Below are 57,671 nucleotides of genomic sequence, written 5' to 3' on the forward strand. Positions count from 1 at the left end.
ATACCTTACGTAAGGCGTGATTTTCAGGAGATGAATTTGTCGATGACGGTAGCGACCTCCAGCGGGCCAGGTCCTCTGGTGAAGTCGCTTGATCCACCAACTTCAGGAATTCAGTTCGAGCCTGTGGATGCTGTTGGAAGAGTTTCTTCTTTGAGCGCCGCCTTCAGATCCGTCAGCTTTCCACCGTTTTCGATGAGCTTTCGAAGCCGAAGATATGAACGACGTGTTAGAACGATGTCAAATTTGACATCCCCCCCTTTAGTCCGGGCATCGAAGCCGCTTATTAATTAATTCATAAAAAGCAATGATTTCCGAGCTGATAAGCTCAGAGCCAAGCTCCAAACAGTTCGAGCGGTTATTCGAAACAAGCAAAAATCCTCCGCGATTTAGCCTTTAGACCGCGAACGATTACGCCAAGGACTCATCGGCCCTTGGCTATTTGCCGTCTCCAGATTGCTGGCGGGAACACCGCTGAAAACGCCGCCTTATTTGCACCGCACACGTGGATAGTCTTCGTTTCGTTGGCCTGTGCGAGCTTGAAGGGCGGCGCAATAGGCGACAGCGGTCGCGGCTTTTGCGCCAACAGCTCGACCGCAGCTTCTACGGCGGTATCAGGAACACTAATGTTTGCGACACTGCTCTTCATGTGGATTCCCTGCCAATTCGGTAGACTGTCGCATTATCCTGTCTTTCACGCGGGCCTTTATATGAAGGATGCCGAAGCTTTCCGTCATGAGTCCAAGCTCGATACTCGATTTCAGCGATGAAGGTCGGCTGAACCCGGATCGCACCTTGGCGCTTAAGCTCCACGGGCGGCTTCGCCGTCTTGATCCTATCGAGATCCTGCCGGAGACGAATCGCCTGGCGTTCTTTGAAACCGGTGCCTACGCCGCCGACATAGACGAGATCGTTACCGCGATAAGCGGCGAGCAGCACTCGGCCTATACCGCCCAACGCCGCCGCGGACGGCTCGTAGCCGATGATGAAAAAGCTGTCGCTTTGGACGCATTTGATCTTGAGCCAGTCACCGAGGTGGCCCGACCGATAGGGTGCATCTAGCATCTTGGCAATGAGCCCCTCGAGCCCGTGCTCACAGACTGACTCGAACAACTCGTCACCATCGGCTTCGATCGCTTCGGAAAGCCGGATGGCGCCGAAACTGTCGGCCGGAACGATGCTCTCGAGCATCTGTCGACGCTCGGAGAACCCCATTCGCCGGAGATCATGCTCGTCGAGGTACAGGACGTCGAAGGCGAAGAAGATCGATTCATCGGCACTTCGTTTGCTGCCGAGCGCCTGCTGCAAGGCGCCGAAATCGCAGCGGCCCTGTTCATCGAGCACGACGGCCTCACCACCAAGGATGATCGTTCCGCCAAGCGATGAAGCCGCCTGCGCGATGGAGGGGATCCGCGCCGCCCTCCTCAAACGACGCTTGAGCGCGACGAATTGATCGGTTGGTTCCTGTGCCGGATCAACCAGCCCTGACTTCTCTTTCAGGCAAAACTGAAGAAGAAAGGGAGGCGCTGACCGAACGGCGGACATGCTGGACCGCGAGGCACGTGATGCGATTGCTGAGCGTTCACAGTACTAAATAACACTCAGCGGAAGTCCGAGTGGTTGTAGATTAAAATGAATATATCGCGCTACTTGTCATAGACTGCAAGATAATGCAGAAGTCTTTCTGCCTACCGATAGCAGCGATTGCAGGCATTCTTTTAGAAAAATTGAGATATATCGGCCGGAGCGGGGGTTCCTGCCAGAGCGTTGCTTTCCGATGCCTTGCGGCTACCGGGACGCGCGGCTGTCATACTTTGGCCGGAAGGCCCTTGCCGGCGGTATGCGTCAAAAGTCACGGAGGATGACGATGAAGCGAACGATGGCCGCATTGATCTGTATCGCCACGGGCCTGAGCAATCCAGCTCTCGCCCAGACCTTCGACATCTGCACGGCGGAAGCAGACGGAAGCTTTACACCCCATTTCGGCGTATCGCCGAGCATGGTCGTCCACAGCGACGGGGTGCTCGATACGACACGTGCCGCCCTTGGTCTGGACGGGGCGGCGAACGAACGCGCCTTCTCCTTCAGTCGGACGATCGCGGCCATCCTTGCGAGCGCCGGCGGCGACACGAGTGTCGCGTCGCGGCAGGCCTTCGTGCGTTCCATGCTGGCGACGTTCGTCCCTTCTCAGACGTTGCCTCTGAACGCCAAAGCCGGTGCGGTCATGCCGCTCGACGGCCGCGGGGAGGCGAGCGCGCTGACGCCCGAAGCGATGCTCGACGAAAGTAACGTGCAAGGCATGAAGCCGCTTGCCCTGTTCAATCGCTTCGACCTCGCGCCGGACAACTGGGTCCATTGCGGCGAACATCGCATCATCTACGGGAAAGAACCGGAACGTCCCGGACGCTTTCTCCTGATCTTCGAGGCGATGGTCCCGAATCCCGACCCGGCGGCGGGCAGGGACGGATGCAAGCCAGTTGCCGAGTTCTGGGCGAAATTGTCCGAACCCGGTCTGTCGGACGTCGAGCTCGCACGTCGGCTTTCGGCCTTCTACTACGAGGGAAAGACGTCTCCGGGCCTTGCTGCGCCCGACCTCGTCACACCGGTGATCGATTACCGAAACTATGGCGGTGACGGCGGCCGCGGCCAGGTCCGCGCCAATGCCTTCAACCCGCCGCCCTGGCAGTTGCGGGAGTGGCTGACGCAACGCACCTTCAATCCGGCGCCCGGCGCCCGGCGCCATTCCGTTGACCTTCGTTCCGGTCACGGTCAAGGACAATCCGCTCGCCGAACTCTACCGGGACGACCTTACCGGCACGGACTTCCTGGCCAACAACCCAGCCACGGTCGCGAACCTTCTGCACGGGCAATTCCTGCAGTCGCTGACGAGCACGATCGCGCTGCGTCTGCTGAGCGAGACGACACCCCAGCATCAATTGCTGGTCAACGAGCTGCCGCTCTACCACCTCGGCACGGGCGCAGACGAGGTGACGCCGGACAAGGTTCTTCTCAATACGATCGCGCTTGGCAACGACGACAAGTTCAACGAGTTCCAAAGCACCTCCCAGGGACTGTCCGACGTTCCGGGCGACGGCGGGCGCAGCACGCTGGTCACGCAAATGCTCGCCCAGGCCGGTCGCTCGGCCAATCCTTTCGTCGGCGCTCAAAGTGGCGAGGTTCTGCTCAATCGGGCCCGCGCCGCGACCTGCGCCGGCTGTCACATGACGGCCGCACGGCCTGCCAGCGGCGGTTTCGCCGGACCGGGCGTCGTCGTCCTCGAAAGACAGGACGGCTCGGTCTTGCGCTGGCCGGACGTCGACCCAGGGGGATTTGTACAGGTCAGCGAGACACGGGCCTTGTCGCCGACGCTGACGGACGCGTTCCTGCCGTTCCGCCGCTATGTGCTGAGCCGCTATCTCTGCAAGGCGCCTGAGCCGAGCCCACCACCCGTCGCCGGCGGCTACGAGCCGTCCGCCGACATGCCTGCGACGGCCGTCGTGTCTGCAGCCGTCGGCCAGAACCTGGTCGACGCGACGGCGAGCGGCGGGTATTTCGTCGACGATCTCGTCGCCAGTTTCATAGCCGCGACCGAAGCGTCTCCGTCCCTTGCCGCACCGGCCGACAACGCCGTGGTGACGGGCGGACCGGAACGCGCCATCGCTCAGCTGACGCCGGAGCAACTGGCCGCTTTGCGCAACAGGATCAGCAACGCCATCGCGCTCGCCCGCAACATCGAGCTGCAGCGCTCGGGCGCCTTCGTCGAGACGAGACGTCCGCACTGATCCTCGGCCCCGGGAGGAGGTGATCGCCTCCTCCCGGGCGCTTCCTCTCCGGATGTCTGAACCGTTCGCGCTCCAGGAAGCCAAGCGGCGATCGAACAAGTCAGGCCTGCTCCATCAGACCGCTAAGGAGGTCCCACTCCGAAATCCGCCGCCGGATCCCGACGACGGTGCAGGCCTGCGTCATGACGACCAGGATCGAACGCTCGGGCAGTCCGAGGTCGTCGCCGACTACGGCGTTGGGGTAGAACGTCGAACACTGTCGCCAACCGGCCGCAAGCAGCTTGTCGGCCTCATCCTTGAAAGCGGACATCGGCGGCCTGTTTGAATCCTGTCAGGACGATGAGATCAGACCCTTTGGAAATCTGCAATCGCGGATTCTGCGACGTACCCGTTTTTCCCGTCTGTCCCCTTGCCGGGCTTTGCCTTTCGACGCTCGTCCGCAGCACGGAGGTTCGTGATCGAGGACTGGAGGTAGGCCAGCTGACCGCGCACGGCGGCGAGGTCGACGTCTGCGCTCGAGAAGATGGATTCGAGGCTCACCCCGTCACGGGTCTTCGACCGCCAGACCCGATGGAGTACGCCAAAGTCGCTGCCGACAGCTTCCTTGAGGATCGGATAGACGCTTGCGACACGCAGCTCGCGGTCAGCCTGCGGGACGGTTTCTTCCAGCCATGAATATACGGTTTTCCGCTCGACGCCCGCGATTTCGGCGATCGTGTCGCGCTGACTTGGGGAGTGCTCGATCTCGCGAAAGCCGCGAATGTTTCGACGCAAACGACTACTCGACTTGAGAGAGGTGAGCAGCTCCGACCGGCCACCTTAGAAAATATCAGGCGAGTCCTTGAAGATGCCGGTATCGAATTCATTCCGGAAAACGGCGGAGGTGTCGGTGTGCGCTTCAGGAAGCGAAGCAGCGACTGAAGATTGTTAGACGGTTTCTTTGATTTGGCCGACGGCACTCGACTTTTCGCCGGACTGGCGGTTTGGGTAGTTGGGTGTCTCCGGGCCTCGCCTGCCGCCGGTGCACCAGCAGTGAGCTTCCCGGCAGAGGGCCAGGCGGCCCGCTCAAAGGTCTTCGTCGCTCCCCAGGTCCGGTATTAGCCCTGAAGCGCCGATAGATGGCGTCGCGCTGTAAGGGCGGCCTGTCGGTTCGGTCGACGACACGTCCCCTGGGGCCATCTGGCAAAGCCTTCGTCGCGCGTCTTGACGCTCGCCATCGAGCGTCTTCCGCACGCTGGGCGACGAGTAATGCGTGGCGCCGCCGCATTTCGGGAGCGTCGATTGCGCGCTCCACCCAAAGGTCGATGAGCGCCAGGATCTCCGTGTCCATGTCGATCGGCATGCCGCGGCTGCGTGCTCGGGCGATTGCCCGATCTGCGATGTCTCTGCGCGTGTACATGCAATACTGTCCTCCGAGACCATTGTGGCGAAGCATCCATGCGACAGCAATCGGTCAGGGGCGGCAATCGGTTCGGTGTCGCGAGACTGCCTCTTCGGATCGCGGCGGATCAGGCGGCCCATCACTCAAGGGTGATGTATGCTCGGTCGGACGTCGGCCAGACGTGGGCCACGTCCGTGAAGCAGCAGGGAGCCACTCGTTTCAACTTTAGCGGTTGTTCAAACGAAGTCGACGTCCTTGCCTGCTATCTGGAGACATGAACAAGTTTACGGTCATCGTCCTGCTTTCGTCGACGGCTTCGTTTCTCGGGGCCGGCGGATATACGCTGGTGCCGAGAGAACTCTACGATCCGGCTTGTGACGTCAAAGGCAACGTCTCGATCGGCTCCGGAGAGAAGATCTATCACGTCAGGGGCCAGGAATATTACGACGAAACCGTCATCCGCGCGCAATATGGCGAGCGTTGGTTCTGCTCCGAAGCGGACGCGAAAGCTGCCGGTTGGCGGCGCGCCGGACGGTAAGCCGCCGCGTCGCAGGCTTCACAGCGCACCGCCCTAATACTCGTGGCGAGCCACCGTCTGGTGGCGCCGACAGCGAGGCCTGCGAGGACCTTTTAAAAGATGGCATAAATGCCCTTGAGATACCTTCAACTAATTGAAAATCGACGATGTGCTGACATGGCCATCCGTCGGAAGTGCAATCGAAACATCGTCTACCGGAAAAAAAGATAGTGATCCTCGGGCCGTTATCTCCGATTGTCGTAAATTTTTGTTGAAATTCAATTTCTTAGCTTTCGCGTTGTGTCGCGAAGGTTATAGCAGCGTCCGATTGGAGATCTCGGTTGAGAACGTCCGCCGACGATTGACGCAGGTTGCATCTGAAAAGTAAGGTTGCATAAAGAATTGGAGAGGATCGATGAAGCCGCATATCCGTCAGTTCGTTGACGATTACTTGGGTGAACTTATCGAAGGAAGTGCGGCGATTTTCGCGGGTGCTGGTTTGTCCGTACCCGCGGGTTATGTCGACTGGAGGGAACTGATCCGTCCTCTTTCTGAGGAACTTGGGTTAAACATTCAATTGGAAAACGACCTCGTCGCCGTTGCTCAATTTCACGTCAATGCAAGTGGGGCAAACCGACATAAGCTTCACAAGGCAGTCATCGAGGCTATTGCCGCCGACAATCCTCCCACAGAAAATCATAGGTTACTCGCGAAACTGCCTATCCAGACTTGGTGGACCACGAACTATGACAGGTTGATCGAAAATTCTCTTCGCGCAGTCGGGAAGATCGTCGACGTCAAAAGTGCAGTGCCCCAACTGGCTACGACCAGACCTCGCCGTGACGCGACAGTCTACAAGATGCACGGCGACGTCGAACGTCCGGACGAGGCCGTCGCTACGAGAGACGACTTCGAGCGTTATCCGAAGGAGCGGGGAGCGTTCATCACCGCTCTTGCCGGGGATCTCGTCTCAAAGACCTTTCTTTTCCTGGGCTTCAGTTTCACAGATCCCAATCTTGAGCATGTCCTGACACGAGTTCGGCTTACGTTCGCAAACAACCAACGTCGACACTATGCGGTGTTCAAGACGCGAACGCGGTTGCAAGGGGAATCCGACGCTGACTTCGAGCACTACAAGCTTCGGCAGACGCTTGTGATCGAGGATCTGAAGCGTTTTGGCGTTCGCGTCCTAACAGTCGACGACTACGCGGAAATCACCGAATTTCTGCGCGAGCTCGTCGAACGCTACAAGCGTCGAACCGTTTTCGTGGCAGCCAGCTCGGTTGACTACGGCGGCTGGCAGGCTGATGACGTCAATCAATTCATAGAAACGTTGGGGCAGAGCCTTGTTTCGAGAGGGACTCGCATCGCGAGCGGCCTTGGTGTCGGTATCGGCGACAGTCTTTTATCTGGCGCGCTTCGAGAGGTTCTGAGAAGCAATCGTTCTGTCGACGAAGCGCTTATCCTGCGTCCGTTTCCACAGGCGATGCATGGTGGCGATGACCCGGATCTTTGGGCAAGCTACCGGCAAGAGATATTGTCTCACGCCGGCATCGCCATTTTCCTTTTCGGTACGAAAGAGGCCGATGGCAAGGTACAGCTATCGGATGGCATGCTCCGTGAATTTGAGATAGCGCGGGAAAATGGGGTCGCAGTTCTGCCGATTGGGGCTACGGGTGGTGCTGCCGAGGACATCGCAAGGTACGCGCTTGGGCATTTGGCGACGATCGTCCCTGAGCTAGGAGAAAAGGCAAAAGAGACAATCGAGCGTCTGCTAGTCAGACCGGACCGGCCGATCGAGTTGCTCGAGCCTCTGCTTGAGGCGATCCAAATATTACAGGAAGGCAAAAAATAATGGCGCGCAAGGTGTTTTTTAGCTTTCATTACGATCGTGACGTGCGACGTATACAGCAGGTGCGACAATCTTGGGTAATTCGAGAACGGGGCGCCGCGCAGCCTTTTTACGACAAGGCCGAATTCGAAGACGCGAAACGGCGGGTCGGGGGAATCGAAAACTGGATTGAGGAGCAGTTGTCTGGATGCTCCGTGACCGCAGTGCTTTTCGGCCGCGAAACATATGATCGGCCTTGGGTGAAGCACGAAATCCTTCGAAGCTATGAGCGGAAAATGGGCATACTTGCGATCGACATCCATAGTGTTCGAGATCCCCTGTACGGCACGGATCAGCAAGGACGAAATCCGCTCGAACACTGGTCGGCAAAGGGTGTGCCCTTTACGTCGATCTATAGAACTTATGATTGGGTTCGAGACGATGGCTATAACAACATTGGCGGATGGATCGAGCGCGCTGCGCGCGATGCCGGCAAGTAGGAGGACATTCGGTTGATGCGGCCGACCCGTCGTCGTGGGCCGCTCGCGAGCGGCCTCGCTATCGCGGACGCTGAATCTTGCGGGTGTAAAATCGATCAGCCCCGTTTGGAGCAGTACGTCGTAAAGGTCGGCCTCTCCACCCCTGAAGGGCTGGGGTACATCGGTGCCAACGTCCCTCGAAAGGCGAAGGAATTGCCCTCTCAAGCCGAATGCACGATGTCGAGGGCAACAGCTAAGTCGATCGGCGTTCTTGCAGGGGAAGAAAGGGGCTTCGAAGTGCCTTGGAAGAGGCTTCGAAGCACGGTCGCGCTGACGGAGTTTCTCGCTGTAGCGAAGGGGAAATGGGCAAAGAGCAGCTATCGATCTACATGAAAGTCGCAGAGTAAGCATTCAACGCCAGCCAGACTTCCTATTCGGATCTCTCGAAATGGATATTGGCTTCTCTTCTCGCCTTAAATGGCGGCGCGATCCTAGCTCTCATCCAGGTTGCCAGTGCGGTACCCGAGGTTAGAGCCTCTTGGTCGCCAATGCTGTTTTGATGGGGGCGCTCTTTGCCGTTGTCTCCGGATGCCGCGAGAAAGAGGACCCTTGTAAATGCCGAAGTCTTCCTGAAGTTTTTGGTCGCCCGCACCGATGAGGAAAAATCCTCGGCGCTCCAAGGTGGGATCGACAGAGAAAAGAGTTCGAGCTCGTTTCGAACCTCTCTATCGCGATGTCGGGGATTGCACTTACCTTTGGGGCGATAATGCTATGGCGGGCATTGCCGGCATCGGGCTCTGTGATTGCGCCGTAGCGCAATCGGCGGATGCTCCAAGCGGCGTTCGAAGCGGTTTCAAAAACTCCGATTTCTCGTGTCAAAATTCCGAAAATTCGCGTCGAGCTACAATGGCGCTGTGTGCAAGGGCCGTGCCTGTCACCGCGGTGACGGCCTCGCCGACAACTCTGGTCGTGGAGGCAGACGGCCCTGCTCTCGACCTGATCTCGACGTCGCCGGAAGTAAATCCCGCCGCTCAATTTAAACGAGAATTCCTTGCGGGATATATATTATTGTAGTATTATAATATAGGTGAAGACAAGGGCGGCATAATCGATGCCTTTGCCGCTTCCAGTATCGATACCGAGGATATCGAAGTACTCGAAATATTGTCGAAGTCTTCGTCGATGCCTTATCCATAGGCGCCGGCGCGTGGCGTTCCTATGCAAAAGGCGATTCTAATCTCATAGGGACGGATGAAAAGCGGTCATGAGCGGGCGCCTCGTGCGGACGACTGCGCGCCGTCGTCTTTGAGGGGATGGATCAATGCGGAAGCAATATGTCGTTCTTCCTGCCTACGGGTTTCGTTCGCAGGCACTTGCTCAAGCAGCGTCGCTGAGATCGGCCGTTCCGATGGCTGTCGTCGCCGGAGGAGGGGCGACGGCCGTCCGCTCCGCGACGACGAAGGTCGACGTCATCGATTCCGTCAGCGAAGACGGACCCAAGCTGGTCGAGATGACGCCCGAGACGGAACTCGCGCTGCGGCTCGAGGAGCCGTCGCTCAAGATCGTCCCGGTCGTCACCTACGAAAAGATGCGGGTCATGTACGAAGTGAAGCGTCAGGCGGCGCCGGCAGTGTTTGCTGCGACCGCTCAGGCGACCTCCCTTCGGATCGAGGACACGGGCGGCAACCCGCTCGCCGACGCGCGCGTCGTCGCATTCACGAACTTTCGCACCCGTGCCGGCGACCAAGGCAATACCGACGCCAACGGCACCGTCCGGCTGCGCATCGCGTCCGGTACCGTCTTGGAACGGCTCTATGTCTATGGCCCCCCGCGCTACTGGGGTCGGTTCGCGCGAAGCTTTGCGCTTGGTGCGCACGCTAGTCTGCAGCTCGAACCGATCGATCTGACGCAAAACCTCTTGTCGCTGCGCCGGTTCCGGCGCGCACTGCCCCTGACTGCGGGGACGGGTGTCGTCGTCGGCATCGTCGATACCGGCATCGACAAAAACCACCCCTTATTGTCGAACGTGTCGGGAGGGGCGAACATGGTTCTGGACGAGATCAAAAACAATCCGAGTGCGGTCGACGATTGGGGTCCGGCCTACGTCGACGGCGAGCATGGCACGCATGTCGCAGGTATCGTCGGCGCGCGGTCGGCTGGCGGCATTGACATCGCCGGCGTAGCGCCCGGCGTGACGTTGAGGAGCTATAGGGTGTTTCCCAATGCGGGCGGCGGGGCCACAAACTACGACATCATGAGCGCTATCGACAGGACTGTCCAGGACGGGTGCCACATCGTCAATCTCAGTCTGGGCGGGGGAACGGAGGACGAAGCGGTGCGGGCGGCGATCGGCTCGGCGCTGGACAACGGCGTCCTGGTCGTCGCTGCAGCCGGCAACGACGGACGAAAACCGGTAAGCTACCCTGCCGCGTTGCCGTTCTGCGTGGCCGTTTCTGCCGCCGGTTGGACGGACAGCTTTCCGCCGACCTCGTCCGAAAGCAGCGATATCGCAAAGCCGTCCGGATCGAATCTCAGTTTTCTCGGCGGCTTTTCGAACTTTGGGCCGCAGATCGATCTCACCGGTCCAGGAGTGGGGGTGGTCTCCACATTGCCGGGCGGCACGTTCGGCGTAATGAGCGGAACGTCCATGGCAAGCCCGGCCCTGGCGGGGTTTGCAGCCTATCTTTTGGCCGCAAACGCCCCTATATTAGCCCTAACCGGCGCGAGCAGGAGTGCCGCGCTGAAAGACAAGCTCTTCGAGGCTGCGACGCCCCTCGGCTTTGGCCGGGACTATGAAGGCTTCGGGCTTCCAGGTTAGGAATGGTCATGAGCGAAATCGTCATGCAGCAGATAATCCTGCGGAGGGAATCTGCGGCTGCACTGTCTTCGAGCGAGACAGCCGAAAGGATGGGTCGCGCGGGCGCGACCGTCGTCGACGAAAAGTCGACCTCGCTGTTGGTCGAGGGGGACGAGGAAACGATACGCGCCGCAACGCAAGGATTGACGGGATGGAGGGCGATCCCGATGAAGCGGTATTCGATCCCCGATACCAGAAAGAAGATCAAGGGCTGACTGCCCGGCTCCGGTCGGACCGAAATGGACCCGTCCCGCAGTCTGTAAAAGCGAACCCTCGCCTTCGCCTGGCGCGATACGCTGCGTTTGACAAGGCGCGACACGGCCCCGTCAAAGAAAAGGCAGTTCCACGGGGTCGGCGCGATGTGCCTGTGATGGCCGATGGTACCAGGCGGAGTCACTTTTTCTCGTTGCGACCACCAAAACGTTAAGTGACGAAACCCGGCCCGATCTCAACACGCATGCTCTTCGAGCGTTTCGGCACCGTTTTGCCGAAAGTCTCGCAGCAGATTCGAAGGATTGCACGGAAGGCAATATTTGCGACCCAAGCGCGCGAATTGTGATATCGGTCTTCTCATACTAGCATGCGTTTTTGGAGCCATAAATGCATTCACACGACGAAGGTAAGGACAGACTGAAGACGCTCGTCGCACAGTCGCAGCCCGCGAGCCCGCAACTTCCTTTGGTCCATAGCACCGACGTTTATGCTCTTGGAGATGCCCTTGTTAAGGGCGATCTGGTTCCTGAGAGCTGCGACGTCTTCCTCGGCGAGCATCTGATCTACACATTCTACGGGCGGCCTTCCTACAGGCCGAACACGGACGAGCCGGCGGCGTCGCTCGAGCACTATCTTCCTGTGTGTCTGATTTTCAAGACGTCGTTGGCCGCAGACATCAGGCGGATCTTCCCGTTCGACAGCGGCGCGTTCGTGGACGACTATTATCGAAGGTTTCTGCACAAGGCCATGAAACTTGGCGACTTTGCGCTGGAGGCCGATCTGTCGACCCCTGGGCGGGTGGTGACGACTTTTTTCGGTTCGGCCAAGAATTATTTGCTTGGACAGTCTGACCGCGATGCACGTTTCGACGCGGCCCAGTTCGAAGCGCGAAGTTATGCCGCCTTGATCGACGCTAAGGATAGCAACGCCGGCGATAGCAGAGGCTCTTCGATCGAGGTGCAATTCGACCGTACGATTTCGCTTGGCGACTGGGTGGAGGCTGCTGTCATCCCGTCGAGTTTTGTCGATAGCGAGACCGGGGACGCCCTCAAGCGTCTCAACATTACGACACTGCCTTACAACGTTCACAACCGGTTCAAACCGAACGAATATACGTCGACGGTGACCGACCTCTGCCTTGCATACTATGCGCAGAAGGGCCTGTTGCCGGAGATGGGCCGCTAAATGCCGCTGCTCGATCGCACGTTGCCGACCGCACGCAAGACGGTCGGCTTCGAATTGCCCGTCTTTCGAAGTCAAAAGCGCGCAAATTCAGACCTCGTCCAGAAGATTGCTCCGGACGGAACCGTAGAACGATTTCTACCGACCGTTCTCGACACTCGCTTCGCCTCGCAGATCGGTGACGACGAGGCCCGCGTCGTCGAGGAGGGCGACCCGGCGCTCTGGGCATATCGCAACGAACGCTTCGAGCTCCTCATCGGCTCGGAGCAGGAGATGAGAGACTACGGACTGAACGCGTTGTCGAACGGTGAATTGGACGGCTATCCGATCGCTGCCGCCGAGATGGTCGCATTCTGCAAAAGTGAGACACAGCACCGGCGAATCTTGCGATTGGCGTATGAGCACCTTGGTGACATTTCGACCGCGAGTGCAGACAGCTGGCGTGACGCGACTGTTCTCCTGCCTGCGATCAGAGAAGACGTCGCTGCCCAGTTCGGAACCCGGATACCCGATATTCTCCGACAGATCGTCGCCGTCTCGAACGTTAACGTCACCACCATTTATGGTCCAGCTCCACTCGATGTGAACACCGACCGCCTGCCGCGATTTTGGGAACTGGCCGGAGTGTTTGGCATAAAGGACGTCCGGTTCGTCGGCCTGACGACCGAAAGCAGGAACAGGAACGAGGAATGGCGGCTGGACGGCACAGGCGGGGTCGCAGCGCATGTCCTGTCGAGAAGACCCTTCTTCGGCAGAGAAGAGTACAGTTCCGAACTCGGAAAGAAACGGGCGGTTGCGTCGGGAACGTCGTCGTCCGAGCCGTCCTCGACGAAGCAGTTGTTCGTGACGACGACCGGTAGCGACATGTCGGACGTTCGACGCGCGCACCGAGAACTGGAAAGATCGCATATGTTTCGTTATCGGCACGCGATCAACCTGCGACCAATGGGATTCGGCACGCCGAGCACGCTGAAATCGTCACCCGAAGAAATCCTGCGCTCGTTGCCATCGGTAGACGTCCTATGGGTCCTCGCCGGACATCGCTTGCGCCAGACCGGCCGATATCAAAACGGCATGTCGACACTCCACATGCTATCGCGAACGCTCTCCGGCACTTTGAGCGGGCTGATCGAATCCCTGCGAGCAACGGGCGAAGGCCGAAATTTCCTCGAAAGCTTGAGAGCCCAGGGCGTGTTGGGAGCCGTCGGTATCTTGAGGTACAACAACGACGTCGACGAGGTGGAGAATATCAGGCGTCTCATATTCAATATGCTCTCCGAGGACGTTCTTCTCCACACGGCAGAGGCGATCAAGATCGTGTGGCCCGTGCGCAACAGGGCTGTCCCGCGCGTCACGCATCTCGGCGACAGGCGTTACCCCGTCGAATTCACAGAAGTTCCAGGATCGAGATTAGGAGCGACGCTGGTCGGCTTTGCGCCTGGCGTTCGGGCGGGACGTCGGACGGCAGAAGAGTTCAGGGATTTGTGCGTGTCGGTGACGGCAGCCTACGGCTTCGAGAAGACTTATAGCGCAGAACGCAGCTTTGCAGTGGAACGACATAAGGAGACGCTCCTTGTGTTTACGCCGGTAACCGCTGAGCAGATCTGGTCTCTGGTCCAGGACATCGAAGGCGGCGCGAGCAGCCTGATCGTGACGAATAAGACGTTGAGTGCGAACATGAAGGCCGAAGCGAAACGCCGGTCGGTGGAACTCGTGCATTATTCGGAACTCGGCCGGTGGCTCAAGTTGAAATATCGTGCTCGCCTGTTGGCGGAACGAGATCATTGGGGCGCTATCGGTTGAAACTGCGGGATCTGGAAAAGTCGTCCGACGTTTCCGTGAGGCTCTGGCAGACGAAGCCCGCAGTCGCGTCCGGGAGGCGACTTGGTTCTGTCCTGATTGGACGGCGACCGTATCCTTGTGCGGCGTGATAACGTCCGCGCGTGGCGACGCTGCGATCTAAAAGCCAAAGCGTAGAGCGCAGGGACGGGCAGTTCGAGTTCGAGGCAATCGCGTCAACGTTTCCGTCTGGCGAGGTTGAGGCAGGCGTCCCTCAGATCGGAATATCGATACTTGTCGTAGGCAGTGACGGCGTATGTGGCGATGTTGCCGTCTGTGAAATGGCGGTGGACGTCACCCTCCGTGATGTCCTCGTCTTGCAAAGCGAGTTTTGCGGCGATCAGATAGGATTCGATAAGGTACGTTCGGTTGATCTTCGGGATCCCGTTGGCGTGCTTCTCGCCTGGCGCGTGCGGCTCGGTGATGTCGGTGAGGGCTTGGGCAAGCGCGGCAAGTGCTGATTTGCCGTCTGCGAGATCGAAGGCGGAGTCCAGGGTCCCGTCGCGATAGAGAAGGAATAGCACCTGGATGGCGTTCGTCGCGAAATGTGCGATCGAGACCCTCCTCCAGCTGGAGAAGTCAAGCGTCGGTTTGGTGGAAGGCAATATCTTGCGAAGCTGTTTGAGCGCGTCTCGTTTGGCCTCTTCGGCCCGATCGTTCTCGCCATGGCTCGAGAGGAGGTAAAATCGGGACAACAGAAGGGCGAGCCGCTCGCTTTTGAACCTCAGCTTGGTAATCGCCTTCGCCGTCCCGGCATGGTGATCTTCGGTCAATGCCTCTCCCGCACGCGCTAAGTGCTCTTCCGCACGCTTGAGATCGTCATCGGTCTTGGCGATCACGCGCGCGGTGACGGCAGCGACATAATAGGCTTCTCGGCCCGAAAAATTGGTATTCCCCCGCTTGAACGCGACACCGTCGGAACGCAGATGCTTTTCTGCGACGTCGATCGCGCGCAACGCAAGACTATAGCTGACGGACCAACGCGCGTTTTTGGCGAACAAGGCGGCGATGATCAGGTAGTAGAGATATCCGAGCGTGTTGTTTCCGGGCTTTTCGTCGTCGGTGTCGGCTTTGACCCTGTTGAGGTCGTTCGAAAACTCCTCGCCGGAACTGTAAGCGTCGGGGCCGAGGAGTTTTTCGAAGATACGCTTCGTGTTGGAGAGCGAATCGAACCTCACGTCGGGAGGGTTGCGCGCGGATTTTCGTTGATCCGCCAGGAGCATGTCTGCGCCAGTCTCGCTCAACAGAACGACGAACTCCTCCCACAGGTCCTGCGCCACCTTGCCGCTAAGCTCCGTCACCTGAGCGGCGAACGTATTGGCGTCGAGATCGCCTCGCTGCGCCAGTTGCTCGGTCAGGAGTCTCTCGATCGCGGTTCCCATCGCGTCCTGGCGTCGCATCCGCTCTGCAAAGATTTCTCGGCCAGACCCCAGTCTTTTCGTTTCCTCCCATTGGCGTGTGATTTGAGCAAAATCGGAATAGCTCATATGCGACGAGGTCACGAACTTCTCGGCATAAGCCCTGGCGCGGTCACCGTCATAGGCGGTCCGCACAAGTTCATCCAGCTCGAACGCCCGCATCCCCGCTATCTTTCCGAGAAAGCCGTCGAGCCATGTCAGGATCTTCAGGTCTTCCGACAAGACGTCCGGTCTCTCGTCGATCAGGCTTTCGGCGATGAACGCAGTGTGATGTCGGATGTAATTGACGCAGAAGGTTTGGAAATAAGGATGGTCCAATCGGGCGTCAGGGTTTTCGCCGTGCTCGATCTTTCGATTGGCGGCCTGGACAAGTCCGTCGTCGGCCGTGATGAACAACAGACGCGTATTCGCTCCGACCTGCGCCAGCCTTCGGTTCACGAGATCGAGACAGGCAAGGCTGTCTGCGTCTACGTGGATTCGTTCGCGTCTGATCAATCTGGATTTGACCGAACCGATCCGCGTCACCCAGAGAGAGTAAAGCTGGTTGAAACGGATGATCTCCTCCACCGTGCGGTTGTCGACCGATCCGACGCCGAAGGCCCAAGCGAGGCTTTCGTTGCGTTGTTGATGGCGCAGTCGTTCGGCAGCCACGTCGATCGGGACGAGGCCTCGCGTCTGCATGAGTTTCAAATAGCTTGCCAGTGCATATTGCGCCGAATTGTGATGGGTGATCGTTTCCGTGATCCGATCGACGACCCTATCGATCAGAGACGCACTGAAAGTTGCGGCCGCTCCGGCTTCGGAAGCGCCGAGGCTTTTGACGGTGAGCTCGAGCAATCTTCGAAAGGACTGATCCGAGCTCAGCGCCAACAATTTGCGTGTCAACTCGTCGTCGACCGACTTGACAAAATCCTGATACCGGCGGTTTGATCGATTGGCGACGGTTCGAGCCATGTCCTCGAACATTTTCTTCGTCTCCGCACCGTGCGCGGGCAATTGAAAAATCGGTCGCTTTGCTGTCAGCGTGTGGCAGACATAAGAGGCGAGGGCAGCAGCGACCCGCACCTGGGATGCGTGATCCAGTTCGTCGCCCGGGAAAATTCGACCCGCGCCGTTGCGACCGTCTTTGCCAAGCGGGCCATACGTATCGGGATTTGTGGCAATCGCGATGATTTGCGTGTCGAACGCGTAGATAACGCCATTTTCGGGCGCTTTGGCCAAAAATCGAATTGTTTCGTTTCTGCCGATGAGCTCTCGCCGCAAGCGAGAGGCAGTTTGGATGAACCTGCCGATCAGGCGGATCTGATCGTCGCTACGGTTCGTCATGCGCCATCCCTTCGCGGTTGATGATGCTGTAAATATCATTCACCGCTTCGTCGGTCCCGGGCAGCAAGGAAGGCAAGAGATCTTGAAGTTCGATCGGCGCGTTGATCGGTGGCCTGACGACGACCTGGAAATCAGGCGGGGGCTTCAGCCACATCACAAGGTCGTTGACCCGAATTTTCTTGTTAGCCTCTGGTGAAAGATCCTCCAGATAAGCGGTGAAGCCGGTGGGAACGCATCTGGCGACCCGATCGAAAAAGTCCGTATTGAAATCGACGAACTGCTCGGGCGCATGTTCGGAGAGGAAACTGCGGTATGTTTCCGCCAGAGGCATGGAACGTTCGAACGCTGCCTGCAAGGCGACGTAGTCGTCGGTCACCGACGATATCTTGGCCGTGACCACGTTCGGCACCGCAGAAGCAAATGCCGCCGCATTGGCGCCCAAGAAGCCGAAGACCGCCTCGATGAATTTACTCGCCTGGTGGCTCGAAAAACCGAAACGGTTGTAGCGCCTGAACAACTCCAGCAGGAGCGGCTGTTCATTGGCGAACGTGAAGCGCTCGAACTTGCGTTCCGTCGCAAGTGTGTTTGCGACTTTCAAGGCGCTCGCCACGTCGAGATAGCACAGGAATTCGAAGAATTCGGCATAGTCGGTCGCGATCACGATGGCGTCGTTGTCCGCCGAACCGAACACGAGCGGGTTGCTCAGCGCCGACAACAGGGCGCGTGTGAAGACGAGCCGGTCGGACGGGCCGCTCTCTTTCTTGGATTTGGACAGCTCTGCTTTGGCAAACTCTGTCAGTTGGAAAACCAGCGGCGATTGGTCGGCAAAATATCCAGAAAACGGAGCGAAGGCGACCGGGCCGTCCCCGTTGCACCAGCTGCGGACGCAATCGTTCAGCCAGGCGGAGACGATGTCGGCGTCGACGCCGTCGCCTTCGGCCGAAAGATAGGCTCGAACTTTTTTGGTGAGCGATGAATTGGAAGACATCGTGTCCTGCCGTCACTTGACCAATATTGAAACGAAATGCTCGCGAGATCGTCCCCTCATGCAAATCTCCTCAAATTTCTTGTGACGACGGGGATCGTTGCTCATGTCGCCGCGTGGAATTCGAAGGTAGCCCAGAAAAGCAAAATGGACTTTGTGCGGAACTCTGGCGGGAACGACGATTTCCCGACCGCCGCGATACGGTCTCTGGGCGTCGATCAGAGAAAGATCGAATGCGCGTCCCCACCGATCAGCCTTCTTTCCCGGAGATCCGAACACCCCCTTGAAGCGCGTGGTCGAGACCATGTCCGCGATTGTGGGTCTCGCAAAAGTCGCCCGAGAAGCACCCTCTAGATCCGCCGGCGCGAACGCGATTGCCCCGAGAGCGGTGATACCGTAGTTCGGATTGTTGTCATAATGTACCAAGCCCAGGATGTCACGGGCGCGGTCGGCAATTCCCTCTCGATCCCTGAAGATTTCGAACTCACGGTCCGCGGTCGACGAAGAGGTGCAAAATGCAGGATCGTCCGCCGTAGAACGATTGAATTTGATGTTGCTTGCCAGACGAGCCTCCAGCCAGGGTATTCCACCGTGGCTGAAGTCGCTCCGTCGCCTTTCGGCCGCACCGTTCATCAACGAAAAGATGCGACGCTCGAACCGGTCCAAATCCTCTTTTCGAAGGCGATCCTGCTGTCCCTCGAACTCGTCGCGGATGAGATCGTATTCTTCTACGGAACTGGATACCAGGTTTGCGAGAATTGCTCGAAAGGGAGCGATCCTCAGCAACAGCGGCAGTTCGTCGTGGACCTGTTTCTGGTTCGATGCAAAATAGAGTGTCTTGAGCGTCGAATCGCTCTTGCTGCTGGTGATGATTTGGTTCCAAATATCCTTCAGGTCGCTTCCAGTAGAATTTTCGAGAGCGATGAAAAGCTTGACGACATAATCTTCCGGGACGATGTGTGCTTCAAGTTGTGTCGCCAGATTGGCCAGAAGGATTCGTCCTTCGACTGTCGCCCACAAGCGGTCAAACGTCTTTATCGACAGCATGATCATGCCCGCCAAACATTGGCCGACGCAGATGCGTCGCGCGTGCAAGCAATTTCACATTAAATCGTAGATTGTTCAACTACTCTTGGCGTTTTTCACAAGCGCAGTGCCTTCAAAAGAATTTTCCTACAATAAAATGCCGGCTAGGCGACTAAAATGCTCCCGGCCGCGACACTCAATTCGAATCGTGGCCGCATATGTGACAAGTATAGCTGGCGTTATTCTTCGAAGGGAACGCCTTCCAGCCACGCGTGCGGATCGGGAATCGGTAACGCGTTGCCCATTTCGTGCACAATGCACGTGCAGAAGTGGAAGCGATGGGGATAGGGCTGTTTACGCTCCAGGTCCTGTTTGTGCATGTCGTAGAAGCCCTTCTTGAAGTTCAGACGTGGGTAACGGCGAACCACCTCGTCGACGTCGGCCCTGCTCGAGCTTCATCTCGGGGGCAGCGCGATGACGTCGAACAGGATACCGATCTGGGCGAGACGAGCCTCGCCTTCCCTGAAAAGGTTGATGTCCCAAGTATGGGCCGCGATGTTCGACGAAATTTTCCAGGATCGGTCTTCCGAAACGCCTTTTTCCGTCAGAAACCTCTTGGCGGCGTTGGCACCTTCAATCTCGAACCTGTTTGGACCGTCGCCGTAATCGGTGAAGCCAAGGTCATGAAGAGTGGCGGACAGGAACATCAGCTCGCGATCCACCTTCGAGCCTTCCTTCGCAGCAAAGAGCTCGCCGAAATAAGCGCAGCGCATTCTTCGCGCAGGTTCCGCCTTGCCTCATCGGTATCGAGGCCTGTGGGACCGCCCATTACTGGGCGCAACAACTCTCGGCCTTTGGGCATGACGTGCGGCTGATGCCGCCGGCCTATGTGAAGCCCTACGTGAAAAGGCAGAAAAATGACGCCGCGGACGCCGAGGCGATCTGCGAAGCCGTGATGCGGTCGACGATGCGATTTGTGCCAGTCAAATCCGTTGAGCAGCAGTCCGCGGCGATGCTGCACCGTTCAAGAGCTCTGCTCATTAAGCGGCGCACGATGCTCCTGCACTCGATCCGCGCCCAGCTTACCGAACTTGGCATTTCGATTGGCGTGGGCATCAGCCAGATGGCGCGTGTCGTGCGGGAACTTGCGCGAGGTGAGCGCTCGGACCTGCCGGAGCTTGCTCGATTCGTGCTGGAAGGGTTAGCAAATTTGGTTTGCGATCTAGCGCAGCGACTTCAAGTGATCGAAAGAAACTGATTTCCTGGCATTACCGAAACGATCTGTCGAACCGGTTGGAAACCATCCCAGGAGTTGGCTTTGTCACGGCGTCGGCACTTTCTTCGATCGTCCCCGATCCGCAGGTTTTAGGTCAGGGAGACATTTTGCTGCTTGGCTCGGCTTGGTACCGCGACAGAATTCATCCGGTGGCAAGACCCGTCTCGGCCGCATCAGCAAGCAAGGAAATCGATATATCCGGCAATTATTGATACTCGGCGCGACCTCGGTCTTTCGCTACATTCGCCGCGATGGAGGCAGCGGTACTGGCTGGATTGGCGGCTTGTTGCGCCGCCGGCCGCCAAAAGTCGCAGCCGTTGCTCTTGCCAACAAGATGGCTCGCATCGCATGGTCGATCATGAAGCGAGGCGGCGAATACGAGGAAATCAACGATCTAAGAGCGGTTCAGCCCGTAAGCAGCTGAGGCCGCTCGAAGTTTGAGGCGAAAGAGGTAAGTGAAGGCAGCAAATCGATCCCGATGGATCAGCCGAACCCGTTTAGCGTAGCGGACGTCAAAAAGCCCGTCTAATCGATTGGGGGCACGATCCTGGCGGAACCCTTCAAGGCCAGCAGTCGGTAGATGGCTGCATCAAAGGCCGGACACACGACCGCACTCGAGATGCGCTGCATAACGAAGCCAATTTTCCTCAACGCGGGAGCCCTCCACATACGATGCCATCCTAGCCCCGGCGGAGCGGGAGCCTTCCATCCCATCGATTTCGCACCGCTCCTGTTCCGAGGGCGACGTCCCACTCGTCAAGTAAATCAAGGAGTTCGGAGAGTTTCTCGCCCCAGCCTTTTGCGAAATTGAGAGCATGCAACTGATGCAGTTGGATCGGAAAGTCATCAGACGCGGTGTCATCAATCAGGAGAGGGATGATGAAAGACCGGTCACTGAGCTTCTTTCCAACCGCGTCGGCAACGGAAAGTTCGTTGCGAACGCCGCCGCGGTCGAGGCCGACGCTTGATTTCGAAATAACGAAAATGAACCTGCCGCATCGATTGCGCAATATTTCTTCGATGTTCCGCCAAAAGGCATCACCGCCCTTCAGCTCGGACACTTCTGCCCAGACCTTATAGCCGTGCGCAATAAGCCTTGCGCCGAGCCACCGGACAAAGTCGTTATCTTCCGGCGCAGCGTGACTGATGAAGATCGTGTCGCGGGACATTGGGGTTAGGACACTCGAACTCTGATGGGGATCATTCACGCGGCTATCGGCCCGCAGCCTGCGCTGCTTCCTCAATCCACCGGTTGATATTATCGTATCCGCGATCGCGCACCCAGTCGTACTTCTGATGCAATTGGCCAAGCGTGTATGTCCGGCCACCTCGTTGAACCTGCCAATAATCGAGAGGATTGCGGCCTGGGATATCGCCGCCTAGTCGCGGATCCTTGATTCCGTGAATGTCGATGGCCAGTAACCCTTTGCCGAGTTCATAACTGCGCTTGATTTCATGGCGAACCCAAGGACGATCATATGTCTCGGTTCCATACAGCACCACTGTGACTGATGTGCCGTTAAGCTGCTGTTCGATCCAACGCTCTATACCACCCGCATTCTTCTTGATGGTTTCAAACTCGGCTTTGTCGTAAAACGGCTGTGCCTCATGCTCGCCGCGAACGACCCAGGAATTCCGCACCTGCATCACCCTGAAGACATCACGATCGTAATGAAAGCTGAAGAACACCTTGCGGGCCACGTTATTTTCCTTCTCGGATGGCTGTTACGAGTTCGACGATCGGATCGATGAGAGTCAAAAGATCGTCGGTAGACTTCTGCAGGTTGCGAAATTGATCTAGATGTTCACTTTCGAAGTCTGCGTCTGTAATCTTCGCCGCTAAGGTCTCCGCGGTTGAGCCAGTTGCTCCAACCGGAACAACGACAAGACCCAGTTCTTTTGCGATCTCAAATTCCCTTTCCATTCCGGTGGCAGGTCCGACCGCACCGTCCACATCTTTGCTCCCGAAAAGGAAAAGGGCGATGCCTGCGTTTTGCAGAATGTCCTGCCGATATCGATCCCAGATAGCGCGACGTTCATTTTTGTTCGCGATAGCGCTGGGAAACGGTCGGATTGTCAGGAAGTCCTCTATGTGCCCCGCCTTCACTTCCATGATGTGTTCGAGAGCACCCGTAAATATGGCATTGCCGACGCCGGCACTCACGCTGGTAGCGACTTTCATGTTGTTTTTCACGAGGGCTTTCCCAAGCCTTCGCATAAAGTCGAGTACGGCTGCTTCGCCCCAAGGTTTGAACGACGCCGCGCTCGCGGAAACAAACACGGATTGCCGACGATAACGGCCGTTGAGCTCTTGAAGGATTTCGGTGATCTCAGAATACTCATCGATCAGAACGGCCTTCACGTTAAATCGCTTCAGATCCTCGATGACGAGCGCCTGACGGATTTTTGCATGTTCGAACGTTTGATCATCCTCGCTTTTCAACCGGCTCCGTTTCTTGAAAATGGCATAGTGCCCGCGCTGGTCCGCTTTGAACTTAAGGCGCAGCCGGGATAGAACGTAGTCAAGATTCGGATCGGTGAAACTGAACCCCAAGAACAGGAAAGTCTTGGAAACGAGATCACCGCCAAGTGCGTTGAGGAAGGCTCCTCGATCGAGATTGTACCGTTCATAGTCGTCGCGCGTGACTACCGCTTCGCTGGGATGGTCCACATCGCCATGCATCTTATAGACGATGGCGTCCCTCCGAGGGCGCGTGTTTGCCAGCTGAGGTACGGAAGTTTTGACGTCAACGATCTTCCCGGCTTGCTTCAGAGACGTCTCGATCAACTTGTCGTAGTTGGTCGTCCACCAGGTTGATATGGGCAAACGAGCGAGCAATTCATGGTTCTTGGTTGGAGGATTGTCGGCGGAGAGCGCATCGATAACTGCCTGATGGAGCTTATGGCGATTTGCTCCATGGGCATTCACGTGGAATTGGGCGACAGCGACAAGATCTGTCTCGCGATCGATATCCAGATCAAGGTCATCAGCCAACGGCCTTAAGAGGTTTCGCCAGTCAACGAACCCCGCCGGTACCGAAAGACCCGCGCCGGCAAACACGGCGGCGTTACCAGCTACCATTTCGGCAAAGTAGTTATCAATAAAGCGCGATATTTCTTTCTTCACGCGGTCTCCGATTCAGAAATTGCGTGTGAAGGTTATTCTGTGGACGCTCAATGTAAACTTGGAAAAAGTATAATCCACGGCAAACCAGGAGGTTTTGCTTCAGCAACCTCCAAAGCCCAGGCGACAGCGGTCAGAACCGACGAATGGAATAGCCTGGCGTGCGGGGCCGCAACGGGTCGTCGGGATGCTTCCGCCAAGAATCGAACGGCCGGGAGTTCGGCGCTTCGAATATCATGATGCCATTGGGTCCTGCCACAACGGGGCGCATTATTTTCAGTCGGCCGTCCTCGGTAAGCTCGACATAAGGATAGAGTCCCAAAAACTCTCGCCCTCGGTAGTATCTGGTTCCATCTGGCAAGACCGGGAGGACAGCGACAAGACCTTTGGCCCCGTCGAACCAACCCAGCTCCCAGCTCATCCATAGCGACTGATCTGCATGCGCTGTGTCCAAGAAAAGAAGAGTGTCGCAGATCCTCATCGTATCCCGGATAAACTCCGCGTTAGCGGGGGTAACGTCCTCGCGGTTTGCACTAGGCGCCTCCACCCAGTCGCAGAAGACGGCGTAACGCAATCCCGTGAGAACAGCATAGACACCGAGGACGATCTCTGCATCCCTGATCGTCTGCGACAAGAAAACGTCATAGTGATCAAGGCGATCTCGCGCCACCCGCCTTAGCGCTTCGTCAGGCGTCGTGCCGAGATTTCTGGCATACTCCCTGCCCACCTGCCGCATATCATTCTGCTCAAGGAACGGCATCTCTATGCGCCGTCAAATGTGGCTGGCTTTGGCGGCCTGGACCAATATCGCTCTTCAATATCAGCAGGTTGTTCAGCTGGTGTCCGGAACCGCTCCTCGCGCTCCGAAATACCAAGGTGCCGGTGAAACAATGCCACGAAATCGAGATCTGTTTTTAAATCATCAGCAACGTCACCCATTCGCTCAGCCACCAGTGAAGCAGCTCCCCCGGCAGAAACCAGAGGGATGAGCTTGGTGTCGGGTTGAGTTTGGCGAAGCATTTCGTACTCATCGAGGATTCCGCCCATACCACCTATAAACACAGCAGTAGCAAACTGATTTTCCATGAACATTTTCCGCCGCAACGCTTCGAGGCTCTTGTTGAGATCCTTATCGACGTCCTCGGCGTAGCTGACGTTCTGGAAATGCCGATTTTCTTCGGGGAATTCATCCTTGAAATGCTTCGATTGATAAAGCCGTACCCAAGAGCCATATTCCACGCCCATATCTGCTGCGACTGTCCAGATCATGGGCGTGATGGCCGGCTGCCCGCCCCAAATAAGTCGACGACGGCCCAGGGTGACATAGACGAGGGCGGAGACTGCTGCAGTGATCGCGACCGTATCAGCGGTTTTCGCGTATTCAGGTCCTCGTTTGGGATCAGGGACCCCGGCGGACAGAAAAACCGCACCATCCATACTAGCTCTCCCAGGCAGCCAAATCCCAACCGGCCTGGCTGACCTTCATTGCTCTGACTGAAGATATATTGTCATCCAGCCATTTCAAATGGGCCGCCCAAGCTTCTCGAATACCGATGTGATCATAGATAAGAACAGGCGTTCCTCTTTGCTGAGCGTCTCGAGCTCGCTCTGCAACATCATTTAAGGTGAGGGCGGTGGGGACACCGACGATAGGGTAAGCCCAAACCCGTTGACCGTCCTCAAGCTTGATCGCGACAGCGCGGTGAGCGCCAACGCCTTCAACTACCCCATCGATCTTCAACACCTCGGCGCGAAGCTTTCCGGTGATGGACATATAACGAGAAGCGATACTTCGGCTGCGCAGCTTTTCTACTGCGGTCACGATGTCGTTGGCGGTTTTCTCGATGATCGGGCCATCCACGCCTTCCAGTTCGTGGGGATCAAGATAGATCGTTTCTGCGAGGTCGGTAAACCTGCTCGGACGATGGTCCGGCCAGACAACGCGGAGCACATGAATTTCCTTGGCTCTCGCACGGCCAATTTCTTGTTTGGTCCATTTGCTTTCGAAATACGTCGGGGTATCGAGCATCACCACGACGTCGGAATCACATAGCCTGTGCCAGAGAACATCCTGAAAAGGGTCCCCAGGGCGAATGTCATGAGTATCCAGAAAAACATCGTAGCCGCGAGACGAGAGCAAATCATGAAGCTGGACAGCGGCGGCTCTGGACTCGTTCCGGCGATAGCTCACGAAAACCTGACGTTGCCGCCGCAGGAGTCCAAGGCATTCCAAAACGGCAGAGGCTAGATGCCGCATATCGGGATCATCGTCGCGGCGTTGCAGCCCATTGAAGACCTGAAGGAAATCTGGAATGACCGCTGAGAAGCTTTCATCTCGTCCAAGGGTTGGAATAATAGGAACACTGTCCAGTATGACAGTTTTGGTGACATCTATGTCGGGCTTGTCCGGGTGGCCAAAATAGACCGCTGCAAACGCCGCATGTCTATCGCGTTCCTCCAGATCTTCAGCGCTCCGAATGATAACGTCCGTTCCGATATCGAGCGAATAATCGGCGACCATTTCAGACAAGGTAAGCTGGAGCCGCTCACGTTCATCGGGAAGATCACCGCCCAGGAAGCCTATCTCATAGATGCTCATGACCCATTCACTTGGTGACGCTTGAAAGAGTTACCAATTTAGCTGCGCAACTCGATTGCCTTCTCGACCCAGTCAGCAAGATTGTCCTTTATATAATCATACACGTTGCTGCTCGTGGTGTATGGTGGGTTATAGACCTTTGCCCACTTCGAAAGCGGCTCATCACCGGATTTAAATGCATCGAACGGGTTCTGGCCTTTCGCGGCCTGGTTGCCATCTGAATCCTTCAGGTTATGGATGTAGACGCCCAAAACACCTTTGCCATCATTGAATGCCTTCTTGATTTCGTACTTCACCCATTTCCTTTTTGCGGTTCGTTCGCCGATCAAAACAATAAGGCAGCTTTTGCCTTTCATATTGTCATCAATCCACTGCTCGATTGCGGCGTCGCCCTGATCCTCAATCTCCTCCCATTTATTGGCACTGAGAAGTGGCTGTTCCTCCACAACGCCCATGTTTTTCACTTGCTGAACCCGCCAGTGATCGTCTTGGTAGCAAAAACTTAGAAAAGTCCGTCGTGCCATTAGAAACCTCCGTCGCAGCGTACGGTAGAAAAATTAGATATGCGCGTGTTTTCCTTATTGCAACCTGTCATGTCATCCCGTCCGAAGATTGACTGTGCAAAAGCCGCCTCCCTATTCTTCGAAATGCCTTGCTCATGAAACATCACTCTTCCCTTTGCGATTTTAACGTGTAGCATCAATTTGGGCTTTCGGGATACAGCAACTTTTTACCGTTCACGCATAACAAATAATATTGATCGGCCGACTATAGCTTACTTGCCGGAGGGGCAGGCGCATGAAGAATGTCGTCATTTGCTGTGACGGGACCGCGAACCAATTCGCGGCCGACAAAACCAACGTAATCAAGCTTTTTTCAACTCTGGTGCAGGATGCCGAGCAGGTTGCTTTCTATCACCCTGGTCTTGGAACAATGGAACCGGACGGCGCCATCACCGATCTAGGTCGGAAGGTTCGACGCGTGCTGGGAATGGCTGTCGGCTGGGGTCTCGAAAAGGATCTGGCGCATGCCTACAATTACATCATGAACGTTTATGAACCGGGAGACCGCTTGTTTCTCTTCGGGTTCAGTCGCGGCGCCTACACCGTGCGCGCTTTGGCGTCTGTTCTTTCAATGTACGGGCTATTTCCCAAAGGGAATGAGCCTCTAGTGCCTTACGCTATTCGACAGCTGATCGGATTCAACGACGACAATGGAAAGGCCGACGACAAGTTTAAACTAGCGGCTGACTTCAAGACGACTTTCAGCTCTGTCGCCTGCCCGATCCATTTCATGGGTGTTTGGGACACCGTGAGTTCCGTTGGCTGGATTGCCAATCCGCTTCGTGTACCACACAGCGCATATAATCCAGACGTTCTCCACGCCCGCCACGCTATCGCGATCGACGAGCGCCGTGCGTTTTTTCGGACGAACAGATTTACTGCACCACCGCCGGGTTACCCGACTCCTGACACCGTAGAGGTATGGTTTCCCGGGGTCCACGGCGATGTCGGTGGAGGATATGCCGCCGACGAGAGCGGGCTATCCAAATTGGCGCTCGAATGGATGCTGGCGGAAGCGGTTGCCCTTGGCCTTCGTTGTGATCGTACAAAGGCAAAGGCCCTGCTTTCCGAAGACGAAGAAATTTCGGAAAATGGCACGATGCATCGGTCCCTCCGTGGATGGTGGTGGCTCGCGGAGGTCGTTCCGAAGAGAAAGTGGCGCGGAGGTTGGAGAGTAAATCTGGCTAGTCGACGGACGGTTCCAGAGGAAGCGCTTATCCACCGTTCAGCGCTTGCCCGGCATTATTACTCTATCGAACTGCCCGAGAATTACACTGTTATTGATCGCCCCAGGGACTTTTAATATGGCAACGCCGCGCGTACCAAAAGCTCTCTCAGATGAGGAAGTCAGACACTTCGTTCTCGGAACGTTTGGACAGGGGAGATGGACTCAGGACAGCCCAATTGTTCCTGATGTTTGGATTAGTTTCATCCGCCGTGCCGAGCAACTCGCGCAGTCGGCGGTGCGGGGTGACGATGTTCCCGATCAGACTGTCGACCTGTTGATTACGCCATGGACTGGATCGCTACCCGGTCAGATCGCTCGGTCTTTGCGAGGACTACTCACCAATGAAAAAGCTCGTTTAGCGAGGATCGCGACAAGCTCTTCGCGGGTGGTCGCGCGACTGGATTTCGAAGCGGTGAGCAAGTTTGTCGTCCCCTTGACGGGTTGGTGGCAAGCACTGCCGGAAGGGTTTCGGGACTTGATTGCCGGCGATCTTCTCGATGTTATTCGAAAGGGCGGGCCACGTCTGGAGTTCATCCGCTTTGTGACGCTTGTCGGCTTCATAACCGAGATGAAGCGTGCCCGAACTTATGCGCAGATGACGGCCTTGTACCGGATCGCTCGACGACTTGGAAAAGATCCGCAAGACGGTCACAAGCCGGTGAAAAATGCCGACGAATTCGACGCGGACTTACGAGTTCTCTTGGCGCATGTCGATCTGAACATGGATCCACCCTCCGAGCCTGATCAAAAGCGCATCTGGCTGATTAACATCAACCGCACCGCTTCGCAGACCGTTTTTGATTCACGGAAAACAGTGAAAGCGGATGCGGCTCAACGGGTCTTCGACACCGACGGCAAAGGGATAACTTTTGCGGTAATCGACAACGGAGTGGACGCAACCCATGTTGGCTTCATTGATCAGGATAGTCCCCGCGTCAGACGAAGTGAGAAGAACGGCACGGCGCTGGGTTTGGACGATCTTCATTGGTCATCTCGGGTGAAGGCGACTTATGATTTTTCTCATCTTCGCGAGCTTTTGGCAGACGTGGCGGAGGCGCCCGACCGCGCCACCGACACCTTAATTGCAAGAAAGCAGTCTTCGTCCTATTTCGACAAGATTCATCGAGATGTGCGCTCCCTCGCGGGAAGGGCAGAAGAAGGCCGTGGTTTGGACTGGTCGATCGCCGCGCCTTTGATTGAAATTCCTCACGACGAAAACTACGTCGTTCCCGCAGACGATCATGGAACGCATGTTGCCGGAATACTTGCTGCCCGGGTCGAGGAACCGGAGGATTTTGACAGACCTTTGATTGGCGTTTGCCCGAAGCTGACCCTTTACGACCTGCGAGTCTTTGCCGCCGACGGCAACGGGGACGAGTTCTCTATCCTGGCGGCTCTAGAGTTTATCGGATGGTTGAACCGCGATCGAGATAATCCGGTTATCCATGGCGTGAACATGTCACTTGCCTTGCGCCACGACGTCGACAGCTTCGGGTGCGGGAGGACGCCCGTCTGCGACGCATGTAATCAACTGGTCGGGGCAGGGGTTGTTGTCGTGGCCGCGGCTGGAAACATGGGCTTTGATGGTGTCACGAAACAGAGCCTCGGGAGCGGCTACAAGACAGTCAGTATAACGGATCCTGGTAATGCCGAGGATGTCATCACGGTTGGCTCCACCCACAGGCGGGACCCTCATGCCTATGGCGTCAGCTACTTTTCCAGTCGAGGCCCGACCGGGGACGGTCGGCGAAAGCCGGATATCCTGGCACCCGGCGAGAAGATAACATCGACCATCCGGGGCAATCGGTCTCAACGCCTTGATGGGACCTCCATGGCCGCGCCGCACGTTTCGGGAGCTGCCGCGCTTCTTATGGCGCGACACCCCGAACTCATCGGCCAACCGCGGAAGATAAAAAAGATTCTGATGGATACGGCCACGGATCTTGGAAGGGAACCTGGATTTCAGGGAGCGGGCCTACTGGACATTTTCAGAGCACTTCAGTCTGTTTGAGGAGGTCGGAAGTATGATTATCCTGGAGGCACTTAACGCGCTGTACGGCGACTGCCTTTTATTACGATACACTGACGAACAGTCTACGCGAGAGATCACATGGGTCATCGATGGTGGTCCACGGGCGGAAAAGATCGACGGCAAGCCTTTTGCTGTCTGGAAAGATGCCCTGCTTCCTCGCCTCCGGGAGCTTACGAACGAGCGGCCTATCCCGATCGACTTGGGAATGGTTAGCCACATTGACGACGACCACATAAACGGCCTCCAGAAGGTGACAAATATCCTCTCAGCTGCCGGTCCCGGAAATCCCGCGGAGCTGAAATTTGCTCGATTCTGGTTTAATTCCTTCGAGGCCATCATCGGCCATTCAGCAGTGCAGGGACTGTCGGCCGACGGTTTGCAGCCGCAAAACCTCGGAGCTGCTTTCAAGATCCACATCGATGATGAGGAAGCTGAAGCGGTCATCGAAAGCGTTGGTCAGGGAATCTCGCTTGCTGCAGATCTTGGCAAGCTCCATCTCGCCTCGAATACGCCAATAAATGGGCTGATCTCTTCGGCGAAGGGCCAGGAGCCAATCAAGCTGGACGGAGCACAGATAATCATACTTGGTCCACGTAAAAATCGGCTTGATGCGCTACGCGAGGAGTGGACTAAGGCGCTTCAAAAACCAACGAAAGAAGCCCGAGAAGCGGCTGTCGCGTCTCTGTTCTTGCCGGACAGCAAATTGGATAAGTCTGTGCCGAACCTTTCCTCATTAGCAATGCTTGTCAAAATACGTGGAAAGCGAATTCTTCTGACCGGTGACGCGCAAGGCAAGGACTTGGCCGAGGCTTGGGATGAAATCGGCCTTTCGGACGAGGACGCTGCCGTCGATATTCTCAAAATTCCTCATCATGGCAGTTCGCGGAACAACCCTGAAATTTTCCTTCGGAAGTTTCCGGCGAAACACTATGTTATTTCAGCCGATGGTAAATATGATAACCCTGATGCCCAGGTGGTCGAAGCAATTGTTGCTATTAATAAGGGTCGTGATTTCACCATTCACTTTACTAACGGATCAGTGAAGTGGGGGAAGCCTTACAAGACGCAAAGCGGCGTGACAGTCGGAAATCTATCAGCTCTGGTCAGTCAATTGCATAAGGATTACGGCACGGCTTGGAATACTGTGTTCCGAGAATCGGAGTCATCCTATGTGGCTGTGACCCTCGAGTAATCCAAATCTTCGAAAGCATTTGACCGAAGGCAGAAGGTTCGTCAGCGGAGTCTCACCAGTTCACGAGCCGCCGCTCAGCGTCGAAAGATGGTGAGCGGTGGCGATCACCATCTTGCTGGGCACTAGGCAAAGACGGTCTGCCATGGATCACGGCGTAGCCGTCGTGCCAGATAACGCCGTTCGCGTAACTTTGACAGGCGGAATAGAGACCGTCGCGAGTGCCAGAACCGCAGCATCTCGTCCACTCCCCGGTGTTATCGCTTCGGTCGTGGCGGAGTTCGCTATCCGTCCCTGCTGGTGCCGTTGGTGGTCACGATGTTGCCTGTAACCTTGGAGGAGCTGCCGAAGGCGTCTGCGCGCCGCCGGCCGGACTAACGGACGTGGTAAGATCCGCTGGCAGGCTATGGAGCGAAATCGCGCGGGCCTAAGAACAGGCTCTTTTCTCGGGAAAGGGTCAGCGTCGGGTCCGCATGAAGATATCCGTTCGATTTATTTCCGATAATCCAGCGACGCGGCCGTTGGCCAAAGATTTCGAAAAGACGTCGAACTGTTCTCAATACGGCCAAACTCGCAATGGAGGGGCATCGAGGTACGTGGGGTCTCACGCGCACGAGCGTCAGTACAATCGCTGATGAGGGCGCGGTACGCTTCGGCTTCGTGCGGCAATTTTCTGCCGATTATCGTTATGGCGCGGCTGGCGACATCGACTGCGTGGTCGAACTCGCCATATTGCACGAAAAGCCCCAGGAGCGGCAGTAAATAGTCGACAAAAAAAGTGTTGAACTCGGATAGCGGTCTACCGCCGTTCCGTTCGCTGACGTCGATCAACGAGCCGATCGTCTTTTCACAGGAATTCAAGATTCGTATGAACATGTTCTCGTTTTGCCCCGATTCGAACGGCTCAAGTTGACGAGCGACGATGGGAAAGAGCCTGCGCATGCAAAGTTCGATTTCGGTTCCTCCGCCGCCGACGCTACCAGCTTCGGTCAACTTGGATCCCCAGGTCGTCGGTTCGCACGCGTATGCGTCGATGACGACCGCAAGCCAATGCAGTTCGAGATCAACCTGATACTCGTCCGGCAGATCACCGACGCGAAGATTTGTTTTCCCCATCAGCTTCAGGCGGACAGTGTCAGCCAACAGAGGTCTGAGTTCGGGTTCGACGTAACTGAGCCCCTGTTCGAGGGACATCAGCCGTTCTTGCTCCACACCGTGAAGCCTGACCGGCCACCACTCGCAATTGCCGCGGGCGTCCGGCATGACACATCTTGCGATCGTCCAGTCGTGTTCGCGAGCGATCGCCGCACGTAGAAAACGCGCCGCAAGCTTGTCGGCATAATGCCGGGCAAGCATCTCAAGGAGCATGTAGGCGTTCGCGCGGTCGTCGCCGCGCTCCGATTCGACTGCAAGGCATCCAATTGCGCGCGTCACTGCAAGGCAAGGACCGGTGCGCGGTTCGCCGTCCTCGGCAGCAACGGCCTCTCCGCACCGAAAGCCGAACAGTTCGTAGCTCGCCGCCACATAGTGACCGGATTCTGCGCGGAAATGATCGAGTAGCAAGTGACCGTAGAGGTCCGCCCTATCGCGCGGGGTGACCGGCTTTTCGTCGTCGATGTGACTTGCTTCGTCCTTGCCTAATTTTTCGAGGGCTTGGGCGAGCCTGTCAAGCTTTCGGCGGCGACGTAGAGGTGCGTGTCGGGTCGCCGAGGGGTCAGTTGTGGGGCCGTGGTTGGCTTGTCGAAGGAATACGGCCAATTCGTCCACGGAACTGTCGTCGAAAACACGACGGACCCCGATATTCCTGCGCATTGGCTCGTCGAACCCGAAGTCCTCGAGGTCCGCCGTCCGTTCGCGATCGACTGTGTAGAGCACCAGCCGGGTGCATTCGCATTCCTGTTCGGACGCCAGAGCTGCCAGAATCTCCAGCATCGTCCAAGGCGAGGGAATAAAATCGCGAGACAGATGAGCAATTACCATGCGGGAGCTGGAGAATTGCTCCTTCATAACCTCGATCACGCGGCGGTTCGTGATCTGTTCGTCGTTGTCGTACCAGATCCTGCACCCGCGATCGGAAAGCGCCTCGAATAGCTTGCCGGCCCCGTCACCGACCCGATGACTGAGGAAAGCGTCGTGCATAAAGACACGGTTACTCAGGCTCGTCTCGTCCGCCTGGTCGCTCTTGGCCCCCATCGTGCACCCCGAAGGCTGCGCTAAGTCGGTCTAAGTATAGCCACAACCAGGCAGTGAGTCGAGAGTACAACCGAACTAACCGGCCCTGTAACGCGTCTGGCAACTTCGATGACCAAACGCGGCGCGACGCGAGGTAATTGCGCCGCTAATCTTTACGGCGCGAAAACCGATCCATCAGCCCTGCCCGAAGAGCGTCTGATCAGGACACGCGCCTCGATCCAGGCTTTGTCGGCGGTGGGGGATCTCGCGACGTGGGTAGGTCGGCCGAGGGATTTCGGGCGTACTTGACAAAGCTGTCGTGAGAATCAACGCGTAGTGTGGAGACAATGCAGGAGGGCATATGGTGGCGGAAAACTCACGCGCTCGATATCAAGTCGTTCTCGTCGGGGGGACCTCCGCTCAGCACACAGCGCTGAAGGAAGCGATCGAGAAGCGGGCAAGCGAGATGCAGCTTCCAGGCGACGTACTCGCTATCGTTCCTGAAACGCTTTATAGTCACGATAGCACAAAGCTCCCGACCCTGGCTATCGTCTTTGGTGGCGCTGGTGTCAAAAGCTCCGCTCTTATCGAAAAGCTGTTGACCCAGTCGAATGTCGTCATCCCCGTGGTGAGCGATCTCGACCGCGTCCACGTCGATATTCCCGTTGAGCTTCGCCATATCAACGCAGTTCAGCTGGACGAGGAGCTTGCGGGCTTACCCCGTCTGGCGTCACTCGTCTTTGAAACGTTCCGTCTGCTTCGCAGGGAGAGGAAGCTGTTTATCAGCTATCGTCGAAAGGAATCACAGGCGTTAGCGGATAAGCTCTACGACCGTTTGGACGCCGCTGGCTTCGACGTATTTATCGATGTAAGATCCGTTCCGCCGGCAGTCGACTTTCAGGCCGAACTTTGGCACCGAATGGGCGATTCGGACGTCGTTCTTTTGATCGACACCCCGGGGTTCAGGGAGAGCCGATGGACGACGCTAGAGCTCGCTCAAGCGAACCTTACGAACATCCAGATTCTGCATCTTCTATGGCCCGGTCAGGCTCCGGATCCGGAATCGTCGATGAGTACGTTTTTGATCTTGACCGAGCGCGATTTTCGAAACGGCCAAAAAGGCAAGGCCGGAAGCGTCCTCAAGTCGACGATCGACAGGATATGCGCGCGCACGGAAGAATTGCGCTCACAAGCTGTCGTGTGGCGGCATCGATATCTCGTCGACACTTTCTGCGACTACGCCCGCGACCTCGGCTTCGAGGTAGTCGTGCAGCCGCAGGGGTGGATTCTGGTGAGAGGAAGGAAGGGAAAGACCTTCGCCGTGATCCCTACCATCGGCCGACCGACGTCGGACCGACTTATGGAAATCTTCGATTCGGTGGACAGGTCGCAATTCGAGCCGCGATCCCACTGGGTGATCTATGACAGTAGAGGCATACTCGACGCTTGGAAAAAGCATCTCGATTGGCTCGACCGCCATCTGCCGTTGCGCACGCTCCACGTGACGGCGGCTTGCAAGGAATTGGAAGGGTACGCGAAGTGAGAAACATTTTCCTATCGGCAAGTATCCCTCTTCCGACAGAGGAAGGTGAATTTTTCGAAACGGCGGACGTCTTGGCGATCAGGGAAGCCATCAAGGCACTTGTCGAGATAGTCGTCATCGACGGAACACTGACGTTCGGTGGTCATCCGGCGATCACGCCGTTGGTCGCCTTCCATGTGCGAGATTTCGACCTGCGCGCAGAAAACGTGACGATTTTTCAGTCCAAATTCTTCGAAGACAAGATACCACCTCAGGTCAGCGATTTCGTGGACGTCCGCTATACCAGATCGGTCGACGGAGACCTGAAGCAGAGCCTGTCGCACATGCGCAAGAGAATGATCGGGAGTCGTAGGTTCGATTGCGCGGTCTTCATCGGAGGAATGGAAGGCATCTTCGAAGAACTTCGGATATTCAGGGAGATGCACCCCAAAGCAAGGCTGCTTCCAGTCGCCTCGACCGGCGCCGCGGCCAAGAAGGTGTTCGACGGCGGCAAGTTTCCGAAGGAGCTGGCAACTGAGTTGACCTACCCGACGCTATTTCGGCGTCTGATCATGCGATCAGCGCCTTGAGATACCCACGCGTGTTCGTTTGGCAAATCGTCGATTGATCGCGGTCAGCGTCCCGCAGCCCCTCGCTCCCGAGTCGGACAACAGGAATTGCGAACCTGGACGACGCACCTCATGTCGCGATCGTAGTGAAAACTGAAAAACACCCTGCGCGATCTTTCCCTCGTAGAATGTCCAAGTCTCGGCTTCAGGACGAGACTATCGCGCCGGTTGTGCCGTAACGGCGACCATATGATTCAGCGCAATTTGAAGATTGTTGTCAAAATACACGACTGTGTCGAACCCGTTGTCTTCCCCTAGCCGACGATAAGAGAAGTGAATATCGAACGCTTCGCCGTTCGAACGGTTGAAACGCTTTGCTATGGCTTGCTCGCGCGCATCCTCGATTCGAACGATAAGCCCATCGACCGGAACTTGCTCCATGACCGTCGCCAAAATATCGCGCATGTATTCATCCGCCCGGTCCTCCGCTTCTGCTTTGGCAAAGTTGACGCTCGCTTTGGGGTTGCAGATGACCGTGCATTTGCTCAAGACGACATACGGCCACTCGTGCCCGTGATCGACAAACGTCCATTCGATGAGACGAATGCCGTCTCTACTTTTCCAGTCCACGGACCAATCGGTTTTGAACTGAGGCGTTTCGTTCCTTCCTTGCCTGGGATTGGAAACTTTCGCGAGAGCGGCTTTGAGTTGGTCGAGTGCTTCGTCAGGGTCGGTTCGAAAATCGGCGTAGACCTTGTCCTGAAGAAAGAGCGGCACGGGGCATTCTTCGATCACGCAAGGCATGAGCAAGGATTTTCGCTCTGAAAGTTCACGCATCAGGCCGGCGTTGATTTCGCGTCGACACCATTCCGATTCGACAGAGTTCTTCGAAAGAAGAACGATGATCGCCGTGCTCTCGGTCAATACGTGTTGAATTCGATCCAAAAGCGAGTCGCCGACGTTAAGCTCCCACCGATCCATCCAGATATGATGCTTGCTCATAACGAGGTTTGCGCCAAGCGCATCGGCGAAATCGCGGTCTTTACTGCTATGACTTATGAAAATCGGCATGGAAATCGCCCTCGTATCTCGACAGGCTGCCATAACCGTGGCCGGCATGAAGTTCCAGTGTCGCAAGGCGCGATTCTTCCGACAGAAGCTGACCCAGGCATTGTGCTGCGTCGGTACCGGGCCGATGCATACCCGCGCCCGGAGTCGCAGCTTGCGGCGCCGGCCGGAATAGAGTTGGAGCATAGGACAAGCTCGCTCATGCCACCATTTTCCGGAACTGTTTCAGTGCCTCGCTCACGCCATAGCGCACTTCTCCGCATGCGGTCTGGGCATAGGCGAGCCCAACCTTGCTGCCAGGTCGTATCAGATCCAAATGGTCCAGATAGATAGACACGGCCTCGCGGGCCACAAGGCGTCGCGGCCAGGCGCCCCCATCAATCAGGATGGGCCTGACTACCGCTGCACGCGGTCGTTTGATGTTATTGCCGTCGAGCGTAAAACCGACTTCGCTGACCGTGATCGGAAAATTGCTGAGATTGACTACCTCGATTGAGAACATTGATTGGCCGTGTGGGATACCTATCGCGAAGGCCGGCTTAACCCGGAGCTTCACGCGGTTGGCGTTGAGCGCTTGCCAGGTATTCATGATGCCAAGGCCGGCACCCAGCATTGCGACCCCCAAAGTGATCGCCTCATTCCAAAATGACGTGTCCGCCATTGCCCCTCCCATCCATGATAAGGACATGATCACATATATTCAGTGCTTTGGTGTCAATTGCTCTACGGGCCGTGATCATATCCGTTCAAGGCGTGCATCTCGAAAGCGGTGCTATACTAGGTTCGAGAGATTAGTATAATGAGCATCAGGTGGGTAGTGACTGGTATTGGAGGGAGCGGGGGCGGGCAGTGCCACTGGGTAAAAGCAGCCAAGCTTGCTTGGGGGCGTAACTATACTATTTTTGTGAAACCGATATAGAGGCCGCCGTGATTAAGCAGATTGATCTCATGTTCCGGACCATGGTCGCGGAACTCCAGCAGCGGGCATTTGATGATGATTGGGCGGAAGACTTCCCCCCATCGGGCAGATTCGTGCCGGTGGCAGTCGATGGTCGACGTTATTGGTATTTCGACCAACCCGACGGTGAGGGTGGGCAGAAGCGCCGGTATGTCGGGCCTGCCGACGATCCCTTGATTTCGGAACGGGTCGAAACCTTCAAGGGTGAGAAGTCAGACTATAAGGCTCGCCGCAAGTTCGTTTCCACACTAACGCGCGAAGCCGGTTTGATTGCCGCTGATCGCTTTACCGGCGATATCGTACAGGCGCTTGCCAAGGCCGGTCTCTTCCGGCTGCGCGGTGTTCTCATCGGCACCGTCGCTTTTCAATGCTACTCGGCATATCTTGGCATCCGTCTGCCTTCGGCGGCGATCCTAACAGGTGATGCAGACCTAGCCCAGGATTTCGCGATCTCTGCCGAGGTGATGGATTCGCTGCCGCCGATCCTCGATCTCCTAAAAGGGCTTGATCCAACGTTCCGCGCCGTGCCGCATATCAGCGGCAGCTCTCGACCTCATGCCTTCCGGAATCAAACCGGTTACAGGGTCGAGTTCATGACGACTAACAGGGGAGCCGAAGAATATTCGGACAAACCCGCCAACATGCCCGCTCTCGGTGGCGCGTCAGCCGAACCGCTAAGATTCATGGATTTCTTGATCCGTGATCCCGTTCGTTCGATCCTGCTGCATGGTGCCGGTATCTCAGTTGTCATCCCTGATCCCTGCAGGTACGCGGTGCACAAGCTTATCATTGCCGGTCGCCGCCAAAATGACGCTGGCGGCCAGGCCAAACGGGATAAAGACCTCAGACAGGCAGGAATGCTATTCGACGCCTTGCCGGTCACGGGCCATGGGCCTTCACTGGCTGATGCCCTGGAAGAGGCATGGGATCGCGGGCCTGCTTGGAAGCTGGCGATCTCGGAAGCAGCCGAAACCATGCACAAGGAATATTGGGGCGCTATCAATCGAATGGTTGGCACTCTCAAGAGATAAAGGTTAGGCCTGCTCGAAAAGGCGGGCAACGCTCATTCGCATCAGATTGCGCTGGGCCTAAGCTTTGTCTGACTCAGCTCTTCATGCCGCTTCCCAGACCTGGTTCAAAATCTTGGCGGCCAATGCTGCCTCGTCCTGCAGAAGAAAGCGACCATAGTGATGTTGCACGTCATCAGGCGTACTTACGTGCGAGAAACGTGCAGGTCGCCAGTTCGTATCCCATCAAGAGCAAAGAATTTACAAGTCTCCCTGCCATCAGGCCCCCGCAACCAAAATTTACCGGATTATTAAGACTTTATCGGCCGCCCTTGGGAGGAAGAAGTCGTTTTTGGACCTAACACGCGGCTAGCACAAACGACCGCCCCTCGTTTAACGGGCGCTTGATGTCGTGATTCCCTGTTTCCATATCGAAATGGAAAATAGACAGGGGCGATTATGGCACGCCACGAAATCCTCGGAGGATTGGTGCAGGTTTACCGGCGCTGGGGGCGAGCATGGCATTGCTCGACCTCACTCAAGGGTCGCCAAGTCGTGTGAGTACGAAGGAAACCGGACTTGAACGTCGCAGCGCCCGCTTGGCGGGACGCTCATAGGGGGTTAGCCCCTGTTGCCCGACCACTCCGTCTCGGAGTGGTCGGCTTATTCGCCACATGATGGTCTTAATTCATGAGCAGAACCTTGACGAACCTTTTTGGTTCATCAATAATCAAAGTGAACCAAAAAGGTTAGAGACCATGACTGCTGCGTTTACCGTGCGTGTTTCCGATGAAACCGCGAACAAGCTGAATCAGATTGCGGAAAAGCTGGATCGCTCCCGCGCCTACATGGCTGCCGAGGCCATCGAGGCTTTCGTTGAGCAGCAGGAGTGGCAGCTTGCCGAGATCGAAGCCGGGTTGGCTGAGGCCGATCGCGGCGAATTTGCCAGCGCCGAAGATGTGGCGAAGGTCGTTGGAAAGTACGTCAAGTCTGCCCGTCAATCATGAGCGGAAAGCGTATTCGCTGGACGTTTCGGGCGTTACGGCGGCTTGACGAAATCGGCGCTCATATTGAGAAGGATGATCCTGATGCGGCAGCACGCGTGATTGCCAGGATCGTAACGGCCGTGGATGCGCTCGCCGAACTACCTGCGAGCGGACGGCCGGGGCGCATCAAAGGCACCCGTGAACTGGTGCTGACGGATATTCCCTACATCATCCTGTACCGGGTTGGATGGGACATCGAGATCATCACCGTCATGCATGCTCACCAGCGCTGGCCATCGGAATTCTAGCCTTCGCGATAGATTTAGAAATCACCTGGGCGGAAGAATGGTTGGCAGCACATGCCTATGAAGTGTTGGCCGCGCCGGAATTGATAGGCGCCGTACCTTGGTCGAAAATCTATAGCCTCAATACCGATCGGGGCAACGTGTATCTGAAATGGAGCGCGCCCGCCTACGCGCGTGAGGCGGTGCTGATGGCTCATCGGGCCGAACGATTTCCGAGCGAAATTTCTCAGGTCTTGGCAGTAAACCAAGCCATCGGCGCTGCTTCGGTTGCGATGGATGATCGTGTAATGCTGAAAAAAGAGGCCGCCTCCGGATGCGGAAGGCGGCCATTTGCGGATCCTCGGGCAATCCGTGGCTTCGGCGGAGGGGAGGGACACCGGGAAGCCTTAACCGAGATTTCTGTCGCCTGTCAGGAGGAGGCGTCAGGCGATGGAGTGAAAGATACGCCCATCCCGAAGCGTGCGGAACTAAACTTACGTATTGGCCCGCCTAAACCAGCGGGCAATTTCCCCCCGTCCGGCGACGCACTTACCTTTGCGCTCGATCGGCGCGCTGTCGTCGACAGCATCGGCGGTACCAGCAACTCCCCCTGCGCCGCAGATGACGAAGCTCAAACCTCGGACAGGATCTATCATGAAAATCACGCTTCTTTCTCTCCTCGCAGCCGGCATGCTGGCCGCCCCTGTCGTTGCAAACGCCGCCCAGGCCGATGTCGGCAAGCTTGATTGCGACGTTTCCAAGGGCATCGGTGTCATCGTCGGCTCAAAGCAGGATCTCGACTGCACCTACATACCGAGCGCTTCCGACGACGTCAGCCAGCACTATGTCGGCACGATCACCGATTTCGGCCTCGATGTCGGTACCGTCGAAAAGGGCCGGATGGTCTGGCTCGTCTTCAACGCCACGCGTGAGCCGGTCGCCGGCCTGGAGGGCAATTATGCCGGTGTCACGGCCGATGCGAGCGTCGGCATCGGCGGTGGCGCCAATGTGCTGGTCGGCGGAACGAGCAAGACCGTCTCGCTGCAGCCGGTTTCGCTCGAAGGCGATGTCGGCGTCAATTTCGCGGTCGGCGTCACGGCCCTGAAGCTGCAGCTCGTAGACTGAGGGCTGAATGAAGCCTGACAGGACGGCTTCGCGGGCAGCGTTCGGGAAGCCTGCCAAATGCAAATTCGATCACAGCTTCTGTTATGTCGCCGTGCAGCGAAAGTATAAGTGACCGCCAGGACGAGGATAAACCGGGCAATCGCGGTTGATTGTATAGCGGGCATACAATCAAGCTATTCCAGTCCGGCCGAATAGCTACAGACGGAGGGAGTTCGGCACTTATGGTGGGGACTGCTCCGGCGACGCTCGATAGAAAATGACCCGAACGCTCGGTATGAGTTGAGAAAGGAAATCAAAGTCCCGGACGTTACCAGTCAATACGCTCGCACACAGCTGCCGTGCCTGTAGGAAAATGAGGGCATCATTGACGAAGCGACGCTCATGTCCCTCCCCATTTGGCAGGTTGCTCATGCGAAAGAGGAGCCCCGCCAGCACGCCGGCCTGTCCCCAGATGGTTACGTCGGGGGCATGGAGCCGGTGTTCCGGAATGTCTTCCACGGTCGCCGCGATCGTTTCGAGGGCCACCTTTGTGGACGGATGATTTGGATTCAGCCGGCCGAAGGCATGGGTCAGCTCGGATAGGCACACCGCGGAATGGTGGCACAGGCGATACGTCAACAGTGTATCGACCTCCAAGGGCGAGCGCCCTTGAAGCACGTCCAGATAGACGCTGGTGTCCAGGAACAGAGGCCCTCCGATTGGCGGCTCGTCAGCAGCCCATGAAAGAGCTTCGTCGGGCCTCCGTTCGAGCATTCCCACGTGCTTTCCGGGCTTCAGCGATCGGAGGGTTTCGGCGAGATCAAATCCCAAGATCGACATCCGTCGGGATGGTGCCCTTGCGGCCCACCAGACGCACGCCAAAGTCATCTTCAAGAGCCAGCCGGGAAAGTGCCAATTCCAGCAACTCGGTGTCGGAGGTAACATGGGCGCGCTTCTTGGCCGCCTCGATCAACTCCGAGGGCACGCGTCCCGATAAGCGGGTATTCTTTGCGGTGCCGAGGAGACCGATGGCCTTTGCTTGCTCGAGCACGAGCCTGTTTCGGTTCAACGCGACCTTTGCTTCGGTTTCCGCAGCAGTATGGGACTGGGCAGCCATAGGTTTCTCCCGTGTTGAACATAATGTATGTAACGTTGAACGATAATGCAAGATCGAAGATGGGCGGCGAGCCGGGATCCCGATACGCATAAAGGGCGGGCTGAACGCGCCCGAACAGCATTTCCTGCTCACGCTCTATGACGGGCAATCCCTTTGAGAATATAAATGGCGACTATGCAGGTGCACGCATTCTTCTTCGAAAGCCGATGCGTTGACTGTTAGTTTACTCCACATCATGTTCTTGCAGATTGCCCAGGCGACTTCCCATGGGCTCGAAGAGGCCTGGTGAGCCGATTAGGTAATCTAAAAATTCTTCACTTTTCCACCATTGCACACCTGATCAATTGTCGGCGCATCCTGTTCGGCGGTTGTTTGTGACAGTTCCATGACAGAATATGTACCCCGTTGATTTGCAAGGGGAACATAGAATATGAAAGAGAAGAAGCGGGTCTACGAGGCTCTCGTGGACGGCGCAATGGATGGACTTGTGGGCGATGCGCTTTATGATTTTGTCCGCAAGCGCTGTCCGAAAGCCTCCAGCAAGAAGATCGTTCGCGCCTCGTTGCTGGCGTTGAGCGATCCTCATCTAAAGGACCGTAATATTCTCGATGTCATCTATGCGCTGGCGATCAAGCATCGGCTGGATGACACCACCGTCGACGATGAACAGGACGAGGAAGTTCAGGAGCAAGAGAAGCCTGCTGACACCGCAGGGCAGGATCGGCTGTCTTCTTCCCGATAACACGAACGCGAGAAACTTCCTTCGATTTCCCGGGGGAACACCGGCGCCATCAGGCGGCGCTGTCCGAAAGCTCTTCGAGGATCGGGCAGTCGGGGCGGTCATTGCCGTGGCAGGCATGGACGAGATGCTCGAGCGTGTGTCGCAATTCCGTCAGCTCGCGGATCTTGCGGTCGATTTCCGAAAGCTTTGCCTCGGCGATCCCCTTGACGTCGGCGCTTGCCCGGCTCTTGTCCTCGTAGAGCGCCAGCAGTTGACGGCACTCCTCCACGGAGAAGCCGAGGCCGCGCGAACGCTGCAGAAAGCGCAGCTTGTGAACGTCCGAGGCCGCGTAGTCGCGGTAGCCGTTTCCGCCCCGGTCAGGGCGGATCAGGCCGATATCCTCATAGTAGCGGATGGTCTTTGACGGCAGACCGGACCGTTCCGAAGCTTCGCCGATATTCATCGCTCGATTCCTTTACAGCTTTTCGACCCTCAGCCTCAGCGCATTGCCAATGACAGACACAGAGGAGAGGCTCATGGCGGCTGCTGCAATCATCGGCGAGAGCAGCAGGCCGAAGATCGGGTAGAGCACACCGGCAGCCACGGGAATACCGAGCGCATTGTAGCCGAAGGCGAAGCCGAGGTTCTGGCGGATGTTGCGCATTGTCGCTCCGGCGAGCCGCCGGGCACGTACAATGCCGTTGAGATCGCCCTTCACCAATGTAATGCCGGCACTTTCCATCGCAACATCGGCTCCGGTGCCCATGGCGATGCCGACATCGGCGGCCGCAAGTGCCGGTGCATCATTGACCCCATCACCAGCCATGGCAATGACGGCGCCCTTTGCCCTCAGTTCATCGACGAGCGCCTTCTTGTCCTCGGGCAGCACGTCGGCGCGGACCTCGTCGATCCCGAGGCTTTCGGCCACGGCACGGGCCGTGCGCTCATTGTCGCCGGTCGCCATGATGATCTTCAGGCCGCTGTCGTGCAGCGCCTTGATGGCAGCCGCCGTCGTTGGTTTGACGCGGTCGGCGACGGCAACGAGGCCGGCCAAAGTACCCTCGAGGACGACGAACATGACGGTCTTGCCTTCGCCGCGGAGCGCTTCGGTCTGGTCCAAAAGTGCTGCCGGATCGATGCCGAGATCGGCGAGCAGGGCGGCATTGCCGAGGGCGACGGATGTGCTGCCGACTGTGCCCATTACGCCTTTACCGGTCTTTGCCTCGAAACCTGCGACTTCCTGAAAGGTGAGGCCGCGTTCTTCGGCCCCTGTGACGATGGCTTCTGCAAGCGGATGTTCGGAGCCGCGTTCGAGGCTCGCGGCAAGCGCCAGCAGATGTTTTTCATCAATGCTGCCCAAAGCCACAACGTCTGTCAGCTTGGGTTTACCTTCGGTCAGCGTGCCGGTCTTGTCGACGATCAATGTGTCCACCTTCGAGAAACGCTCCAGCGCTTCTGCATCCTTGATCAGGACACCCTCTTGCGCGCCGCGTCCGGTGGCGATCATGATCGACATCGGCGTTGCAAGGCCGAGTGCACAGGGGCAGGCGATGATCAGGACGGCGACGGCAGCGAGCAGTGCATTGGCCAGCCGCGGCTCCGGCCCGACGAAGGACCAGACGAGGAAGGCTGCGATGGCAGCGGCGACGACGGCCGGAACGAAAATCGCCGAAACACGGTCGACGGCGCCCTGAATCGGTGCGCGCGAACGCTGCGCCTTGGCCACCATATCAACGATGCGTGAGAGCGTGGTATCGGCACCGACCTTTTCGGCGGTCATGATCAATGCGCCGTTCTTGTTCATCGTGCCGCCGGTCAGTGCGTCGCCGTTCACCTTTTCAACCGGAAGCGGTTCACCCGTGATCATCGATTCATCCACGGTCGACTGCCCTTCGGTGACGGAGCCATCGACCGGTACGCGTTCGCCGGGGCGTACACGCAGCCGGTCGCCGGCCTGGATCTCATCGACAGGCACGTCGCGCTCACTGCCGTCGGCATCGATGCGGCGCGCAGTCTTCGGGGCAAGATCGAGCAGCGCGCGAATTGCAGAGCCGGTACGTTCACGAGCCTTCAATTCGAGCACCTGCCCGACGAAGACGAGCGCCACGATGACCGCAGCCGCCTCGAAATAGACGGGGACGGCGCCGCCATGACCGGTAAAACTGTGCGGGAAGAGGTCCGGCGCCAATGTCGCCACGACGCTGTAGAGATAGGCCGTGCCGACGCCGAGGCCGATCAGCGTCCACATGTTAGGGCTGCGGTTGACGACCGATGCCCATGCCCTGCGGAAGAAGGGAAGGGCTGCCCAGAGGACGACGGGTGTCGCCAGCAACAGTTCGACATAACTCGCCAGCGGCTCGCCAAGCGCTTCACGCGGCCACGACAGGCCAACCATCGGGCCCATGGTCAGGATCAGGAGCGGAATTGAAAGAACAGCGCTGACCCACAGACGCCGGATGAAATCTACGAGTTCCGGATTTGGACCTTCATCTTCGGGCGGAATGCCCATCGGTTCCAGCGCCATGCCGCATTTCGGGCAGTCGCCGGGATGGTCGCTGACGACTTCGGGATGCATCGGGCAGGTATAGAGCGTGCCCTTCGGCATGGCGGCTGCCACTGGCTTTTTGCCATGGCGATAGGTTTCGGGATCGGCTTCGAACTTCGCCTTGCAGCCGGCCGAGCAGAAATAGAATTTTTCGCCCTCGTGCTTTAGGAAGTGTTTCGCATTCGTGCGGTTTACGGTCATGCCGCAGACCGGGTCCTTGGCGGTCAGATAATCCTGCGGTGCCGCCTCGAATTTCTTGCGGCAGCTATCGCTGCAGAAGTGATAGGTGTGACCTTCAAAGTCGAGGGAAGGTTTTCCGGCATTCGGATCGACCGTCATGCCGCACACGGCATCGCGCACCACCATGTCTTCAACCTTTTCGTCCTGGCCGCAACCGCAGTGCGTGCCGTCGCCATGATGGTGATGGCCGTGACCATGCTCATGATGGTCGTGGTGATGATCGTGCTTGTTATCCATAAAACTGCGCCTTTCATGCCTTTTTGGCATCCGGACAGCTTTATGAACCTTCCAGCAACTGGAAGGTCAACGTCTTTTTTTTGTCCGAGCAGATTTATTCGTAATTGCCGTCAGGCGGGCACGATCAGAGCCGCCGGCTGGTCTCCGAGAAGGGTGGCAAGCGAGATCTTGCTTCCGGGCTCCAGCATCTTGCCGGTCAAGAGATCGGCCTTAAGACCGTGCATGGGTAAGGGCACTGATATTGCCGTATCTTCCCAGAACTCCGGTCCGGCAAAGAGCACGCCGGGATCGAGCCAGCCGAACATCAGTCGCGGCACGACCGTGATGGCGAAGTTCTCGTGATGCAGACGGGCAAAGGCGACGGCATGATCACTCCTGATGCCGGTGACGGCAAGCGGCAGGTAACCGCCTTCCGCAAAAAGCCGGGCACGCTCCATCCGAAGCCCCAGGCCGATCTGGATGATGCGCTGTTTCAATGCCGCGGCTTGCAGCCGCGCCAGTGCACCGCCTTCGGTAAGCCAGCCGCTTAATGTCTCGAAATCCGGCAGGCGCCTGTTATCGGGATCGACGAAACTGAAATCGAAGCCCTCTGCCCCTTGATAGATGTCGGGAATGCCCGGTGCGGTCAGTTTGATCAGCGTCTGCGACAGGCTGTTGACGTAGCCGGCTTCGATGAAGGGCTGCAGGACGCGCGCGAAATCCTCGGTGAATGCGTCATTATCGGTTGAAAGGAGTGCGGCCGTGTAGGCGCGCACCGCCTCTTCATAGCCATTGTTCGGCGCCGTCCAGTCGGTGCGCAGCTTGGCTTCGCGAACGGCCTTTTCCGCATAAGCGGTGAAGCGGTCGCGCAGCGCATCGGCATGATGGCGGTCGAAATCCTCGGGCCAGGCGCCTGCAAGCGCCTGGTAGAGCATCCATTCCAGATTGGGCTCGGGAGCTGCGCCATCCGGCAGCTCGGTGCGGTGGCTTTCATTTAGTCTTCGCCAGTGTTCGACGGCGTCGGCAAAGACGCCGGCGCCTTCGCTCACAGCATAAAGCCGCGCACGCGCATCTTCGCCACGCTTTGTGTCATGCGTCGATGTTGCCGAAAGACCTGAGGGCTGGGAGAGCGCGCGCGATTGCATGAATTGGTGAAACGCTTCGATGCCGTCTGGCACATGGTCCGGCTCGCCGCCGACCTCGTTTACTGCCAGCAGCCGGTTGTAGCGATAGAAGAGTGTATCCTCCATAGCCTTGGCCATGATGGGGCCGGAGAGCTGCTGGAAACGGAGGCGGAATTCGCGAGCCGGCTCGTTATCAACAGTGCCTTCGAGGATGGCCGCGACGCTCTGCAGCGGCTGCGCGTAGTCCAGATGTCCGGCGGCGGCCATCGCGGCTTTTTTCAGGAGATCGGCATCCCGCGCGTCGAGCGGGTCCTCGGCCCCATAGGTGCGGTAGACGGAAAAGGCGATCAGAAGCTCTGAGATCGCCCCAGTGATTTCCTCCATAGACAGTTCGGGAAAGAGGCTGGCTGCAATGCGTGTGAGGCGGGTCGTCTCGCCGGCGAAATTCTGTTCAACCATCAGTCGCTTGGCTGCCCGCCGCCCGGCTTCAAAATCGCCATTGCCATCCGCCAGCCGGCGATAGGCCTCGTCCAACTTTTGCAGCCCCTCGGCTTCCACGAAAAGCCCGCTCAAGGCGGAAATGAACTCGTAGCCCGTCGTTCCCTGCACCGGCCAGTCGGCGGGCAATTCCTCACCCGTGCCGAGGATCTTTTCGACGACGATATAGGTGTCCGCGCCGACCGCTTCGCGCAGGCGGTCGAGATAGGCTCTCGGTTCCGCCAGCCCGTCGATATGGTCGATGCGCAGGCCCTGCACCTGGCCCTGACGCACGAGATCGAGAACCAGCCGGTGGCTCTCTTCGAAGACCCTGATATCCTCGACCCTGAGACCGACCAGCCCCGTCACCTCGAAAAAACGCCGATAGCTCAAATGCTGCGAAGCCTCCTGCCAGCGCTGAAGCTGCCAGTGCTGCGCCCCGTGCAGCCGCGTCATAAAGGCATGGTCTTTCGAGAGCTCTGCAAGCCTTCCGCTCAGGCTTGTCAGATCGCCGGCCTCGAAGATCATATCGCGCAGGCCGCGATGCAGGTCACCGGCATCGACAGAGGCCGTCAGTTCCGCCATCCCGGCAAGAACCGGATCATCCAGTTCCGCCGAGAGCAGAGGGTAGCTTTCCATGCTCAGCGGAAAGAGAGCGTCATAATAGCCGATCGCCAGATTGCCATGCGCCTCGTCGACGGTGATCGTCAGTTCTCCGGCAGCAACGCTCTCATCGAAGCTCTTACCGAGCTGGGGCAGGGTCAGCCGCTCGCGCCAGTCTATGTCGAAATAGCCTGCAAACGGGCTGTGCTTGCCGAATTCCAAGGCACTCCGCCACCAGGCATTTTCCGTTGAAGCGGCCATATGGTTCGGCACGATGTCCAGGATCAGGCCCATGCCTGCCTCTGACAGCGTCTCCGTCAGGCGATCGAAGCCCGCCCTTCCTCCAAGTGCCGGATCGATCTCGTTGGCGTCGGTCACGTCGTAGCCATGCGTCGATCCCTTGGTGGCCGTGAAGAGCGGCGAGGCGTAGAGGTGGCTGATGCCGAGCGACTTCAGATAGGGGACAAGCCCGCAGGCACGATCGAAGGTCATGCCGTTGCGGAACTGGACCCGGTAGGTCGCGGAGGGGAGCGTCATGGGGTCATTTTTGCCGTTCGGAGGAGATATCTTCCAACGGTTGTGAAGCGCTTTTGTTCCCTTACCTTAAGGTAGGTTCGTTGATGGTAGTGGATGCGAAACCATGAGGAGTGGATGTCTGAAGCGTATCCACACCGCGACCGTTCCTGACCTTGCCCCCATATGTGGAACGGCCCGCGTGGCAAGAGCTTTTTTAGTCGATTTCACACATTGGGACGGTGCGGTCATATGTCCGGCCTTTACGCGCGGCAACTGGCCACTGGCCTTGATGAGATCCGCGAAACGAGGAGCTAAATCAAGTTTACGCGCTTAGAGCACATTGGGGGCAGTAGCTTCACTCGTGTCAGGATTATATCCCATGGGTTCATCGCCTGTTATTTTACCTTACTCTCTGCCAGCCTGCGCCGGTCAGATCGTTTTGGAGTCACAGCGGTCATCCGACGGTGACCTGCTGTAGTCGCCACCCGAGCGGCACGTCGATAGGTTCCGCCCTGGTTTAGAAGCGCCCAGATGATCCGCGCCGTCTTGTTGGCCTGCGCGACGGCTGCAACCTTGAAGTCGGGCGAGCGGGGATACGGATCGACCTGTCCCGCATTGGAGTTCAGCCATAGTGTTGAGTTCGGTTCACCGCGGGCGGCGAGGAGAGGTCTCCAAAGTGCGGTGCATGAAATTAGTGCATTTCAAATGCATCAAATTAGTGTTCTTCCAAGGCGCTAAATTAGTGCAACAATAATGCACGTAAGTAGTGGCCCACACGGTAGCCGGAGGCGAACATGGCGAAGTCCCACGAACTGCTGACAAAGGGCCGCACTTTCGCATCTACGCCGACAAAGTCGAGCTTGGCGCCGGTTGGCAGAAGACCTCCGAGTAGGGCCGCGTCCTGAGGCTCCACATCTAGTCGACGAAGACGCCGACACTTGCCGCCCGGCCCATGGAATCGATCACCGTCAGCTTCGAATAGCCGCCGCCATCAGGCATCCAGCTCTGCGTTCGCCGTCGCGACAGATCGGGCAGCGGCTTGCCGTTGGCAAGCCAGCGGAAAGGCGCACGGCCGCCTTGCAGCTTCAGCATCAGCGGCGAGAGATCGCCTGCTTTTGCTCCAAGATCGACATGCGCGCCCTCCGGCGGATAGACGATCTGCGGCGACGGCTCGCGACCTGAGGCGGCAAGCAGTCCGCTGGCATTGAGCGCAAAACGCCGCTGGCTGATCGGCAGATCGGTCTGGGCAATGCGCACAGCGCCTGCCGGTGGACGCGGCAGCGGTGTGGCGGCGATGCCGGATTTTGCAAGCGCCTCGAAGAGGATAGGTGCGGCCGTACCATAACCCGTCAAACCGGGCACCGCGCTGTTATCAGGCCGTCCGACCCACACACCAAGCACATAGCGGCCGTCATAACCGACCGACCAGGCGTCACGATAGCCGTAGCTCGTGCCGGTCTTATACGCGATGCCGCGCTGCGGTGCGCCTGCCGGCGGGATGACACCTGAGAGTATGTCGGCAACATTCCAGACGGCGACCGGCTCGAGCAAGGGCTCGCCATCGATCTTGCCGGGCATGTTCGTCACGCCATCGCCGATCCGGACTGGCTGGCCACGATTGGCAAGCGCTGTATAGAGCTGCACGAGATCCTTCAGCGTGATGCCGACGCCGCCAAGGCCAATCGCCAGACCCGGCGTCTCGTTCGGCGGCAAAACGGGGCGCACTTCGGCGCGGCGGAAGCGCACCATAAGGCGAGACGGACCGACTGCATCGAGCAGCTTGACCGCCGGCACGTTGAGGGAGAGCTGCAGGGCCTCGCGCACGGTCACGTCGCCCTGGTAGCTCATGTCGAAATTGCGCGGCCGGTAGCCGAAGAAATCGGCCGGCCGGTCCTCGATGATGGTCTCCTGGCTGACCAGTCCCTGCTCGAAGGCAAGGCCATAGATGAAGGGTTTGAGCGTCGAGCCGGGCGATCGGCTGATACGCGTCATGTCGATCCAGCCGGAGCGGCTGGCATCGAAATAATCGGCTGAACCCACCTCGCCGACGATCTCGCCGGTCTCTGCGTCCGCCATCACCATGGCAAGCGACAGCTTCGGTCCGAGCTTCATCGTCGCCGCACGCGCGACGGATTCGAGACCGGTCTGCACCTGCTTCTTCAGCGTCGTCTGATGCTGGATCGCCTTCGGATCCTTGCGCAATGCGGCTTCCGCGACATGGGCGGCAAGGGTCGGAAGCTGCAGCCGGCGGGCAGGAATGGTAACACCCTCGGCGCGCTCGGCCTCGCCGTCGCCGACCACCTCGGCCACGGCAATACGGTCGAGCACGCGCTTGCGCGCCGCTTCGGCTGCCTTCAGGTTTCGGTCCGGACGGCGCTTTTCGGGCAATTGCGGCAGTGCGACCAGCAGAGCCGCCTCCGCCACCGTCAGCCGCTTCGGCTCCTTGCCGAAATAGGCCAGGCTTGCGGCGCGCACGCCTTCCAGATTACCGCCATAGGGCGCATGGGTGAGATAGAGATCGAGGATCTCACCCTTCGAAAGCCGCCGCTCGATCTGCACGGCGCGCATGATTTGCAGGAGTTTTGCCGAAAGCGACCGGCTTTCACGCGGCTCGATCAGCCTTGCCACCTGCATGGAGAGCGTCGAGGCGCCAGACACAATGCGGCCGTTGCTGACGAATTGCAGTGCCGCGCGCCCGAGCGCCCAGACATCGATGCCGCGATGCTCATAGAAACGCTGATCCTCATAGGCGACCAGCATACGGATGAATTGCGGATCGACGTCGACAACGTCGGTTTTCAGCCGCCAGCGGCCCTCCGGCGTCGCAAAGGCCCGCAGCAATTGCCCGTCGGCATCGAGCACTTCGGGCGAGACGGCTTCGGCCTGTTCGAGCGGCGGGGGATAAGCCCGGTCAGCGGCATCGAGCGCAAACAGGCCTCCGCCGGCAATGACAATGCCGGCTGCAGTCCCGATCGCAAACTTCTGCCACCGCCTCATTGTTGAGCCGCAACGACCTCCATCTTGCCGGTCGCGGTCCGCGCGGACATATCGGGACGATACATGTCCTCGACGGTTGCTGCCGGATGGTCATAGACGCCGGGTGTCACGGCGCGCACCACATAGGCGACATTGAAATCACGCGCCGAATTTTCGTCACGGTTGAAGGCTGCGACGAAACGGTCGTAGCGGAATTCCGTATGAGCGGCCGACATTTCGCCGACCCAGTCGAAATTCGTCATCTGGGCGCTGTCGACGAGGCTCGGATTATCGATCTCGAAGCCGGCCGGCAGGAGATCGGTGATGACGATGCGCGAGGCCCAGTTGTTCTGCTCGGTCACATGGAGGACGACGACATAGCGTTCGTTCTGCTGCGCCTCGCTGACATTAGCCTCCTCGCCATCAAGCGTGTAATAGCTCCGCTCGATGGTAAAGCCGTTGCCGCCCGCAGGCAGCGGCTTGACGGGGGCGGCAACCGTGGTGACGACGGCCGAGACCGTGTCACTCGTGGCGCTCGTCAAGGTCAGCGGATGGTCGATCAGCGCATCGCCGGTCATCTTCGCCATATAGGCGCCGGTCCGCTCAGCTCCATTGACGTTGATCTTCAGATCGTCGTCGCCGTTCTGCAGGGCACGCGCGGCCAGAAGCATCCAGGCCTGTTCCTGGGTGCTCGTATATTTGCTGCGGTCCCATTCGCGTGCCACGGCCTTGGCGAGGTCCGGAATGACGGGTGGAACCGGCCGGCTTTCGGCGGCTAGCGCCAGGATCGCCGCGCCATCGCGCAACACCGAGCCGTAATCGGTGCGTGAGAAGTTCACGCGGGTTACCATCGACTGTTTCGACATCTGCAGTGCATCGACGAAAATGTTCTTCGAGCGCGTTGCGTCCCCATAGAGCGCCAATGCCGCAGCGATATGGGCCTTGGCAAGCGGCGTCGGGAAGTCGTTGATCATCGTGTCGGCATAGTAGCGCAGGTCGCTGACGGCCGCCTTCTTGTTGCGGGCAAGCACGTAGAGGGCGTAGGCGATCTCGTCGCCCTTGCCTTTCACGTCGGTCGTGTAGGAAAGCGAGTTCTGCAGGTTCTCCAGCGCCTGTACCAGCGCCCGGTCCGGCACGTCGTACTTCTGCTCGCGTGCCCGCGTCAGGAAGTCAGTGACGTAGGAATCGAGCCAGAGATCGCCGGAATCCGGTCCCCAAAGGCCGAAGCTTCCCGCATAGGCCTGGTAGGACAGCACACGGTAGATCGCATCCTGGACGCGCTTGTGGATGTCGTCATCGGCTTGTTCCATGCCGGCCTGCTTGGCGACCTCGGCCAGATAGAGCAGCGGCATGGCGCGGCTCGTCGTCTGCTCGGCGCAGCCGAACGGATAGCGGTCGAGCGTCATCAGGAGAGCCGGAATGTCGAAGGCAGCCGAACGCGTGACGTTGACGGCGATCGAAGCCCCCGGCAGCACGCTGTCGGCCAAGAGATTCTTGTCGATCGTCAGGCTCTTGCCGGGTGCAAGCGCAATGACGCGCCGTTCGGTGACCGGCAGCGACGACGGCCGCACCGGCACATCGACCACCTGGTCGAGCGACAGGCCGGAGGCATTCGACAGGTTGATTGCCACACTGCCATCGCCCGGCTCGCCGCCGACAAGCATCAGCGTCAGGTCGGACTTGGCGCCGGCTTCGAGCTTCAAGGTCTGCGAAGCAGGCCCGTCGATGCTGAGCGCCTCGTTGCCGGTCAGCGTCAGCTTGTAGTCGCCGGCCGGCGCATCGGTATTGGCGATGTCGAGCCTGAGGTTAGCCTTGTCCCCGGGCGCGAGAAATTTCGGCAGGCTTGCGGTGACGACGACAGGATCACGGATGATGACGTCCTTGGCGCTGTGGCCAACGCCGGTCTTCGTCCAGGCGAGCGCCATCACGCGGGCCGTGCCGTTGAATTGCGGAATGTCGAAGCTGACTTTCGCCTTGCCTTCGGCATCGAGCTTCACCGGACCGGAGAAGAAGGCGACGAGCTTCTGCGTCGGCGGGCTTGCCTGCAGCGCGATCGCGCCGCCATCGCCGCCGGTGCGCAGCTTGCCGGTCGCACCCAGCGAACCATCGATCAGCCGGCCGTAGAGGTCGCGGATTTCAAGGCCGAGCTGGCGCTGGCCGAAATACCAGTCCTCAGGGTTCGGCGGCTCGTAGCGGGTCAGGTTCAGGATGCCGACATCGACGGCGGCAACCGTAATATAGGCCTCCTCGTTGGCGCCGGCGCCGGAAACCTGCAGGCCGATATCGAGCGGCCCGCGCGGCAGCATCTTTTCCGGCGTATCGATCTTGACCTGCAGGGCGCGTTCGGCCGGATCGACCTTCAGCCATTTGATGCCGATCGAGCGCGCCGGCATATGGGTTTCCAGAGAATCGCCTGGCCGGAAGAGGGTGGCGGTCACATAGGCGCCGGCACCCCAGTCGGCGGTGACGGGAATATCGACCTCACCGCCGGTCTCGCCCATTGTGGCGTTCTCAACGGCAACCAGCTTTTCCGTGCCGGCCGTGATCATCAGCTCGCCGCCATAACGCGACGTCACCTTCAGCTTGGCCGTCTCGCCGACCTTATAGCTGTCCTTGTCGAGGGCGATCTCCAGGCCATCGGGCGTTTCCGTCGAAGTCGAGGCGACGAACCAGCCGGCATCGAATTCGACGCTGGAGGTCGGGCCGTCGGCGTCAGGGCTTTCCACCTCGAGCCGGTAACGGCCCCACTCGACCGGCGCCTGAATCTTGCCGCCATTTTCAGCCGTCGCATCCACCGAGCCGGAGGCGACCTCTTCGGGCGTATAGGTGGGCTCGTATTTCCAGGCTGTTCCTTCGCGATACCACTGATAGTCGCGGCGCAGCTTGTAGAACTTCCAGCGCAGGCCCTTCATCTCCTGCTTCTGGCCTTGGGTGTCGAGGCCGATGACCGTGAAATTCGCCAGCGCATTCTCCGGCAGGTCGCCGTCGAATTCCGGCTTGATGCCGATTGCAGTCGCGTCGGTCTTGACCGGAATGTCCAGCGAGCGCTCGATGGCGCGACCGCCCGGCTCCTGCATGCGCAGATAGACGGTGGCGTTCAATAGCTGGGTCGTCGCCGGCAGCTCGCCGATCGTCAGATCGGTCGAGGCTTCGCCATTCTCGTCGAGTGCCGGCAGCCCGTCGATCGGCTGGCGCGAATCCTCGCTCGCTTCTTCGTCGGCGAGGCCGAACTGGTAGCCGGGATAGGCGGCATTCGCGCGTGTCGGCTTGACGACGACGTCGCCCTCGATCGTCAGGCCCGCCGCTGGCGCGCCATAGAGATATTTGCCGGAAATGGTGATCGTGGCGGCCGTATCCGTACCGATCTCCTTGGACGCGGTCTTGATCTCCATGTCGGTACGGTCAGGCACGAAATCATCGACGAGGAAAGTCTTGGTTGCGATCGCCGAACCCTTCGGATCCGTATAGACGTTCATCGTCCACGTGCCGCGCATGGCGTTTTCCTGCGTTTGCAGGTCAACCACATAGCCGCCGAGATTGCTGGTCTGACTGACGACGCGCCGGTCTTCTACACCATCCGGCCGTGAGAAGATGAAGGTCAGTGGCAGGTTCTCGATCGCCTTGCCGTCCGTATCGCGGGCAAGGACTGCCGCATGGACGGTTTCGCCGGCCCGGTAGATACCGCGCTCGGTGAAGGGCAGCACGTCGATCGCGCCCGGCGCGGCGCGTCCGGTCACACCACGGTCGGAAAGATCGAAGCCCGCCCGCGTCATGTCGAGGAAGACATAGTCGGACGTGCCGTTCTTGGCGCTGATGACGGCAGGGGTGAGTGCGGCGGTGCCGCGCATCAGACCGGCCGTGAAGGTGGCGCGGCCGTCCGCGTCTGTCGTCGCTGTGCCGAGTACTTCATTGTTCTTGGCCAGCAGCTGCAATTCGACGCCGGCCATTGGCTTGGCCGAAGCAAGTGAGCGGGCAAAGACGTTGAGCCCATCCGTGCCGGCATAGGTGGTGATGCCGATATCGGAGACGAGGAACCATTGTGTCGCCTGCGAATCCCAATCCTGCGCGGGGCCGGTCGCTGGCGTTGCGACCATCACATAGATGCCGGGCTTGCGCTCGGGCAGCGCCTCGTCGACCGGGAAGGAGGTGACGACGTCCTTGTTGAGCTCGTTGGCAATTTCGATCGACCCCTGCCAGACGAGCTCGCCGCTCTGGTCCTGGATATTCTGGGCGCTGTAGCCGTCGAGCTGCGTCAGGAATTGCGATCCGGTCAGGAGCGGCGCGATGCCGCGATCACCGATGCGGTAGAGCTTCAGATTGGCAGACGCCATGTTGACGGAGACGATCGGGATGCCGCGGCGCGCCGTCGACGGCAGCACGAAGCTGTCGCCGGTAAAGCGCACCATCTGGCTGCGGTCCTTGATATAGACGTCGATCGCAACAGGCGCTTCCAGAACCTCGTCGACCGAGGAGGGCAGGCCGGTGCGGAAGCCGATCTTATAGGTTTCGCCGTGGGTGAGGCCTTCGACGCAGATCTGCTTGTCCTTGGCTTCCAGCGCCTTGGGGGCTGCACCGTTCAGTGTCACGAAGGGCGCATAGTCGACCGTCTTGACCAGCGCCTCGGAGAAGGTGACGCAGGCACGCGGCGTGGCGCTGTCGGCATCGACGGTATGTTCGGTGATGCGGAAGCCCTGCGTCTGCTTGAGCTGCAGGTAGTCCGCCTGCACGTCCTTGGCGCCGACGAGCGCAAGGCTCGCCTTGTAGCTATTCAGCGCATCGCGATAGTTGGCGTTCTTTTCGAGGGCCTTGGCAAGCACCGCCAGCGCGTCGGCGCGTTTATTGGTGCTGCGCGTCAGCTGGTAGCCGTTCAACGCGTCGATCACCGCCTGGCCGAAGACGCCGCTGTCCTGGGCGCCGAGCGAGGTGGCGGCACGTGCCGTCTCGATCCAGAGATCGCCGTCATCAGGGGTGATCGACAGGGCGCCATGGAAGGCCTTCAGCGCATCGGAAAGATTACCGCCCGTCAGATCGAGGCGGGCACTTGCCGTCAGGCTGTCGACGCCCTGGCCCTGCTGGTCGTCGGCGAGCGCCAGATCGTTGCGGAAATTACGGGCCTGCTGGACGAGATCGTCGGAGAGGAAGGGCAGGCGAGGGGCAGCGCCGATATCCGGCTCTTTCGGCACGCTGGCTGCCGTCGTTTCGACGATCCTACCGGCAATCGCGCCGGGGGCGGCATTCATTGTCTTGAAATCGGATTTCAGGAAACACCACTTCACCTTCGGATTATAAGTGAAGGCCTTGCAGCTCTTGTCGCCGATGCAGGCGGCCTTGCACTGATCGAGCGAGAGGTTCTGCTCGGTGCGCAGGTCGAAGCCGAAATAGTCGGCATCCTTGACGGTGACGATGTCGCGCTTGGCGTCGGCGGCAAAGGCCGACGGGCCTGCAAAAATCATGGATGCGACGATGACGGAAAAAGCGAAGAACGAGCGCACAGACATTGGTTCCCCCCGGATGCTGGCTCTGAGCCGGGCGGCACTGTCCCCACTCGCCGAGGAATTGTCAACTCACCTTACCGCCTGTTCCGGTTTCGCACATCAGCTTTCGTGCAATCGTCACATCGGCGTGAGTGAACAGCTTGTGATTTGCGGCTTTTTCGCCGATCGGCAAGGATTTCACTGAGTTGTTCCCGGAGGTAGCCGCCGTGTCCATATCCACATCAGGCAAGGTCCTTGCCGCGCTTTTTGCAACCGCTGCCCTTTTGCTTGGCTTGGGTTCCGTCGCCACTCAAGCGGCGGAAGACGCCGTTGTCATTCCAGCTCCGACGGTCGACGAGACGGGCAGGTCGGGGACGGAGACCGCCGTCTTCGCCGGCGGCTGTTTCTGGGGCGTTCAGGGCGTCTTCCAGCATGTGAAGGGCGTCAAAAGCGCCGTTTCCGGCTATGCCGGCGGTGAAGCCGCAACCGCCCAGTACGAAACGGTCAGCACCGGCACGACCGGCCATGCCGAATCCGTCAAGGTGACCTTCGATCCGAAAGAGGTGAGCTACGGAAAGCTCCTGCAGGTCTTCTTCTCGGTCGCGCACAATCCGACGCAGCTCAATTTCCAGGGACCGGACCAGGGTACCCAATACCGCTCGGCGCTGTTCATCTCCGACCCGCAACAGCGCAAGGTCGCCGAAGCCTATATCGCTGAGCTCGACAAGGCGCATGTCTTCAAACAGCCAATCGTCACCAAGGTCACCGACTATACCGGCTTCTACCCGGCCGAGCAGTATCACCAGGATTTCCTGACCCTGAACCCGACCTACCCCTATATCGTCTACAACGACCTGCCGAAGATCGAGAACCTGAAGCAGATCTTCCCGGCCGATTACAGCCGGGAGCCGGTTCTGGTGCTGAAGGCCAAGGGCTGAGAAGTGCTTTCAAGATCGGAATTTCAGAAGGCGGCTAAGTAGCCGCCTTTGTTTATGATCAGCCGAGATTTTAAGGATTTATCAATATTAACAAACGTTTAATCGAGAAAACTTGCGTTTCACACCGGAACATATCGTCGCATCGCCCGTTTAAGCTGCGAGCTTCGTCGAGGCGATCTCTCTTCAATGAAGTGGGGTCTCCCAAGTAAA

47 protein-coding genes and 2 pseudogenes are annotated in these 57,671 nt (G+C 58.2%); 23 read left to right on the forward strand and 26 right to left on the reverse strand.

The window, feature by feature from the left end; all coding sequences use genetic code 11:
- Positions 1 to 421: 421 nt before the first annotated feature.
- The 3 genes from H4W29_RS28255 to H4W29_RS28265 form a co-directional block, all read right to left on the reverse strand.
- Positions 422 to 646 carry a hypothetical protein gene (locus tag H4W29_RS28255; protein ID WP_192732102.1) on the reverse strand — a complete coding sequence of 75 codons (225 nt, stop codon included), beginning with the start codon at positions 644 to 646 and terminating at the stop codon, positions 422 to 424.
- Positions 643 to 1,542, reverse strand: coding sequence for an ATP dependent DNA ligase (locus tag H4W29_RS28260; protein WP_192732103.1), 900 nt, complete (start codon positions 1,540 to 1,542; stop codon positions 643 to 645). Before H4W29_RS28260 ends, H4W29_RS28255 begins: the two co-directional genes overlap by 4 nt.
- A 300-nt stretch (positions 1,543 to 1,842) precedes the next feature.
- Complete coding sequence (locus H4W29_RS28265) at positions 1,843 to 2,163, reverse strand: hypothetical protein (RefSeq protein WP_192732104.1); 321 nt, start codon at positions 2,161 to 2,163, stop codon at positions 1,843 to 1,845.
- Between the two features lie 581 nt (positions 2,164 to 2,744).
- Between H4W29_RS28265 and H4W29_RS28270 the strand changes: the two genes are divergently transcribed.
- Entirely contained in the window at positions 2,745 to 3,779 is a 1,035-nt protein-coding gene (locus tag H4W29_RS28270) for a hypothetical protein (protein ID WP_192732105.1), read from the forward strand.
- Positions 3,780 to 3,879: 100 nt separating this feature from the next.
- On the opposite strand, the gene H4W29_RS28275 is transcribed toward H4W29_RS28270, so the two are convergent.
- The gene (locus tag H4W29_RS28275; RefSeq protein ID WP_192732106.1) at positions 3,880 to 4,089 is read right to left on the reverse strand and encodes a hypothetical protein; all 210 of its coding nucleotides are present in this window, start codon (positions 4,087 to 4,089) and stop codon (positions 3,880 to 3,882) included.
- Positions 4,090 to 4,124: 35 nt separating this feature from the next.
- Positions 4,125 to 4,553, reverse strand: a complete 429-nt coding sequence (locus tag H4W29_RS28280; RefSeq protein WP_192732107.1) for a hypothetical protein — start codon at positions 4,551 to 4,553, stop codon at positions 4,125 to 4,127.
- Here H4W29_RS28280 and H4W29_RS34560 point away from each other — a divergent pair.
- From H4W29_RS34560 to H4W29_RS28315, 8 genes are all read left to right on the forward strand, one after another.
- Positions 4,455 to 4,700 (forward strand): helix-turn-helix domain-containing protein, encoded by a 246-nt coding sequence (locus H4W29_RS34560; protein WP_312872506.1) that lies wholly within the window; start codon positions 4,455 to 4,457, stop codon positions 4,698 to 4,700. The two genes, H4W29_RS28280 and H4W29_RS34560, sit on opposite strands and share 99 nt — an antisense overlap.
- A 734-nt stretch (positions 4,701 to 5,434) precedes the next feature.
- Positions 5,435 to 5,698, forward strand: coding sequence for a sunset domain-containing protein (locus H4W29_RS28285; RefSeq protein ID WP_192732108.1), 264 nt, complete (start codon positions 5,435 to 5,437; stop codon positions 5,696 to 5,698).
- 394 nt (positions 5,699 to 6,092) lie between these two features.
- Positions 6,093 to 7,532 carry an SIR2 family protein gene (locus tag H4W29_RS28290; protein ID WP_192732109.1) on the forward strand — a complete coding sequence of 480 codons (1,440 nt, stop codon included), beginning with the start codon at positions 6,093 to 6,095 and terminating at the stop codon, positions 7,530 to 7,532.
- Positions 7,532 to 8,008: a TIR domain-containing protein gene (locus H4W29_RS28295; protein ID WP_192732110.1), complete on the forward strand. Its 477-nt coding sequence runs from the start codon at positions 7,532 to 7,534 to the stop codon at positions 8,006 to 8,008. The genes H4W29_RS28290 and H4W29_RS28295 overlap by 1 nt, the downstream gene beginning before the upstream one ends.
- Positions 8,009 to 9,308: 1,300 nt before the next feature.
- Positions 9,309 to 10,805 (forward strand): S8 family serine peptidase, encoded by a 1,497-nt coding sequence (locus H4W29_RS28300; protein ID WP_192732111.1) that lies wholly within the window; start codon positions 9,309 to 9,311, stop codon positions 10,803 to 10,805.
- Between the two features lie 8 nt (positions 10,806 to 10,813).
- The gene (locus H4W29_RS28305; RefSeq protein ID WP_192732112.1) at positions 10,814 to 11,059 is read left to right on the forward strand and encodes a hypothetical protein; all 246 of its coding nucleotides are present in this window, start codon (positions 10,814 to 10,816) and stop codon (positions 11,057 to 11,059) included.
- A 385-nt stretch (positions 11,060 to 11,444) separates the two neighbouring features.
- The gene (locus H4W29_RS28310; protein ID WP_192732113.1) at positions 11,445 to 12,242 is read left to right on the forward strand and encodes a hypothetical protein; all 798 of its coding nucleotides are present in this window, start codon (positions 11,445 to 11,447) and stop codon (positions 12,240 to 12,242) included.
- Entirely contained in the window at positions 12,243 to 14,042 is a 1,800-nt protein-coding gene (locus H4W29_RS28315; protein WP_192732114.1) for a hypothetical protein, read from the forward strand. It begins immediately after the preceding gene.
- A gap of 212 nt (positions 14,043 to 14,254) precedes the next feature.
- Here H4W29_RS28315 and H4W29_RS28320 read toward each other — a convergent pair whose 3' ends face one another.
- Positions 14,255 to 16,462: a hypothetical protein gene (locus H4W29_RS28320; protein ID WP_192732115.1), complete on the reverse strand. Its 2,208-nt coding sequence runs from the start codon at positions 16,460 to 16,462 to the stop codon at positions 14,255 to 14,257.
- Positions 16,463 to 16,570: 108 nt separating this feature from the next.
- On the opposite strand from H4W29_RS28320, the gene H4W29_RS28325 reads away from it, so the two are divergent.
- Positions 16,571 to 16,843, forward strand: coding sequence for a hypothetical protein (locus H4W29_RS28325; protein ID WP_192732116.1), 273 nt, complete (start codon positions 16,571 to 16,573; stop codon positions 16,841 to 16,843).
- Here H4W29_RS28325 and H4W29_RS28330 read toward each other — a convergent pair.
- The 3 genes from H4W29_RS28330 to H4W29_RS28340 all read right to left on the reverse strand — a co-directional run bounded on the left by H4W29_RS28330 (position 16,809) and on the right by H4W29_RS28340 (position 19,606).
- Entirely contained in the window at positions 16,809 to 17,810 is a 1,002-nt protein-coding gene (locus tag H4W29_RS28330) for a hypothetical protein (RefSeq protein WP_192732117.1), read from the reverse strand. The genes H4W29_RS28325 and H4W29_RS28330 overlap by 35 nt on opposite strands.
- Before the next feature lie 12 nt (positions 17,811 to 17,822).
- A complete protein-coding gene (locus H4W29_RS28335; protein ID WP_210332382.1) occupies positions 17,823 to 18,860 on the reverse strand; it encodes a hypothetical protein in 1,038 nt (345 codons plus the stop codon).
- A gap of 428 nt (positions 18,861 to 19,288) precedes the next feature.
- The gene (locus H4W29_RS28340) at positions 19,289 to 19,606 is read right to left on the reverse strand and encodes an HD domain-containing protein (protein WP_192732119.1); all 318 of its coding nucleotides are present in this window, start codon (positions 19,604 to 19,606) and stop codon (positions 19,289 to 19,291) included.
- Between H4W29_RS28340 and H4W29_RS34860 the strand changes: the two are divergent.
- Positions 19,543 to 20,533, forward strand: a pseudogene (locus H4W29_RS34860) (IS110 family RNA-guided transposase); the annotation flags it as partial. The gene H4W29_RS28340 and the pseudogene H4W29_RS34860 sit on opposite strands and share 64 nt — an antisense overlap.
- Positions 20,534 to 20,789: 256 nt before the next feature.
- Here the strand turns inward: H4W29_RS34860 and H4W29_RS28355 are convergent.
- The 7 genes from H4W29_RS28355 to H4W29_RS28385 form a co-directional block, all read right to left on the reverse strand.
- Positions 20,790 to 21,278, reverse strand: a complete 489-nt coding sequence (locus tag H4W29_RS28355) for a toll/interleukin-1 receptor domain-containing protein (protein WP_192732121.1) — start codon at positions 21,276 to 21,278, stop codon at positions 20,790 to 20,792.
- A gap of 43 nt (positions 21,279 to 21,321) precedes the next feature.
- The gene (locus H4W29_RS28360) at positions 21,322 to 21,810 is read right to left on the reverse strand and encodes a TIR domain-containing protein (protein WP_192732122.1); all 489 of its coding nucleotides are present in this window, start codon (positions 21,808 to 21,810) and stop codon (positions 21,322 to 21,324) included.
- Position 21,811: 1 nt separating this feature from the next.
- On the reverse strand, positions 21,812 to 23,236 hold the full coding sequence (locus H4W29_RS28365; protein ID WP_192732123.1) for an SIR2 family protein: 1,425 nt from the start codon (positions 23,234 to 23,236) through the stop codon (positions 21,812 to 21,814).
- 130 nt (positions 23,237 to 23,366) lie between these two features.
- Entirely contained in the window at positions 23,367 to 23,993 is a 627-nt protein-coding gene (locus tag H4W29_RS28370; protein ID WP_192732124.1) for a toll-Interleukin receptor, read from the reverse strand.
- A gap of 2 nt (positions 23,994 to 23,995) precedes the next feature.
- A complete protein-coding gene (thcA, locus tag H4W29_RS28375; protein ID WP_192732125.1) occupies positions 23,996 to 24,670 on the reverse strand; it encodes a Thoeris type III anti-phage system protein ThcA in 675 nt (224 codons plus the stop codon).
- 1 nt (position 24,671) lies between these two features.
- On the reverse strand, positions 24,672 to 25,832 hold the full coding sequence (gene thcB4 / locus H4W29_RS28380; protein ID WP_192732126.1) for a Thoeris type III anti-phage system protein ThcB4: 1,161 nt from the start codon (positions 25,830 to 25,832) through the stop codon (positions 24,672 to 24,674).
- Between the two features lie 38 nt (positions 25,833 to 25,870).
- Positions 25,871 to 26,356, reverse strand: coding sequence for a TIR domain-containing protein (locus H4W29_RS28385; RefSeq protein WP_192732127.1), 486 nt, complete (start codon positions 26,354 to 26,356; stop codon positions 25,871 to 25,873).
- Positions 26,357 to 26,630: 274 nt separating this feature from the next.
- Between H4W29_RS28385 and H4W29_RS28390 the strand changes: the two genes are divergently transcribed.
- The 3 genes from H4W29_RS28390 to H4W29_RS28400 are packed head-to-tail and all read left to right on the forward strand — an operon-like array spanning position 26,631 to position 30,847.
- Positions 26,631 to 27,698, forward strand: a complete 1,068-nt coding sequence (locus tag H4W29_RS28390; protein WP_192732128.1) for a T6SS phospholipase effector Tle1-like catalytic domain-containing protein — start codon at positions 26,631 to 26,633, stop codon at positions 27,696 to 27,698.
- Position 27,699: 1 nt separating this feature from the next.
- Positions 27,700 to 29,634: a S8 family serine peptidase gene (locus H4W29_RS28395; protein WP_192732129.1), complete on the forward strand. Its 1,935-nt coding sequence runs from the start codon at positions 27,700 to 27,702 to the stop codon at positions 29,632 to 29,634.
- 13 nt (positions 29,635 to 29,647) lie between these two features.
- The gene (locus H4W29_RS28400) at positions 29,648 to 30,847 is read left to right on the forward strand and encodes a ComEC/Rec2 family competence protein (protein ID WP_246517488.1); all 1,200 of its coding nucleotides are present in this window, start codon (positions 29,648 to 29,650) and stop codon (positions 30,845 to 30,847) included.
- Between the two features lie 489 nt (positions 30,848 to 31,336).
- On the opposite strand, the gene H4W29_RS28405 is transcribed toward H4W29_RS28400, so the two are convergent.
- Positions 31,337 to 33,037 carry a toll/interleukin-1 receptor domain-containing protein gene (locus tag H4W29_RS28405; RefSeq protein ID WP_192732130.1) on the reverse strand — a complete coding sequence of 567 codons (1,701 nt, stop codon included), beginning with the start codon at positions 33,035 to 33,037 and terminating at the stop codon, positions 31,337 to 31,339.
- A gap of 340 nt (positions 33,038 to 33,377) precedes the next feature.
- On the opposite strand from H4W29_RS28405, the gene thcB4 (H4W29_RS28410) reads away from it, so the two are divergent.
- Complete coding sequence (thcB4, locus tag H4W29_RS28410; RefSeq protein WP_192732131.1) at positions 33,378 to 34,559, forward strand: Thoeris type III anti-phage system protein ThcB4; 1,182 nt, start codon at positions 33,378 to 33,380, stop codon at positions 34,557 to 34,559.
- Positions 34,556 to 35,128: a Thoeris type III anti-phage system protein ThcA gene (gene thcA, locus H4W29_RS28415; RefSeq protein ID WP_312872432.1), complete on the forward strand. Its 573-nt coding sequence runs from the start codon at positions 34,556 to 34,558 to the stop codon at positions 35,126 to 35,128. Before thcB4 (H4W29_RS28410) ends, thcA (H4W29_RS28415) begins: the two co-directional genes overlap by 4 nt.
- A 195-nt stretch (positions 35,129 to 35,323) precedes the next feature.
- Here thcA (H4W29_RS28415) and H4W29_RS28420 read toward each other — a convergent pair whose 3' ends face one another.
- On the reverse strand, positions 35,324 to 36,178 hold the full coding sequence (locus H4W29_RS28420; protein ID WP_192732133.1) for a toll/interleukin-1 receptor domain-containing protein: 855 nt from the start codon (positions 36,176 to 36,178) through the stop codon (positions 35,324 to 35,326).
- Between the two features lie 196 nt (positions 36,179 to 36,374).
- Positions 36,375 to 36,836 carry a hypothetical protein gene (locus tag H4W29_RS28425; RefSeq protein WP_192732134.1) on the reverse strand — a complete coding sequence of 154 codons (462 nt, stop codon included), beginning with the start codon at positions 36,834 to 36,836 and terminating at the stop codon, positions 36,375 to 36,377.
- A gap of 269 nt (positions 36,837 to 37,105) precedes the next feature.
- On the opposite strand from H4W29_RS28425, the gene H4W29_RS28430 reads away from it, so the two are divergent.
- The 4 genes from H4W29_RS28430 to H4W29_RS28445 all read left to right on the forward strand — a co-directional run bounded on the left by H4W29_RS28430 (position 37,106) and on the right by H4W29_RS28445 (position 40,535).
- The gene (locus H4W29_RS28430; RefSeq protein WP_312872509.1) at positions 37,106 to 38,164 is read left to right on the forward strand and encodes a nucleotidyltransferase family protein; all 1,059 of its coding nucleotides are present in this window, start codon (positions 37,106 to 37,108) and stop codon (positions 38,162 to 38,164) included.
- Positions 38,165 to 38,898: 734 nt separating this feature from the next.
- Complete coding sequence (locus tag H4W29_RS28435) at positions 38,899 to 39,147, forward strand: CopG family ribbon-helix-helix protein (protein ID WP_192732836.1); 249 nt, start codon at positions 38,899 to 38,901, stop codon at positions 39,145 to 39,147.
- Complete coding sequence (locus tag H4W29_RS28440) at positions 39,144 to 39,434, forward strand: type II toxin-antitoxin system RelE/ParE family toxin (protein ID WP_192732136.1); 291 nt, start codon at positions 39,144 to 39,146, stop codon at positions 39,432 to 39,434. The genes H4W29_RS28435 and H4W29_RS28440 overlap by 4 nt, the downstream gene beginning before the upstream one ends.
- A 630-nt stretch (positions 39,435 to 40,064) precedes the next feature.
- Positions 40,065 to 40,535: a DUF992 domain-containing protein gene (locus H4W29_RS28445; RefSeq protein ID WP_192732137.1), complete on the forward strand. Its 471-nt coding sequence runs from the start codon at positions 40,065 to 40,067 to the stop codon at positions 40,533 to 40,535.
- 219 nt (positions 40,536 to 40,754) lie between these two features.
- Here H4W29_RS28445 and H4W29_RS28450 read toward each other — a convergent pair whose 3' ends face one another.
- Positions 40,755 to 41,345 (reverse strand): type II toxin-antitoxin system VapC family toxin, encoded by a 591-nt coding sequence (locus H4W29_RS28450; RefSeq protein WP_192732138.1) that lies wholly within the window; start codon positions 41,343 to 41,345, stop codon positions 40,755 to 40,757.
- Entirely contained in the window at positions 41,335 to 41,631 is a 297-nt protein-coding gene (locus tag H4W29_RS28455; protein ID WP_192732139.1) for a hypothetical protein, read from the reverse strand. Before H4W29_RS28455 ends, H4W29_RS28450 begins: the two co-directional genes overlap by 11 nt.
- Before the next feature lie 430 nt (positions 41,632 to 42,061).
- Here H4W29_RS28455 and H4W29_RS28460 point away from each other — a divergent pair, with 430 nt between their 5' ends.
- On the forward strand, positions 42,062 to 42,373 hold the full coding sequence (locus tag H4W29_RS28460; protein ID WP_192732140.1) for a hypothetical protein: 312 nt from the start codon (positions 42,062 to 42,064) through the stop codon (positions 42,371 to 42,373).
- Positions 42,374 to 42,422: 49 nt separating this feature from the next.
- Here H4W29_RS28460 and cueR read toward each other — a convergent pair whose 3' ends face one another.
- From cueR to treY, 3 genes are all read right to left on the reverse strand, one after another.
- Positions 42,423 to 42,815, reverse strand: coding sequence for a Cu(I)-responsive transcriptional regulator (gene cueR / locus H4W29_RS28465; RefSeq protein WP_007812037.1), 393 nt, complete (start codon positions 42,813 to 42,815; stop codon positions 42,423 to 42,425).
- Between the two features lie 12 nt (positions 42,816 to 42,827).
- The gene (locus H4W29_RS28470; protein ID WP_192732141.1) at positions 42,828 to 45,374 is read right to left on the reverse strand and encodes a heavy metal translocating P-type ATPase; all 2,547 of its coding nucleotides are present in this window, start codon (positions 45,372 to 45,374) and stop codon (positions 42,828 to 42,830) included.
- Between the two features lie 110 nt (positions 45,375 to 45,484).
- Complete coding sequence (gene treY, locus H4W29_RS28475; protein WP_192732142.1) at positions 45,485 to 48,094, reverse strand: malto-oligosyltrehalose synthase; 2,610 nt, start codon at positions 48,092 to 48,094, stop codon at positions 45,485 to 45,487.
- Between the two features lie 781 nt (positions 48,095 to 48,875).
- Between treY and H4W29_RS34760 the strand changes: the two are divergent.
- Positions 48,876 to 48,962: pseudogene (locus H4W29_RS34760) on the forward strand (DUF736 family protein); the annotation flags it as partial.
- 26 nt (positions 48,963 to 48,988) lie between these two features.
- Here the strand turns inward: H4W29_RS34760 and pbpC are convergent.
- Together pbpC and H4W29_RS28490 are read right to left on the reverse strand one after the other, a co-directional pair.
- The gene (gene pbpC / locus H4W29_RS28485; protein WP_192732144.1) at positions 48,989 to 51,070 is read right to left on the reverse strand and encodes a penicillin-binding protein 1C; all 2,082 of its coding nucleotides are present in this window, start codon (positions 51,068 to 51,070) and stop codon (positions 48,989 to 48,991) included.
- The gene (locus H4W29_RS28490) at positions 51,067 to 56,547 is read right to left on the reverse strand and encodes an alpha-2-macroglobulin family protein (RefSeq protein ID WP_192732145.1); all 5,481 of its coding nucleotides are present in this window, start codon (positions 56,545 to 56,547) and stop codon (positions 51,067 to 51,069) included. The genes pbpC and H4W29_RS28490 overlap by 4 nt, the downstream gene beginning before the upstream one ends.
- A gap of 203 nt (positions 56,548 to 56,750) precedes the next feature.
- On the opposite strand from H4W29_RS28490, the gene msrA reads away from it, so the two are divergent.
- Positions 56,751 to 57,461, forward strand: coding sequence for a peptide-methionine (S)-S-oxide reductase MsrA (gene msrA, locus H4W29_RS28495; protein WP_192732146.1), 711 nt, complete (start codon positions 56,751 to 56,753; stop codon positions 57,459 to 57,461).
- Positions 57,462 to 57,671: the final 210 nt, after the last annotated feature.

Source organism: Rhizobium viscosum (assembly GCF_014873945.1).
In the GTDB taxonomy this organism is placed as follows: domain Bacteria; phylum Pseudomonadota; class Alphaproteobacteria; order Rhizobiales; family Rhizobiaceae; genus Rhizobium; species Rhizobium viscosum.

Bases quoted from the DNA above. Each gene is read 5' to 3' on its own strand.
- H4W29_RS28255 (WP_192732102.1), bottom strand. From the start codon at position 646: ATGAAGAGCAGTGTCGCAAACATTAGTGTTCCTGATACCGCCGTAGAA.
- H4W29_RS28260 (WP_192732103.1), bottom strand. From the start codon at position 1,542: ATGTCCGCCGTTCGGTCAGCGCCTCCCTTTCTTCTTCAGTTTTGCCTG.
- H4W29_RS28265 (WP_192732104.1), bottom strand. From the start codon at position 2,163: ATGGAACGCACGAAGGCCTGCCGCGACGCGACACTCGTGTCGCCGCCG.
- H4W29_RS28275 (WP_192732106.1), bottom strand. From the start codon at position 4,089: ATGTCCGCTTTCAAGGATGAGGCCGACAAGCTGCTTGCGGCCGGTTGG.
- H4W29_RS28285 (WP_192732108.1), top strand. From the start codon at position 5,435: ATGAACAAGTTTACGGTCATCGTCCTGCTTTCGTCGACGGCTTCGTTT.
- H4W29_RS28290 (WP_192732109.1), top strand. From the start codon at position 6,093: ATGAAGCCGCATATCCGTCAGTTCGTTGACGATTACTTGGGTGAACTT.
- H4W29_RS28295 (WP_192732110.1), top strand. From the start codon at position 7,532: ATGGCGCGCAAGGTGTTTTTTAGCTTTCATTACGATCGTGACGTGCGA.
- H4W29_RS28300 (WP_192732111.1), top strand. From the start codon at position 9,309: ATGCGGAAGCAATATGTCGTTCTTCCTGCCTACGGGTTTCGTTCGCAG.
- H4W29_RS28305 (WP_192732112.1), top strand. From the start codon at position 10,814: ATGAGCGAAATCGTCATGCAGCAGATAATCCTGCGGAGGGAATCTGCG.
- H4W29_RS28310 (WP_192732113.1), top strand. From the start codon at position 11,445: ATGCATTCACACGACGAAGGTAAGGACAGACTGAAGACGCTCGTCGCA.
- H4W29_RS28315 (WP_192732114.1), top strand. From the start codon at position 12,243: ATGCCGCTGCTCGATCGCACGTTGCCGACCGCACGCAAGACGGTCGGC.
- H4W29_RS28320 (WP_192732115.1), bottom strand. From the start codon at position 16,462: ATGTTCGAGGACATGGCTCGAACCGTCGCCAATCGATCAAACCGCCGG.
- H4W29_RS28330 (WP_192732117.1), bottom strand. From the start codon at position 17,810: ATGTCTTCCAATTCATCGCTCACCAAAAAAGTTCGAGCCTATCTTTCG.
- H4W29_RS28335 (WP_210332382.1), bottom strand. From the start codon at position 18,860: ATGATCATGCTGTCGATAAAGACGTTTGACCGCTTGTGGGCGACAGTC.
- H4W29_RS28340 (WP_192732119.1), bottom strand. From the start codon at position 19,606: ATGCGCTGCGCTTATTTCGGCGAGCTCTTTGCTGCGAAGGAAGGCTCG.
- H4W29_RS28355 (WP_192732121.1), bottom strand. From the start codon at position 21,278: ATGTCCCGCGACACGATCTTCATCAGTCACGCTGCGCCGGAAGATAAC.
- H4W29_RS28370 (WP_192732124.1), bottom strand. From the start codon at position 23,993: ATGCCGTTCCTTGAGCAGAATGATATGCGGCAGGTGGGCAGGGAGTAT.
- thcA (WP_192732125.1), bottom strand. From the start codon at position 24,670: ATGGATGGTGCGGTTTTTCTGTCCGCCGGGGTCCCTGATCCCAAACGA.
- thcB4 (WP_192732126.1), bottom strand. From the start codon at position 25,832: ATGAGCATCTATGAGATAGGCTTCCTGGGCGGTGATCTTCCCGATGAA.
- H4W29_RS28385 (WP_192732127.1), bottom strand. From the start codon at position 26,356: ATGGCACGACGGACTTTTCTAAGTTTTTGCTACCAAGACGATCACTGG.
- H4W29_RS28390 (WP_192732128.1), top strand. From the start codon at position 26,631: ATGAAGAATGTCGTCATTTGCTGTGACGGGACCGCGAACCAATTCGCG.
- H4W29_RS28395 (WP_192732129.1), top strand. From the start codon at position 27,700: ATGGCAACGCCGCGCGTACCAAAAGCTCTCTCAGATGAGGAAGTCAGA.
- H4W29_RS28400 (WP_246517488.1), top strand. From the start codon at position 29,648: ATGATTATCCTGGAGGCACTTAACGCGCTGTACGGCGACTGCCTTTTA.
- H4W29_RS28405 (WP_192732130.1), bottom strand. From the start codon at position 33,037: ATGGGGGCCAAGAGCGACCAGGCGGACGAGACGAGCCTGAGTAACCGT.
- thcB4 (WP_192732131.1), top strand. From the start codon at position 33,378: ATGGTGGCGGAAAACTCACGCGCTCGATATCAAGTCGTTCTCGTCGGG.
- H4W29_RS28420 (WP_192732133.1), bottom strand. From the start codon at position 36,178: ATGCCGATTTTCATAAGTCATAGCAGTAAAGACCGCGATTTCGCCGAT.
- H4W29_RS28425 (WP_192732134.1), bottom strand. From the start codon at position 36,836: ATGGCGGACACGTCATTTTGGAATGAGGCGATCACTTTGGGGGTCGCA.
- H4W29_RS28435 (WP_192732836.1), top strand. From the start codon at position 38,899: ATGACTGCTGCGTTTACCGTGCGTGTTTCCGATGAAACCGCGAACAAG.
- H4W29_RS28440 (WP_192732136.1), top strand. From the start codon at position 39,144: ATGAGCGGAAAGCGTATTCGCTGGACGTTTCGGGCGTTACGGCGGCTT.
- H4W29_RS28445 (WP_192732137.1), top strand. From the start codon at position 40,065: ATGAAAATCACGCTTCTTTCTCTCCTCGCAGCCGGCATGCTGGCCGCC.
- H4W29_RS28455 (WP_192732139.1), bottom strand. From the start codon at position 41,631: ATGGCTGCCCAGTCCCATACTGCTGCGGAAACCGAAGCAAAGGTCGCG.
- H4W29_RS28460 (WP_192732140.1), top strand. From the start codon at position 42,062: ATGAAAGAGAAGAAGCGGGTCTACGAGGCTCTCGTGGACGGCGCAATG.
- cueR (WP_007812037.1), bottom strand. From the start codon at position 42,815: ATGAATATCGGCGAAGCTTCGGAACGGTCCGGTCTGCCGTCAAAGACC.
- H4W29_RS28470 (WP_192732141.1), bottom strand. From the start codon at position 45,374: ATGGATAACAAGCACGATCATCACCACGACCATCATGAGCATGGTCAC.
- treY (WP_192732142.1), bottom strand. From the start codon at position 48,094: ATGACGCTCCCCTCCGCGACCTACCGGGTCCAGTTCCGCAACGGCATG.
- pbpC (WP_192732144.1), bottom strand. From the start codon at position 51,070: ATGAGGCGGTGGCAGAAGTTTGCGATCGGGACTGCAGCCGGCATTGTC.
- H4W29_RS28490 (WP_192732145.1), bottom strand. From the start codon at position 56,547: ATGTCTGTGCGCTCGTTCTTCGCTTTTTCCGTCATCGTCGCATCCATG.